Origin of the sequence: Streptomyces sp. NPDC057438 (assembly GCF_042802995.1) — a bacterium.
Classification (GTDB): Bacteria; Actinomycetota; Actinomycetes; order Streptomycetales; family Streptomycetaceae; genus Streptomyces.
Window position 1 is genome coordinate 147,099 of sequence record NZ_JBHVDD010000004.1, and the last position, 55,536, is coordinate 202,634.

The 55,536-nt window shown below is 71.6% G+C and carries 46 protein-coding genes and 1 pseudogene; 23 read left to right on the forward strand and 24 right to left on the reverse strand.

The window, feature by feature from the left end:
- From ACFU5F_RS04815 to ACFU5F_RS04825, 3 genes are all read left to right on the forward strand, one after another.
- The coding region (locus ACFU5F_RS04815; protein WP_383881941.1) for an alkaline phosphatase PhoX at positions 1-1,113 on the forward strand (1,113 nt) is incomplete at its 5' end.
- 109 nt (positions 1,114-1,222) lie between these two features.
- Positions 1,223-2,557 (forward strand): glycosyltransferase, encoded by a 1,335-nt coding sequence (locus tag ACFU5F_RS04820; RefSeq protein WP_383882070.1) that lies wholly within the window; start codon positions 1,223-1,225, stop codon positions 2,555-2,557.
- Positions 2,558-2,693: 136 nt separating this feature from the next.
- Entirely contained in the window at positions 2,694-4,220 is a 1,527-nt protein-coding gene (locus ACFU5F_RS04825) for a condensation domain-containing protein (RefSeq protein WP_383881944.1), read from the forward strand.
- Positions 4,221-4,283: 63 nt separating this feature from the next.
- Here ACFU5F_RS04825 and ACFU5F_RS04830 read toward each other — a convergent pair whose 3' ends face one another.
- From ACFU5F_RS04830 to ACFU5F_RS04855, 6 genes are all read right to left on the reverse strand, one after another.
- Positions 4,284-4,637: a hypothetical protein gene (locus ACFU5F_RS04830; RefSeq protein ID WP_383881947.1), complete on the reverse strand. Its 354-nt coding sequence runs from the start codon at positions 4,635-4,637 to the stop codon at positions 4,284-4,286.
- A gap of 167 nt (positions 4,638-4,804) precedes the next feature.
- The gene (locus ACFU5F_RS04835) at positions 4,805-7,105 is read right to left on the reverse strand and encodes an ABC transporter permease (RefSeq protein ID WP_383881950.1); all 2,301 of its coding nucleotides are present in this window, start codon (positions 7,103-7,105) and stop codon (positions 4,805-4,807) included.
- Positions 7,102-7,749 carry an ABC transporter ATP-binding protein gene (locus ACFU5F_RS04840; RefSeq protein WP_383882072.1) on the reverse strand — a complete coding sequence of 216 codons (648 nt, stop codon included), beginning with the start codon at positions 7,747-7,749 and terminating at the stop codon, positions 7,102-7,104. The genes ACFU5F_RS04835 and ACFU5F_RS04840 overlap by 4 nt, the downstream gene beginning before the upstream one ends.
- 102 nt (positions 7,750-7,851) lie before the next feature.
- A complete protein-coding gene (locus tag ACFU5F_RS04845) occupies positions 7,852-8,313 on the reverse strand; it encodes a hypothetical protein (RefSeq protein ID WP_383881952.1) in 462 nt (153 codons plus the stop codon).
- 220 nt (positions 8,314-8,533) lie between these two features.
- The gene (ppdK, locus tag ACFU5F_RS04850; RefSeq protein WP_383881955.1) at positions 8,534-11,281 is read right to left on the reverse strand and encodes a pyruvate, phosphate dikinase; all 2,748 of its coding nucleotides are present in this window, start codon (positions 11,279-11,281) and stop codon (positions 8,534-8,536) included.
- Positions 11,282-11,855: 574 nt separating this feature from the next.
- Entirely contained in the window at positions 11,856-13,076 is a 1,221-nt protein-coding gene (locus ACFU5F_RS04855; RefSeq protein WP_383881958.1) for an ROK family protein, read from the reverse strand.
- 155 nt (positions 13,077-13,231) lie between these two features.
- Here ACFU5F_RS04855 and ACFU5F_RS04860 point away from each other — a divergent pair, with 155 nt between their 5' ends.
- A complete protein-coding gene (locus ACFU5F_RS04860) occupies positions 13,232-14,908 on the forward strand; it encodes a hypothetical protein (RefSeq protein WP_383881960.1) in 1,677 nt (558 codons plus the stop codon).
- Complete coding sequence (locus ACFU5F_RS04865; RefSeq protein WP_383881962.1) at positions 14,905-16,845, forward strand: glycogen debranching N-terminal domain-containing protein; 1,941 nt, start codon at positions 14,905-14,907, stop codon at positions 16,843-16,845. Before ACFU5F_RS04860 ends, ACFU5F_RS04865 begins: the two co-directional genes overlap by 4 nt.
- A 285-nt stretch (positions 16,846-17,130) precedes the next feature.
- Here the strand turns inward: ACFU5F_RS04865 and dusB are convergent, their stop codons facing one another.
- Positions 17,131-18,285: a tRNA dihydrouridine synthase DusB gene (gene dusB / locus ACFU5F_RS04870; RefSeq protein ID WP_383881965.1), complete on the reverse strand. Its 1,155-nt coding sequence runs from the start codon at positions 18,283-18,285 to the stop codon at positions 17,131-17,133.
- 81 nt (positions 18,286-18,366) lie between these two features.
- Here dusB and ACFU5F_RS04875 point away from each other — a divergent pair, with 81 nt between their 5' ends.
- Positions 18,367-19,815, forward strand: coding sequence for an MFS transporter (locus ACFU5F_RS04875; protein ID WP_383881968.1), 1,449 nt, complete (start codon positions 18,367-18,369; stop codon positions 19,813-19,815).
- A gap of 73 nt (positions 19,816-19,888) precedes the next feature.
- Here ACFU5F_RS04875 and ACFU5F_RS04880 read toward each other — a convergent pair whose 3' ends face one another.
- Positions 19,889-20,896 (reverse strand): helix-turn-helix domain-containing protein, encoded by a 1,008-nt coding sequence (locus tag ACFU5F_RS04880; RefSeq protein ID WP_383881971.1) that lies wholly within the window; start codon positions 20,894-20,896, stop codon positions 19,889-19,891.
- Positions 20,897-20,949: 53 nt separating this feature from the next.
- Here ACFU5F_RS04880 and ACFU5F_RS04885 point away from each other — a divergent pair, with 53 nt between their 5' ends.
- Together ACFU5F_RS04885 and ACFU5F_RS04890 are read left to right on the forward strand one after the other, a co-directional pair.
- Complete coding sequence (locus ACFU5F_RS04885; protein ID WP_383881974.1) at positions 20,950-22,452, forward strand: MFS transporter; 1,503 nt, start codon at positions 20,950-20,952, stop codon at positions 22,450-22,452.
- Positions 22,453-22,602: 150 nt separating this feature from the next.
- A complete protein-coding gene (locus ACFU5F_RS04890) occupies positions 22,603-22,809 on the forward strand; it encodes a hypothetical protein (protein ID WP_383881977.1) in 207 nt (68 codons plus the stop codon).
- A gap of 28 nt (positions 22,810-22,837) precedes the next feature.
- On the opposite strand, the gene ACFU5F_RS04895 is transcribed toward ACFU5F_RS04890, so the two are convergent.
- Positions 22,838-23,242, reverse strand: coding sequence for an SRPBCC domain-containing protein (locus tag ACFU5F_RS04895; RefSeq protein WP_383881980.1), 405 nt, complete (start codon positions 23,240-23,242; stop codon positions 22,838-22,840).
- 16 nt (positions 23,243-23,258) lie between these two features.
- The gene (locus ACFU5F_RS04900) at positions 23,259-23,915 is read right to left on the reverse strand and encodes a CGNR zinc finger domain-containing protein (protein WP_383881983.1); all 657 of its coding nucleotides are present in this window, start codon (positions 23,913-23,915) and stop codon (positions 23,259-23,261) included.
- A gap of 21 nt (positions 23,916-23,936) precedes the next feature.
- On the opposite strand from ACFU5F_RS04900, the gene ACFU5F_RS04905 reads away from it, so the two are divergent.
- The gene (locus ACFU5F_RS04905; protein ID WP_383881987.1) at positions 23,937-24,395 is read left to right on the forward strand and encodes a VOC family protein; all 459 of its coding nucleotides are present in this window, start codon (positions 23,937-23,939) and stop codon (positions 24,393-24,395) included.
- Positions 24,396-24,423: 28 nt separating this feature from the next.
- On the opposite strand, the gene ACFU5F_RS04910 is transcribed toward ACFU5F_RS04905, so the two are convergent.
- From ACFU5F_RS04910 to ACFU5F_RS04920, 3 genes are all read right to left on the reverse strand, one after another.
- Positions 24,424-25,011, reverse strand: a complete 588-nt coding sequence (locus ACFU5F_RS04910) for a TetR/AcrR family transcriptional regulator (RefSeq protein WP_383881990.1) — start codon at positions 25,009-25,011, stop codon at positions 24,424-24,426.
- Between the two features lie 26 nt (positions 25,012-25,037).
- Positions 25,038-26,054: an aldo/keto reductase gene (locus ACFU5F_RS04915; RefSeq protein ID WP_383881993.1), complete on the reverse strand. Its 1,017-nt coding sequence runs from the start codon at positions 26,052-26,054 to the stop codon at positions 25,038-25,040.
- An 84-nt stretch (positions 26,055-26,138) separates the two neighbouring features.
- On the reverse strand, positions 26,139-27,125 hold the full coding sequence (locus ACFU5F_RS04920) for a DUF4394 domain-containing protein (RefSeq protein ID WP_383881996.1): 987 nt from the start codon (positions 27,123-27,125) through the stop codon (positions 26,139-26,141).
- Positions 27,126-27,341: 216 nt separating this feature from the next.
- Between ACFU5F_RS04920 and ACFU5F_RS04925 the strand changes: the two genes are divergently transcribed.
- The gene (locus ACFU5F_RS04925; protein WP_383881999.1) at positions 27,342-28,478 is read left to right on the forward strand and encodes an endonuclease/exonuclease/phosphatase family protein; all 1,137 of its coding nucleotides are present in this window, start codon (positions 27,342-27,344) and stop codon (positions 28,476-28,478) included.
- 99 nt (positions 28,479-28,577) lie between these two features.
- On the opposite strand, the gene ACFU5F_RS04930 is transcribed toward ACFU5F_RS04925, so the two are convergent.
- Positions 28,578-29,960: a glycine--tRNA ligase gene (locus ACFU5F_RS04930; protein WP_383882002.1), complete on the reverse strand. Its 1,383-nt coding sequence runs from the start codon at positions 29,958-29,960 to the stop codon at positions 28,578-28,580.
- Between the two features lie 205 nt (positions 29,961-30,165).
- Between ACFU5F_RS04930 and ACFU5F_RS04935 the strand changes: the two genes are divergently transcribed.
- The 4 genes from ACFU5F_RS04935 to ACFU5F_RS04950 all read left to right on the forward strand — a co-directional run bounded on the left by ACFU5F_RS04935 (position 30,166) and on the right by ACFU5F_RS04950 (position 33,386).
- Positions 30,166-31,128, forward strand: a complete 963-nt coding sequence (locus tag ACFU5F_RS04935) for a metal ABC transporter substrate-binding protein (protein WP_383882005.1) — start codon at positions 30,166-30,168, stop codon at positions 31,126-31,128.
- A gap of 28 nt (positions 31,129-31,156) precedes the next feature.
- Complete coding sequence (locus ACFU5F_RS04940) at positions 31,157-31,924, forward strand: metal ABC transporter ATP-binding protein (RefSeq protein ID WP_383882008.1); 768 nt, start codon at positions 31,157-31,159, stop codon at positions 31,922-31,924.
- 13 nt (positions 31,925-31,937) lie between these two features.
- Positions 31,938-32,894, forward strand: coding sequence for a metal ABC transporter permease (locus tag ACFU5F_RS04945; protein ID WP_383882011.1), 957 nt, complete (start codon positions 31,938-31,940; stop codon positions 32,892-32,894).
- 78 nt (positions 32,895-32,972) lie between these two features.
- Positions 32,973-33,386 carry a Fur family transcriptional regulator gene (locus ACFU5F_RS04950; protein ID WP_220648872.1) on the forward strand — a complete coding sequence of 138 codons (414 nt, stop codon included), beginning with the start codon at positions 32,973-32,975 and terminating at the stop codon, positions 33,384-33,386.
- A 177-nt stretch (positions 33,387-33,563) separates the two neighbouring features.
- Here the strand turns inward: ACFU5F_RS04950 and ACFU5F_RS04955 are convergent, their stop codons facing one another.
- From ACFU5F_RS04955 to ACFU5F_RS04970, 4 genes are all read right to left on the reverse strand, one after another.
- A complete protein-coding gene (locus tag ACFU5F_RS04955; protein WP_383882014.1) occupies positions 33,564-34,088 on the reverse strand; it encodes a YcxB family protein in 525 nt (174 codons plus the stop codon).
- A 3-nt stretch (positions 34,089-34,091) separates the two neighbouring features.
- Positions 34,092-34,928 (reverse strand): isoprenyl transferase, encoded by an 837-nt coding sequence (locus ACFU5F_RS04960; RefSeq protein WP_383882017.1) that lies wholly within the window; start codon positions 34,926-34,928, stop codon positions 34,092-34,094.
- Positions 34,929-35,035: 107 nt separating this feature from the next.
- Complete coding sequence (recO, locus tag ACFU5F_RS04965) at positions 35,036-35,785, reverse strand: DNA repair protein RecO (RefSeq protein WP_383882019.1); 750 nt, start codon at positions 35,783-35,785, stop codon at positions 35,036-35,038.
- Between the two features lie 157 nt (positions 35,786-35,942).
- Positions 35,943-36,173: a hypothetical protein gene (locus ACFU5F_RS04970; RefSeq protein WP_383882021.1), complete on the reverse strand. Its 231-nt coding sequence runs from the start codon at positions 36,171-36,173 to the stop codon at positions 35,943-35,945.
- Positions 36,174-36,688: 515 nt separating this feature from the next.
- Between ACFU5F_RS04970 and ACFU5F_RS04975 the strand changes: the two genes are divergently transcribed.
- A complete protein-coding gene (locus tag ACFU5F_RS04975; protein ID WP_383882023.1) occupies positions 36,689-39,802 on the forward strand; it encodes a BTAD domain-containing putative transcriptional regulator in 3,114 nt (1,037 codons plus the stop codon).
- 334 nt (positions 39,803-40,136) lie between these two features.
- Positions 40,137-40,793, forward strand: a complete 657-nt coding sequence (locus tag ACFU5F_RS04980) for a M15 family metallopeptidase (protein WP_383882025.1) — start codon at positions 40,137-40,139, stop codon at positions 40,791-40,793.
- Between the two features lie 54 nt (positions 40,794-40,847).
- On the opposite strand, the gene ACFU5F_RS04985 is transcribed toward ACFU5F_RS04980, so the two are convergent.
- Positions 40,848-41,288 carry a protein phosphatase gene (locus ACFU5F_RS04985; protein ID WP_383882028.1) on the reverse strand — a complete coding sequence of 147 codons (441 nt, stop codon included), beginning with the start codon at positions 41,286-41,288 and terminating at the stop codon, positions 40,848-40,850.
- Between the two features lie 310 nt (positions 41,289-41,598).
- Here ACFU5F_RS04985 and ACFU5F_RS04990 point away from each other — a divergent pair, with 310 nt between their 5' ends.
- Positions 41,599-42,534, forward strand: coding sequence for a dihydrodipicolinate synthase family protein (locus ACFU5F_RS04990; protein WP_383882029.1), 936 nt, complete (start codon positions 41,599-41,601; stop codon positions 42,532-42,534).
- A gap of 22 nt (positions 42,535-42,556) precedes the next feature.
- Here the strand turns inward: ACFU5F_RS04990 and ACFU5F_RS04995 are convergent, their stop codons facing one another.
- Both ACFU5F_RS04995 and leuA read right to left on the reverse strand, forming a co-directional pair.
- Entirely contained in the window at positions 42,557-43,288 is a 732-nt protein-coding gene (locus tag ACFU5F_RS04995) for a TerB family tellurite resistance protein (protein WP_383882032.1), read from the reverse strand.
- A gap of 218 nt (positions 43,289-43,506) precedes the next feature.
- Positions 43,507-45,228: a 2-isopropylmalate synthase gene (gene leuA, locus ACFU5F_RS05000; protein ID WP_383882035.1), complete on the reverse strand. Its 1,722-nt coding sequence runs from the start codon at positions 45,226-45,228 to the stop codon at positions 43,507-43,509.
- 408 nt (positions 45,229-45,636) lie between these two features.
- Between leuA and ACFU5F_RS05005 the strand changes: the two genes are divergently transcribed.
- The 5 genes from ACFU5F_RS05005 to ACFU5F_RS05025 all read left to right on the forward strand — a co-directional run bounded on the left by ACFU5F_RS05005 (position 45,637) and on the right by ACFU5F_RS05025 (position 51,842).
- A complete protein-coding gene (locus tag ACFU5F_RS05005) occupies positions 45,637-46,707 on the forward strand; it encodes a M4 family metallopeptidase (protein WP_383882038.1) in 1,071 nt (356 codons plus the stop codon).
- A 60-nt stretch (positions 46,708-46,767) separates the two neighbouring features.
- Complete coding sequence (locus ACFU5F_RS05010) at positions 46,768-47,034, forward strand: protealysin inhibitor emfourin (protein WP_383882041.1); 267 nt, start codon at positions 46,768-46,770, stop codon at positions 47,032-47,034.
- An 88-nt stretch (positions 47,035-47,122) separates the two neighbouring features.
- Complete coding sequence (locus ACFU5F_RS05015) at positions 47,123-48,457, forward strand: GH1 family beta-glucosidase (protein ID WP_383882044.1); 1,335 nt, start codon at positions 47,123-47,125, stop codon at positions 48,455-48,457.
- Complete coding sequence (locus tag ACFU5F_RS05020; protein ID WP_383882047.1) at positions 48,454-49,707, forward strand: MFS transporter; 1,254 nt, start codon at positions 48,454-48,456, stop codon at positions 49,705-49,707. The genes ACFU5F_RS05015 and ACFU5F_RS05020 overlap by 4 nt, the downstream gene beginning before the upstream one ends.
- Positions 49,708-49,901: 194 nt before the next feature.
- Complete coding sequence (locus ACFU5F_RS05025; RefSeq protein ID WP_383882050.1) at positions 49,902-51,842, forward strand: protein-arginine deiminase domain-containing protein; 1,941 nt, start codon at positions 49,902-49,904, stop codon at positions 51,840-51,842.
- Between the two features lie 78 nt (positions 51,843-51,920).
- Here ACFU5F_RS05025 and ACFU5F_RS05030 read toward each other — a convergent pair whose 3' ends face one another.
- The 3 genes and pseudogenes from ACFU5F_RS05030 to ACFU5F_RS05040 all read right to left on the reverse strand — a co-directional run bounded on the left by ACFU5F_RS05030 (position 51,921) and on the right by ACFU5F_RS05040 (position 54,994).
- Positions 51,921-52,631: a bleomycin resistance protein gene (locus tag ACFU5F_RS05030; protein WP_383882053.1), complete on the reverse strand. Its 711-nt coding sequence runs from the start codon at positions 52,629-52,631 to the stop codon at positions 51,921-51,923.
- A gap of 88 nt (positions 52,632-52,719) precedes the next feature.
- The gene (gene era, locus ACFU5F_RS05035; protein ID WP_013003760.1) at positions 52,720-53,682 is read right to left on the reverse strand and encodes a GTPase Era; all 963 of its coding nucleotides are present in this window, start codon (positions 53,680-53,682) and stop codon (positions 52,720-52,722) included.
- A 104-nt stretch (positions 53,683-53,786) separates the two neighbouring features.
- Positions 53,787-54,994 (reverse strand): annotated as a pseudogene (locus tag ACFU5F_RS05040) (RNA-guided endonuclease InsQ/TnpB family protein).
- A gap of 167 nt (positions 54,995-55,161) precedes the next feature.
- Here ACFU5F_RS05040 and ACFU5F_RS05045 point away from each other — a divergent pair.
- Positions 55,162-55,500 carry a P-II family nitrogen regulator gene (locus tag ACFU5F_RS05045; RefSeq protein WP_383882057.1) on the forward strand — a complete coding sequence of 113 codons (339 nt, stop codon included), beginning with the start codon at positions 55,162-55,164 and terminating at the stop codon, positions 55,498-55,500.
- The last annotated feature ends 36 nt before the right edge of the window (positions 55,501-55,536 follow it).

Here is a 55,536-nt window from a genome sequence, read left to right on the forward strand (position 1 = left end):
CGCGCCACGCGGGTCCGCCCCGGGCGCGCCGCCCCCGCCGCGGCGCCCGCCCAGCCCGGCGCCGGCCCGTACGGGGCGCTCGGTTCGGCCGACGCGAACGGCGTCAGGCTCCCGAGCGGCTTCACCAGCCGGGTGATCGCCCGCTCCGGGCAGACGGTCCCCGGCACCTCCTACACCTGGCACAACGCCCCCGACGGCGGCGCCTGTTACGCGGACGGCACCGGCTGGATCTACGTGTCCAACTCGGAGATCAACCCCTCCGGTGGCGCGAGCGCGGTGCGGTTCTCCCCGACGGGCCAGGTCACGTCGGCGTACCGCGTCCTGTCCGGCACCCGTCAGAACTGCGCGGGCGGCACGACCCCGTGGAACACCTGGCTGTCCTGCGAGGAGGTGGACCGCGGCTACGTCTACGAGACCGACCCGTGGGGGGTCGCCGCCGCGGTCCGCCGGGACGCGATGGGCCGCTTCAAGCACGAGGCGGCGGCGGCCGACCCGGTCCGCCGGGTGGTCTACCTGACCGAGGACGAGACGAACGGCCGCTTCTACCGCTTCGTCCCCACGACCTGGGGCGACCTGTCCGCGGGCACCCTCCAGGTCATGGTCGCCGGCAGCGCCGCCTCCGGCTCCTACACCTGGGCGAACGTCCCCGACCCCGACGGCTCCCCCACCAGCACCCGCACCCAGGTCTCGGGCTCGAAGTCCTTCAACGGGGGCGAGGGGTGCTACTACGCCGACGACACGGTCTGGTTCACCACCAAGGGCGACAACCGTGTCTGGCAGCTCGACCTCGCCGCCGGAACCTACGAGCCGGCGTACGACGACTCCCTCGTCACCTCCGGCACGGCTCCCCTCACCGGAGTCGACAACATCACCGGCACCTCCTCCGGTGACCTCTACGTCGCCGAGGACGGGGGCACCATGGAGATCTGCCTCATCACCCCGGACGACATCGTCGCCCCCTTCCTCCGCCTCGAAGGCCAGTCCGCGTCCGAGATCACCGGCCCCGCCTTCTCCCCCGACGGCAGCCGCCTCTACTTCTCCAGCCAGCGCGGCACGAGCGGCAGTTCGTCGGGCGGCATCACGTACGAGGTGACGGGCCCGTTCCGCACCTGACCGCCGAACCCGTCGTTCAAGCCCGATGAATGACCATCCCATAAATCGTCGAACTCATTGTCACGCAGGACTTGTTCGAATTCACTTCTGCTAGGTTCAGCGCGTGGTCATGCCCAAAGAATCGGGGTCGGAAAGCCTCGGGTCCGGTGCTCGCCCGCGCAAGGTTCTCCTGGCGGCATGCGGTACTCGCGGGGACGTACAACCCTTTCTCGCATTGGCCGTGGCGTTGCGTCGCCACGGCCATCACCCTTTATTGGCGGCCCCTTTCGCCTACGCGTCCGACGCCGCCGCGTACGGGGTGGAATTCGCCGCGATCGACGACGGCCCGACCAGGATCCTCGACGAGTCGGCGACCCGCGGGGTCATCGACAACGGCCTGACGGGGGTACGCGGCAGCATCGCGGCCGCCCGGACCGTGGCCCGCCTCAAACGCCTGCTGATCGCCCCGCTGCGCGATGTGGCGGCCATCGCCCACGACCACGGCGACCTGGCCGCGGTGGTGCACTCGGCGGCGTTCCCCGCCCAATACGTGGCCGACATGCTGGACGTACCCGCGGTCGTCGTGGCCCTGCAGCCCGGCTGGATCCCCTCCAGCGCGTTCCCCTGCCGGCTGGTGCCGCTCCCCCGCGTGCCGCGGCAGCTCAACCGGAGCACCTACGCCCTGGTCACGGCGGCGCAACGGTCCCACGAGGTGGAGCGCTGGCGGACGACCGAACTGGGCCTGCCCCCGCGCCGTCACGGCGCCCGGCGGTGGCTACGGAATCCCGAGGGCAGGAGGCGTCCGGTCCTGCAGCCGTTCAGCCGGCACGTCACACCGGTCGACCCGGCATGGGGCGACGCCGTGCACACCACGGGCTTCTGGTACCTGCCCGCCCGCCCCGACTGGACGCCCCCCGGAGAGCTGACCCGCTTCCTCGACGAGGGCCCGCCCCCGGTCTACGTCGGCTTCGGCAGCATGGCCGGCACCCACGCCCACCGCAACAACGCGCTGGTCACCGAGGCGATCCGGCTCACCGGCGTACGGGCGGTGGTCGCGACCGGGTGGGGCGGCATCCAGACGGCCGCGGGTGACCGCGGCTCCTCGCCCCCCGACATCCTGACGATCGAACAGGCCCCGCACGACTGGCTCTTCCCCCGTACGGCCGCGATCGTCCACCACGGCGGTGCCGGCACCGCCGGCGCGGCCCTCGCCGCGGGCCGCCCTCAGGTCCTGTGCCCCCATATGGGCGACCAGACCCACTGGTCGGCCCGTATGCGGGCGCTCGGTGTGGCCCCCGCCCCCCTCACCGCCCGCACCCTCACGGCCCACGGACTCGCGGAGGCGATCAACACGGCGGTGACGGACCGGCACCTGCGGCACCGGGCGGGCGAGATCGCCCCTCTCGTCCGCGCCGAGAACGGTGTCGACACAGCGGTGCATTCCCTCTCGGTCCACCTCACTTGATACGCAATTCGCTCCGCACCCCTGCCTCCCGACCCGATTTTCCCCCAACTCCCCCTCCCCTCCGCACAATCAAAGAACCCATAATCCCTGAACCCGTAGTTCTTGCTCCGGTACGTCACGAACAGAAAGTCGCCGAGTGCTGCAGATTCCTTTCTCCGACGCCACCATCGCACCCGGGACCGTCATCGCCTGGTCCCTGCGGACGAAGAACTCCCCCCGGGACGGAAAGGATTCCTCTCCCGAATCGGCGTCATGCCCCTCCCCCGCGTCCTCCCCGGCCCCGCTGAAATCGGCATCGTTCAACCAGGACAAGCACCACTTGTCGTCCGAGGCGACGCGAAGCACGAGCGAAGGGATCGCCAGCTCGATCACGGTGACCTTCGAGATCGCGGGCCCCCTGGATTTCGGGGCCCTCGAATCGGCGCTCCTGCTCCTCGTACGGCGGCACGAGGTGCTCCGCAGCGAGTTCCGGCGCCTGGCCGGTGACCTGAACTGCACGGCGCTGGCACCCGAATCCATCGTCCTGGAGACGGAGCGGGTCGGTGACTTTCCCACCGGGGACGAGCTGCACACCCACCTCGACAAGACGTTCAAGAGCATCGACACCCTGTCCTGGCCGCTGTTCCTCATGGGCGCGGTGGTCCGCGAGGCGAGCGCGACGGTCTACCTCTGCTTCGACCACATCGTGTGCGACGGCCTGTCCATGCCGGTCGTCGTGAACGAACTCCAGACCGCGTACGCCGACCTCGTCGCCGAGCGGCCCCCTCAGCTCCCCCCGGCGGGAAGCTACCTGATCTTCGGCGACGACCAGCGCCGCCGCTATGCCTCCCTCGGCGCCGACGACGAACGTCTGACGTACTGGAAGGACTTCATCCGCGGGAACGGCGGCTTCTTCCCCCGGTTCCCCTTCGACCTGGGCGTGCCGGAAGACCGCCTCTACCCCCTCGTGAACCGGGCCCTCCCTCTCCTGGACGCGCCGCACACCGACGCGCTCGCGGCGGGCGCCCGCGCGTCGGGGGGCAGCGTCTTCACGGCCGTACTGGCCGCCGCGGCCACGGCTCAGCACCGGTTCGGGGGGCCGGGGGTCTACCGGGGCCTGCTGCCCATCAGCGAGCGGGCGGACGAGGGCGGCGGGACAGCGGGAGGCGCCCCGAACCCGTGGCAGCACTCCATCGGATGGTTCGTGAACACGATGCCGATCGAGTTCCGGGTCGCCGAGGGCGGAGCCGACCACGCGGCCACGATCGCGCGGGCCCGCACGGCCTACGGGGAGCTGCAGCGGCACGCCGGCATCCCCTTCGTACGGGCGTGGGAGCTACTGGCACCCGAGTCGTTCACCCTGCACCACTGGCCGTTCCCGGTGAACTTCTTCTCCTACATCGACTTCCGCCGCACCCCTGGAGGTCGGCAACACCCGCTCTGGAAGCCGATGTTGCACGTCTGGGCCGCCCGCGGCAACGGCATCAGCCACTGGTTCCACCGCACCGCCACGGGCCTCCACGTCAACATGCTGCACGTCGACACCCCCCAAGCACATGAGATCAGCGACGCCCTGCACGACGAGCTGGCCCGGGTCCTTCGGGAGATCGCGGGCGAGCGCGGCACGGGCCGCCCGGTGTCCATCCCCAGGCCGTCCCGCACGGCGACGACCGTGCGGAGCTGACACGGGCGACGAGGCGCCGAGCGACGCGGGCGGCGGGCGGTTCCCCGCCGCCCGCGGGCCGGCTCACCGGAACTCGTGCACGACCTCGATCCCGCCCACGAGGTGCGCGTTGAACTCCTCCAGGTCCTCCGCCGGGACCCACAGCTCGAGGATGGTCTCGCCGCCGGCCTGCCGTACCGGGTACCGGCGCAGGAACTCCGCCTCGACCTCGAACCGTGTGACGAAGCCCGCCCCGTCGTGCTTCACGTTCCAGTCCCGCGCGATCCGCACCGCGTACGCCTCGTTGAGCACCGGGTAGAAGATCGGCTGCTCGGGCAGCCGGGGAGGCCAGGCCCGCCACCCCGACTCCCGCACCAACTCCAGCTCCACGGGACCGGTGGGCCGCCACAGGGTCGTCGTCTCTCGCTGCGCGTTCACGGGCTCGGTCCGCTCTCCAGCCACACGGCGACCGCGGGTTCGGCCGGCCGGGGCCACCGACGGTATCCAGGGATCCGGTGCGCCGGCCACGGAGTTTGCCCGGCGACGCGAAAGGGGGCGACGCCCGTGCGGGGTGCCGCCCCCATGGCGCGTCGCTGCCGCGCCGCTCAGTCCCGCCGGATCAACTCCGGGTCGATCCGGCGCCCGACGAGGGGCAACGCCCCGGCGGCGGCCACCGCCACCGCCCCGAGCGCGCAGGCCAGCAGCAGGGGAACCCCGGCGCCGTCCCAGTAGACGGCACCGCCCCCGGTCACCAGATAGCTGGACTCGGCGAGCTTGCCCAGCACCACGGCCAGGGCGAGGCCCACGGCCAAGGGCACGACCACCTGGGCGACCTGCACGGCCCGCAGCGTGCGGGGCCGGGCACCGAGCAGGGACAGCGCGGTGACCTGCGGCTTCCGCTCCACGGCACGGTCGGTGGCGGCGACCAGGTAGGCGGCGACGCCGATGATCAGCCCCAGGACCATGCCGATGCCCAGGAGACTCTTGACCACGGTGATCTGCTGGAGAGAGGTGACGACCACGCCGGGCGTCCCGACCTCGGTGGTGGGGTCGACACCACCGATGCCGTCGAGAACGGCGCGGACGGTTTCGGGGGCGGAGCTGCTGAAGAGGTTGAGGGTGGCTCGGTCCGGGCGGTAGCCCTCCGGCACGGAGGAGGGCGGCACGAGCACGTCTCCGCTGCCGAAAATCGGCCAGCCCGGATAGCCCCTGAACCTCACCGTCTCCCGTGGCACCTCCACGCTCATAGCCTGCCGGTTGTTTCCCTTTCGCATGTCGAAGAGGAAGCGCGCACCCGGCTTGCTGTCCTCTTCGTAGACCTGCTGCGGATCCCAGAGGCGTACAGGGCGGTCGTCCACGCACCTGTCGACCCTCGACAGGATGCCGCGAAGTTGGGCGCAGGTGGCCACGACAGCTCTGATGCTCGGCACCACATGGTCGACGTCCGCATTTGAGCGGGACTCCAAGACCGTGGCGTGCGCGCGAACACCCTTCACGTCCTGCAAGGCCCGTTGCTTCTCCTCGGTGACTCCTTCGAGCGGGATGTTGTACTCCTGGATGGGCAAGGTGTTCTTGCTGACCTGGTCGAGTTCGATCAACACTCCCTGCACCAGTGAAGCCGCGAAGACCAGGACGACAAGCCCGGTGGCGACTCGTAGCGCGCCCCCGGGTTCTACCTCATTGCGCCGCATGGCCAGGCCGAGGGAGACAGAGTGGGTGGCGCGGGCCATCCACTGCGAAAGGGCCCGGGAGAAGACCGGCAGCAGCATCACGAGCCCGATGCCGACCAGAACGACAGCGAGGGGCATGAGGATCGACGAGAGTGCCGTGTCCCGGGGGGCGTTGTCCGTCATCCCAGCCACGCAGTACGCGATCACGATGCCCATACCCGGCACCAGTGGAAGCAGCCCCCACTTTCCAGGCGCCCTCTCCACAGCACTTCGTCGAACGGCCAGTGGATTCGCCGCCGCCTTCCGCGCACTGGCCCGGCCCACGTACCAGGCGAGTGCGGGGCAGCCGACGCCGCAGATCAAGACCGTGGACAGAGACAGCGTCCCATCGCCGGGGTACCACTTGAAGCCGGGCACTCCGATGCGCGAGACGAGTTGGTTCGTGATCGAGTAGGCGACCAGCCCCAGCGCTGCACCGAACGACGCGGCCGCGACGGTCTCGGCGGCGTTGACCCGCTGGGTGCCTTTCCTGCTCAGGCCCAGCAGTCTCAGAGCAGCCAGCCGTCTGGCGCGCGCTGCCGCCGAGAGCCTGGCGCACACGGACAGGAACACCACCAGAGGCAGTAGCACGACACCGGCGAGCGTGAACCGCACGATGTCGAGCGTCGAGGGTTCCAGGGTGGGATAGTCGGCGTAGCTCCTGCCGAAAGTCGTCACACGCTCGCCGCCGTCTTCGAGTTCCTCCCGGCCGACGCCCACGTACGCATACAGTTCGTCGGGGTGGGCCAGCCCCTGGGCGCTGATGGTCCCGTTGTCGTCACCTGGTAGAAGCTGGGCCAGCGCGGGTTCTCGGTGGAGCACCTCGCGCAACCGCGGGGATACGAACAACTCGCCTGGGGCAGGGAGTTCCCTCAGGCCCGGCGGAGGCACGATACGCCTGGCCCCCCGGGCCACGAAGACCCGCGTGAGGGGTTCTGAACCATAGGGGTCCGTTCGGGTGAGTTCGAAGGGGTCACCTTCGGTCGCGACACACTTCACCCCGTTGGCTTCCCGCTTGCAGTCCGGGACACGCGCTGCCTTGCGCCCGTCCTGCGCTTCCAGGATCCCGGGAATGGCGAGGACAACGGCCAAACAGCACACTCCGATCGCGCTTCCCGCGACCATGAGCAGGAAGCGCACCCGGCTCCCGCGTCCGGCTCCCAGGAGCAGCCGAAACCCCAGGAGGAGTTCCTTCACGACACCTCCCGCACCTCAGCCGAGAGGACGCCGTCGCACATCGTGAAGCGGCTGTCCGCGCGGGAGGCGACCTCGGAGTCGTGCGTCACCAGCACCACAGCCGTCCCTTGTGACCGGGCTAGGGCAAGGAACTCCTCCAACACGGCCGATGCATTGGAGCTGTCGAGCGATCCGGTCGGCTCGTCGGCGAATACAACCGCCGGCCGGTGCACCAACGCCCGTGCCACCGCGACACGTTGACTCTGCCCCCCGGACACCTGGGAGGGCCGCCGCTCCCGCAGGTCCGCGAGGCCCAGTCGCCCGAGCACCTCTCCAGCCGCGGCGAGCGCCTCCTTCTTGCGTTGTCCAGCAAGCCGCAACGGGAGGGCGGTGTTCTCCTCCACCGTCAACTCCGGAAGGAGTTCGCCATACTGGAAGACAAACCCGAACCGCTCTCTGCGCAGCTGACTGAGCTCCTCGTCGTCGAGTTCCGCGAGACGCCGTCCCTCGAAGCGAACTTCACCACGAGCCACCGGCAGCACCCCTGCCAGGCAGTACAGCAGGGAGGACTTCCCAGAACCACTCTGCCCGGTGATCGCCGCGACCTCTCCCCGGCGCAGGGAGATCTCCGCGCGCCTAACAGCGTGGGTCTCCCCGTAGAGCAGGTCGACCCCCTGGGCAGAAAGGACTTCTGATGTATCGATCTCGTTCCCCTAAGAGAGTGCACGAGCCAGGCGGGACCGCCTGGGCTGTGGATACGGAAAGTCTCAGTCGCGGTCGTAGTGGAGGCTCAGGGTCGGCGAGCAGTTGTCCGGGCGCAAAGAACCACGGTCACGGCAGGCTCGGATCTTCGCGTCGTTCGTGTACTGCTGAGCACCGCTCCAGTTGAAGTGATGCATCCTGACCTCCCTCTGCTGCTTCCCGTAGTAACGCGCCCAGCCATGCCCCTCGACCCTGACCTGCACGTACACGTTGTGTCCGTCGCCGGTGTCGATGTCCCTCAGTAGCCCGGACCACTCGAAAGCACCGTGATTGGTGCCTGGCGGATTGAACTTGTAGTGCCCCTCGGCAAACTCCACGCCCCGCGTATCCAGCAGCGGAATACTCCCCTGCTGCTGCGCCGCAAGCGCCACCCCCGCCCCCGTGAGAAGCAGCCCCGCAGCCACGACCCCGACCATCGCCCTCTTCATGCGCACCTCCGTGTCCAACGGCAGCCCAACGACCACCATGAATCACGGACTGTAACGCTCCAACTTCACACAGAAACGATCAATCTGCCCAATCACCACCAATTCAGGTGATCTTGAAGCACGCCCCCGCGCAACAAAAAGGGCGGCACCCCCCGCACGGGGTGCCGCCCTCTCTTCGTGATCCGGAACCGCCGCCCATCGGTGAGGGTCGGTCGGGGACAAGCGGCGGTTCCGGGGTCCGTGGCCTTGGCCGGTCGGCTCAGCGGTGGTCGCTGCCCGTGGACTGGGAGGCCGCGCGGCCGGCCTCCAGGCGGGCCACCGGGATGCGGAACGGGGAGCAGGAGACGTAGTCGAGGCCCACCTCGTGGAAGAAGTGGACGGACTCCGGGTCACCGCCGTGCTCGCCGCAGACGCCGAGCTTGAGGTCGGGGCGGGTGGCACGGCCCGCCTCAGCCGCCAGCTTGACCAGCGAGCCCACACCGTCCTTGTCGATCGTCTCGAACGGGCTGACGCCGAAGATGCCCTTCTCCAGGTACGCCGTGAAGAAGGAGGCCTCGACATCGTCGCGGCTGAAGCCCCACACCGTCTGCGTCAGGTCGTTCGTGCCGAAGGAGAAGAACTCCGCCGCCTCCGCGATCTGACCGGCCGTGAGCGCGGCACGCGGCAGTTCGATCATCGTGCCGATCGACAGCTTCAACGACACCCCCGTCGCCGCCTCGACCTCAGCGATCACCGCGTCCGCCTCCTCGCGGACGATCTCCAGCTCCTGGACCGTGCCGACGAGCGGGATCATGATCTCGGCGCGCGGGTCGCCCTTCGCGTTCTTCCGCTCGGCCGCCGCCTCCGCGATCGCCCGTACCTGCATCGTGAACAGGCCGGGGATCACCAGCCCGAGACGCACACCGCGCAGACCCAGCATCGGGTTCTGCTCGTGCAGGCGGTGGACGGCCTGGAGGAGACGGAGTTCGTTCTCGTGGGGCTCCTGGCGGGACTCCGCGAGGGCCACGCGGACCGACAGTTCCGTGATGTCCGGGAGGAACTCGTGCAGCGGCGGGTCGAGGAGACGGACCGTCACCGGGAGGCCGTCCATCGCGGAGAACAGCTCCACGAAGTCCTGCTTCTGCAGCGGCAGCAGGGCCTTGAGGGAATCCTCGCGCTCCGCCTCCGTGTCGGCCAGGATCAGGCGTTCGACCAGCTCACGGCGGTCGCCGAGGAACATGTGCTCCGTACGGCACAGGCCGATGCCCTGGGCGCCGAAGCGGCGGGCGCGCAGCGCGTCCTCGGCGTTGTCGGCGTTGGCCCGGACCCGCAGGCGGCGCTTGCGGTCCGCGAAGGCCATGATCCGGTGGACCGCCTCGACCAGTTCGTCGGCGTCGTTGGCGCCTGCGTGCATCCGGCCCTCGAAGTACTCCACGACCGGGGAGGGGACGACCGGGACCTCGCCCAGGTAGACCTTGCCGGACGAGCCGTCGATGGAGATGAGGTCACCCTCCTCCACCACATGGCCGCCGGGGACCGTCATCCGGCGGCGCTTGGTGTCGACCTCAAGCTCCTCCGCGCCGCAGACACAGGTCTTGCCCATGCCGCGCGCGACCACGGCCGCGTGGGAGGTCTTGCCGCCGCGCGAGGTGAGGATGCCCTCGGCCGCGATCATGCCGTCGAGGTCGTCGGGGTTGGTCTCACGGCGGACCAGGATGACCTTCTCGCCCGACCGCGACCACTTCACGGCCGTGTACGAGTCGAAGACCGCCTTGCCGACCGCCGCGCCCGGGGAGGCGGCGATGCCGCGGCCGACCTGGGCGACCTTCGCGTCCTCGTCGAAGCGGGGGAACATCAGCTGGGCGAGCTGGGCGCCGGTGACCCGCTGGAGGGCCTCCGCCTCGTCGATCAGGCCCTGGTCCACCAGCTGCGTGGCGATACGGAAGGCCGCACCGGCGGTCCGCTTGCCGACCCGCGTCTGGAGCATCCACAGCTGGCCGCGCTCGATGGTGAACTCGATGTCGCAGAGATCCTTGTAGTGGTTCTCCAGGGTCTCCATGATCTGCATCAGCTGGTCGTACGACTTCTTGTCGATGGCCTCCAGCTCCGCCAGCGGGACGGTGTTGCGGATGCCCGCGACCACGTCCTCGCCCTGCGCGTTCTGCAGGTAGTCGCCGTAGACGCCCTGATGGCCGGAGGCGGGGTCGCGGGTGAAGGCGACGCCCGTGCCGGAGTCGGGGCCCAGGTTGCCGAAGACCATCGAGCAGACGTTGACCGCCGTGCCGAGGTCGCCGGGGATGCGCTCCTGGCGGCGGTAGAGCTTGGCGCGGTCGGTGTTCCAGGAGTCGAAGACGGCGTGGATGGCGAGGTCCATCTGCTCGCGCGGGTCCTGTGGGAAGTCCCGGCCGGCCTCGGTCTTGACGATCTTCTTGAACTTGGTGACGAGCTTCTTGAGGTCGGCCGCCTCCAGCTCCGTGTCGACCGTGACCTTCTTGGCGGCCTTGGCCGCCTCCAGCGCCTCCTCGAAGAGGTCGCCGTCGACGCCGAGCACCGTCTTGCCGAACATCTGGATGAGACGGCGGTAGGAGTCCCAGGCGAAGCGGTCGTCGCCGGCCTGCTGGGCGAGGCCCTGGACCGACTTGTCGGAGAGTCCGATGTTGAGGACCGTGTCCATCATTCCGGGCATCGAGAACTTCGCGCCGGAGCGGACCGAGACGAGGAGCGGGTCGTCGGCCTGGCCGAGCTTCTTGCCCATCTTCTCTTCGAGGGCCGCAAGGTGGGCGGTGACCTCGTCACGGAGCGCCGCGGGCTCGTCGCCGCTGTCGAGGTAGACCTTGCATGCCTCGGTGGTGATGGTGAAGCCGGGAGGAACGGGGAGACCGAGGTTGGTCATCTCGGCGAGGTTCGCGCCCTTGCCGCCGAGGAGGTCCTTGAGGTCCTTGTTGCCTTCGGTGAAGTCATAAACAAACTTCACGCCCTCAACACTCTGAGCTACGTGGCCTACGTGGGGATCTTTGTTTTCCGACACAGGTCCCAACTCCTTGAGGACGCGGTGGCTGCCCTGACGGCCAGGAACATACCCAGATCGAAGGCACCTGGGTACGTCCACTTGCGCGTCATGCGCCTGTAACCACCCGTCCGCCAGGAGATCGAAAGTCAAGGCTTGGCAAGGAACAGCGCGGGAATGTGTTCACCTCTTGAACGCGCCCCGGCACACAAGGCCGCTTCGGCGCTCAGATGAGCGGCATTCGGCACGCCTGAGTTCGCTCGATGAACGATCAAAGGGTGGCACCGAGTGCCACCCTTTGAAGTCGCGGAACCGCGCGCGATTCGCTCATCTGAGCGCAACCCCTATCAGGGGTGGCGAGAATCACGCTCTTCGGAGAGCCCGGATTTCACCATGCGGACCGGCACTCGGGACGGAAACACGCCCGTCATACGGGTCGCGGGCGCCGGGCCTCGACCAGGTCGGCCCTGCCCCTGCCCCTGCCCCGCCCCGGCCGCCGGCAGGCCGCACGGGGCCGCAGTCCGCTGTGCCGGACAGACGCACCCGGCCCGGACCAGGGCGCACTCCGGCGCGCACGGATGAGCGGCGGCCCGTCTCACACCCCCAGCGCCGCCAGCCGCTCCTCCGCACGCTCCGGCGCGTACAGGTGCTCGACGACCTGGGCACCCGCCCCGATCAGCCCCGCCCGCTCCCCCAACCTGGAGGTCACCACGTCCAGGTGGGCCGTGGAGCGGGGCAGGGCCCGCTGGTAGAGCAGTTCGCGTACGCCCGTGAGGAAGGGGGTTCCGGCCAGGTCCCCGGCGATCATCAGGACGCCCGGGTTCAGCAGGGTCACGACCGTCGCCAGGACGTCCCCGACGACCCGGCCCGCCTCCCGCGCGAGTGCCGTCGCGCCCGGGTGCCCGGCGGTCAGCAGATCGCGTACGTCCGAGCCGGAGGCCGCGGGCACCCCCGTCTCCGCCAGCCGTCGCGCCACGGCGCCGCCGCTCGCGACCGCCGCGAGACAGCCGTACGAACCGCACTTGCACAGCGCGTCCGCGCCCTGCGGGACCCGGATGTGGCCGATGTCGCCGGCGCCGCCGTCGACGCCCCGGTATATCGAGCCCCCGACCACCACGCCGGCACCGATACCCGTGGAGACCTTGACCAGCGCGAAGGCCGAGCAGTCGGCGTATCCGGTGCGCTGTTCGCCGTACGCCATGAGGTTGGCGTCGTTGTCGACGAGGACCGGGACGCCGGCCGGGCCGGACGCGTGGTCGGCGAAGGCACGGGCCAGGCGGGCTCGTATGTCGTAGCCGTCCCAGCCGGGCATGATCGGCGGCTGGACGACCCGGCCGGTGTCGGTGTCGACGGGACCGGGCACGGCGAGGCCGATGCCGCAGACCGCGTGCGCCGGGCGCCCCTCCTTCGCCAGCAACTCGGCGAACCAGCGCCCCAGTTCGTCCAGTACGACGTCGGGGCCGTCCTCGATGACCAGGGTGCCGGTGTGTTCGGCCTGGATCTCGCCGGTGAGCGAGAGGAGGGCGGCGCGGGCGTGGCGGGTGTCGAGGTCGGCGGCGAGGACGAGGGCGTGCGCGTCGTCGAACTCCAGGGTGATGGACGGGCGTCCGCCGAGCGGGGAACCGACGGGTCCGCCGGCGCCCTCGCGGAGCCAGCCCGCGCGGAAGAGACGGTCCAGACGCTGGCCCACGGTCGCCCGGGACAGGCCGGTGGCCTGCTGGAGCGCGCCGCGGGTGGTCGCCCGGCCGCTGCGGACCAGCTCCAGCAGATCTCCGGCACCGGCATGACTGCCCACCCTCACGCCCCTTCCGCTCATGCCGCCATTGTCGCGGCTTCGCCGGCATTCACTCCCGCGCACCCTCTTGCGTTCACCAACTCTGCATTACATATTGGGTTTTGCGTGTTAAGTAGACGTAACTCTACGGTAGCTACTGCCGAACCGGTCGGCACCTTGTCCTCAGGGAGCCCTGCGTGGATCGCACTACCCAGCTCACCGCCCGTCGGTCCGGGACGGACGCGCACGTCGGCGGCGATGTATACGATCCGGCAGCGCCGACGCCGGTGCCCGACCCGGCCACCCCGACCGCCGCCCCGGCTTCCCCGGCCGCCCCGGCTTCCCCGGCCGCCCCGGCTTCCCCGGCCGCCCCGGCTTCCCCGGCCGTCCCGGCCCTCTCGACCGGTTCGCTGCGCCGTGCCGCGGCGCGGGTGCTGGACGACAACTGGACCGGGAGGTCCACGGTGCCCTCGCGCACGCTGTACCCCCACCAGTGGTCGTGGGACTCGGCGTTCATCGCGATCGGGCTGCGTCATCTGTCGCCGCTGCGGGCGCAGACCGAGTTGGAGACGCTCCTCGGGGCGCAGTGGGACGACGGACGGATCCCGCACATCGTGTTCAACTCCGCCGTGCCGCTCGACGCGTACTTCCCGAGCCCGGACTTCTGGCGCTCCTCGACCGCGGGACGCGCCGCGGGCGCCCCGCGCACCCCGCAGACGTCGGGGATCGTGCAGCCGCCGGTGCACGCGCTGGCGGCGTGGCTGGTGCACCGCGCGGACCCCGGGCTCTCCCGGGCGCGCGGCTTCCTGGCCCGGACGTACCCGCGGCTGGCGGCCTGGCACCGCTATCTGCTGCACCGCCGCGACCTGGGCGGCGGCGGCCTGGTGTCGGTCGTCCACCCCTGGGAGCAGGGCATGGACAACAGCCCGGCCTGGGACGCGCCCCTCGCCCGGATCACCCCCGCCCCGGCCCGCTCCTTCCGTCGCGCCGACCTCGACCACGGCGCGGCCGAGGACCGGCCGACGGATCTGGACTACGGGCGGTACGTGCGGCTGGCGGCGGACTACCGGGACGGCGGGTATGCCGACGGACAGGGCGAGTTCGCCGTCGAGGACCCGGCCTTCAACGCCCTCCTCATCGCCTCCGAGCACGCCCTCGCCCGCATCGCCCGGGAGCTGGGCGCTCCCGGGACCGCCCGGCACGCGCGCGCCGAACGCCTGACGGCGGCGCTGGTGGAGCGGCTGTGGGACCCCGCCGAGGAGATGTTCCTCTGCCGGGACGTCACCACGGACGCCCTCCTACCGGAGCGCGGCGTCTCCGGTCTCCTGCCCCTGCTGCTCCCCGGCCTCCCGCGCGACCACGCGTCCGCGCTCGTGCGCACGGTCCACGGTCCGCGCTTCGGACTCGGCGTGAGCACCCGGCTCGTGCCGTCGTACGACCTGACCGGGGACGCCTTCGACCCCCACCGGTACTGGCGCGGGCCCGCCTGGTTCAACACCAACTGGATGCTGGAGCGAGGGCTCAGACGGCACGGGGAGCCGGGCCGGGCCGACGCGCTGCGGGCGGCGATGCTGGAGACCGCGGGTGCCTCCGGGTTCGCCGAGTACGTGGACCCGTACACCGGCGAGGCGTGCGGGGCGCTCGGCTTCGGCTGGACCGCCGCGCTCACCCTCGACCTGCTCCACCGGGGCGACCTGGACCACGACCCCGGCCACAGCGACGACGACGGCCACGACAGCGGCGTCGACCATGACCATGACCATGACCGTGATCATGATCGTGACCACGGGTGGCACCACGGATCGTACGGCGAACGGCATCACGACGACGAGGTCGTGTTCGGCATGGGTGACCAGGGAGGGGACCGGGGATGACGGACCGGCAGCACCTGCTCGTGCGCGGCGGGACGTTCGCCGCCGTGGGCGACGGCGGCGACATCAGCGGAGTGCGGGGCGGCAGCGCGCCGGACGGGTTGTTCGTGCGGGACGCCCGGCATCTGAGCCGGTGGCAGCTGACCGTCGACGGCGCGGTCCCCGAGACGCTGACACCGGTCGCCGACGGAGACACGGCACGCTGTGTGCTCGTGCCCCGGGGCGGGCGCCGGGAGCCGCCCGCGTACACCCTCTTCCGTGAACAGGCCGTCTCCGACAGCGCGTTCGTGGAGACCCTGCGGATCACGAGCAACCGTCCGGTGGCGACGACCGTCCGGATCGCGATCACGGCGGACGCCGACTTCACCGACCAGTTCGAGCTGCGCTCCGACTTCCGTACCTACGCCAAGAGCGGTGTCGTCAGGAAGCGTGACGTCCTCGACGACGGTGTGGAGTTCACCTACCGGCGGGGCGAGTGGCGGTCGTGCACGACGGTGACGGCCGAGCCGGCGCCGGACGGTGTGGAGGAGACCGGGACGGGGGCGCGGCGCCTGGTCTGGTCCCTCGACATCGCGCCGCACGGCTCGGCGGAGCTGACCTGCCGGGTGATGGCGCGGCCGCACGGCGACCGGCGGGCCGTGCGGGTGCCGCGCTCGCCGGACGCGGTACGGGACCGGCTGCTCGCGGTGGAGGGCGAGTTCATGGAGGGCGTGGCCTTCCCCACCGGCTGGCCGGAGCTGGCCGCCGCGTGTGCGCGCGGTCTCGCGGATCTGGCCGCGCTCCAGGTGCCGGCGACCGGGCCGGACGGGGAGAACCTGCGGGTGCCCGCCGCCGGAGCGCCCTGGTTCCTCACCCTCCTCGGCCGGGACGCCCTGCTGACCTCCCTCTTCGCGCTCCCCTACCGTCCGGAGCCGGCCGCCGCCACCCTGCTCGCGCTCGCCGCGGCCCAGGCGACGGAGGTCGGTGTCGGCTCGGTGGCCCAGCCCGGCAAGATCGTGCACGAGGTGCGGCACGGTGAGCTGGCGCACTTCGGGCAGGTGCCGTACGGGCGTTACTACGGCTCCGTGGACGCGACCCCGCTGTTCCTCGTGCTGCTCGGCGCGTACGTGGAGCAGACCGGGGACGTCACCCTGGCCCGCCGCATCGAGGCCCAGGCGCGGGCCGCCGTCGGCTGGATGCTCGACCACGGCGGGCTCACGTCGCGCGGGTATCTGGTCTACCGCGCCGACCAGGGCGGCCTAGCCAACCAGAACTGGAAGGACTCCCCCGGCGCCATCTGCTCCGCCGACGGCGGCCGGCCCGCCGCCGGGCCGGTGATGGCGGCGGGCGCCCAGGGTTACGCCTACGACGCGCTGCGCCGCACCGCCGTCCTGGCGCGCACGGTCTGGGAGGACGAGGTGTACGCGGCGCTGCTCGAACAGGCCGCGGGCGATCTGCGTGACCGTTTCCAGCGGGACTTCTGGATGCCCGGGCACGGTTTTCCGGCGTTGGCGCTGGACGGCGAGGGTCGGCAGGTCGACGCGCTCGCGTCGGACGCGGGGCATCTGCTGTGGTCGGGGCTGCTGGACAAGGAGTACGGGAAGCTGGTGGGCCGGCGGCTCCTGGAGCCGGACTTCTTCTCCGGGTGGGGGGTGCGGACGCTGGCCTCCGGGCAGCCCGCGTACCACCCGCTGTCGTACCACCGGGGGTCGGTGTGGCCGCACGACAACGCGCTGATCACGCTGGGGCTGGCGCGGTACGGGCTGCACGACGAGGCACGGGCGGTGGCCTCCGGCATGGTGGACGCGGCGACGGCGGCGGGGCACCGGTTGCCGGAGGTACTGGCCGGGTACGGGCGGGACACGCATCCGGAGCCGGTGCCGTATCCGCACGCGTGTGTCCGGGAGTCCCGCTCGGCGGCGGCGCCACTGGCGCTGCTGACGGCGGTCGGCGGAGCGTGATCGCTCCGCTGGGTGGGGCGGGGGCGCCTGAGGGGGTGGGGGTGAGTGTGCTTGGGCGTCTGCGGGTGCGTGGGGGTTGGGGTTGGGGTTGCCCGCGCCGTTCCCCGCGCCCCCTGGTGGGGCGCCTGACAGCTCGGGGGTGAGCGTGCATCGGCGTCTGCGGGTGCGTGGGGGGGGCTCGCGCCGTTCCCCGCGCCCCTTACGGGGCTCGGCAGGGCGCGTGATGTGACGACCTCGGGTGCGTCGTGGTTGCTCGCGCCGTTCCCCGCGCCCCTTGCGGGGCGGCTATCCCCCGGATGTGTCCAGTTCGGCTTCCTCGTCCACGCCCGCACAGTCGTACGGGTCCTTGAGCCAGCCGTCCGGGAGGACCACGCGGTTGTTGCCCGAGGTGCGGCCGCGCGGGCCGTCGGCTCCGGTGGGCCAGGGCTGGTCGAGGTCCAACTCGTCCAGCCCGGCGCGGAGTTCGGCGAGGGAGGAGGTGACCGCGAGGCGTTTGCGCATCTCGGAGCCGACCGCGAAGCCCTTGAGGTACCAGGCCACGTGCTTGCGGAAGTCCACGACCCCCTTCGCCTCGTCGCCGCTCCACTCACCGAGCAGGGTGGCGTGCCGGACCATGACGTCGGCGACCTCCCGGAGCGCGGGCCGCGCGAGATCCGCCGTACGTCCCTCGAACGCGGCCACCAGGTCCGCGAACAGCCACGGCCGCCCCAGGCAGCCGCGCCCCACGACCACTCCGTCGCAGCCCGTCTCACGGACCATCCGCAGCGCGTCCTCGGCCGACCAGATGTCGCCGTTGCCGAGGACGGGGATCTCGGGGACGTGCTCCTTGAGGCGGGCGATGGCGTCCCAGTCGGCCGTGCCGCCGTAGTGCTGGGCGGCCGTACGGCCGTGCAGGGCGATGGCGGTGACGCCCTCCTCCACGGCGATCCGGCCGGCGTCGAGGTAGGTGATGTGGTCGTCGTCGATGCCCTTGCGCATCTTCATGGTGACCGGCAGGTCGCCCGCCCCGCTCACCGCCTCGCGGAGGATCGCGCGCAGCAGGTTCCGCTTGTACGGGAGGGCCGAGCCGCCCCCCTTGCGGGTCACCTTGGGGACCGGGCAGCCGAAGTTGAGGTCGATGTGGTCGGCGAGGCCCTCCTCCGCGATCATGCGGACGGCCTTGCCGACGGTCGCCGGGTCCACGCCGTACAGCTGGATCGAGCGCGGCGTCTCGGTCGCGTCGAACCGGATCAGCTGCATGGTCTTCTCGTTGCGCTCGACCAGGGCCCGCGTGGTGATCATCTCGCTGACGAACAGGCCCTTGCCGCCGCTGAACTCGCGGCACAGGGTGCGGAAGGGCGCGTTCGTGATGCCGGCCATGGGGGCCAGGACGACGGGCGGGGTGACGGTGTGCGGGCCGATCCGCAGGGGGGCCGGCGCGAGGGACACGGGCGTGGACATTCCCCCATTGTCACGCACGGGGGCCCGTGCCCGCGATTCATTAGTTAGGCGCACTACAGACTCGGGCGTACGATGGGCCGCATGCCCGAGCTCAGCCGCCGCCACCGTCGGCTCGTGCTCGCGATCTGCTGCACCAGCCTGCTGATCGTGAGTCTGGACAACACCGTCCTGAACGTCGCCCTGCCCTCGATGCAGCGTGACCTGGACGCGAGCCTCGCGGGCCTGCAGTGGACGATCGACGCCTACACCCTGGTCCTGGCGGCCCTGCTGATGCTGGCGGGCTCCACCGCCGACCGGATCGGCCGCAGGCGGGTCTTCATGGCGGGCCTGGTCGTCTTCGCGGTCGGCTCGCTGCTGTGCTCCCTCGCGCCGAACCTGGAGTCGCTGGTCGGCTTCCGCATGGTGCAGGCCGTCGGCGGTTCGATGCTCAACCCGGTGGCCATGTCGATCATCACCAACACGTTCACGGACCCCCGTGAGCGGGCCCGTGCGATCGGCGCCTGGGGCGCGGTCGTGGGCATCTCCATGGCCGCGGGACCGATCATCGGCGGGCTGCTGGTGGAGTCGGTCGGCTGGCGCTCGATCTTCTGGATCAACCTGCCGGTCGGACTGGCCGCGCTCCTGCTGACCTGGCGGTTCGTCCCCGAGTCGCGCGCCCCCAAGGCCCGCCGCCCCGACCCCGTCGGGCAGCTCCTCGTCATCGCGCTGCTCGGTTCCCTCACCTACGCGATCATCGAGGCGCCGACCGCGCCGCTCGCCGAGACCCTCGGGCTCGGCGCGGTCGCCCTCGCGGCGCTGCTCGGCCTCCTGCGCTACGAGCCCCGCCGCGCGGAACCCCTCATCGACCTGCGCTTCTTCCGCTCGGCCCCGTTCAGCGGGGCGACGGTGATAGCGGTCAGCGCGTTCGCCGGGCTCGGCGGCTTCCTGTTCCTGTCGACGCTGTACCTGCAGAACGTGCGCGGCCTGGACGCCCTGCACGCCGGCCTGTGGATGCTTCCGATGGCGATCCTGTGCTTCGTCTGCGCGCCCGTCGCCGGCCGGCTGGTCGGCAGCCGGGGGCCGCGGCTGCCGCTGCTGATCGCCGGGATCGCGATGACCGCGAGCGGGTGCCTCTTCGCCGCGTTCGAGGCCGAGACCGGGAACGTCACCCTCGTCATCGGCTACGTCCTGTTCGGCCTCGGCTTCGGCTTCGTCAACGCGCCCATCACCAACACGGCCGTGTCCGGGATGCCGCGCGCCCAGGCCGGGGTCGCCGCGGCGGTCGCCTCCACCAGCCGCCAGATCGGCCAGACCCTGGGGGTCGCGGTGATCGGTGCGGTCCTGGCGGCGGGCATCGGCGCGTCCTCGTACGCCGACGCGTTCGTGTCGGCCGCCCGCCCCGCCTGGTGGATCGTCGCGGCGTGCGGCTTCGCCGTCCTGGTGCTGGGCGCGGTCACCACGGGCGCGTGGGCGCGGGAGACCGCTGCGCGTACGGCGAAGCGGCTGGAGTCGCCGGAGGTACGGGACGCGGCGGGTTCGCTCCGCTCGTAGGGCGACTGCGGGTGCGTCGTGGTTGCTCGCGCAGTTCCCCGCGCCCCTTGAAAGCGCGGGGCGCCCCAGAGTTTCAGGGGCGCGGGGAACTGCGCGAGAAGCCCCGCCGGGCCGCACCGTCCCCTAGCGGTCCCCGGCCCTCCCCCGCCCTCTCCCCCTGCTCCCTCCCCCGCTCCCTCTCCAGGGCCATCGCGTGCAGCTTCTCCAGGCGCCCTCGGGTCTCCTCGTCGGCCGGTACGTACGTCACCATGCGCGGGCCGGGGCGGGGGCCGAGCCAGAGGTCGGTGTGGTCGACGTCGAGGAGGCCGACGTGGGCGTTGCGGTACTGCTTGCGCTTGTTGAAGGTCTCGACGACCTCGTGCCGCTCCCAGGCCGAGCGGAACTCGGCGGACTCGGTGCGCAGCCGCTTGAGCAGGGTCTTCCAGGCCGGGTCGGCGAGATGGTCGGCCATCGCGGCGCGCAGCTTGCCCGCGAGGAAGCGGGTGGTCTCCTCCAACTGGACCATGGAGGCACGCCATTGGGGGTGGGTGTAGGCGAGGATCATGCAGTTCATGTCCTCGGGCGGCACCTCGGAGAGGTCGCAGAAAAGCAGTCCGAAGGTGCGGTTGTGGGCCAGGATGTCGTAGCGGCTGTTCTGGATGGACGCCGGGATGGGCTCCAGCTGTTCCAGCAGGGCGTACTGCGCGTCGGTGATCGTGTGGCACCGCGCCCCCGGCGCCGGGTCGGCGGCCCCGGCCAGGTTGAAGAGGTGGGCGCGCTCGCCGGGGTCCAGGAGCAGGGCGCGGGCCAGGGCGTCGAGGACCTGGCCGGAGACATGGATGTCGCGGGCCTGCTCCAGCCAGGTGTACCAGGTGACGCCCACCGCGGAGAGCTGTGCGACCTCCTCGCGGCGCAGTCCCGGCGTACGTCGGCGGCGGCCCCGGGGCAGGCCGACCTGCTCGGGGGCGATGTGCTCACGCCGGTGGCGCAGGAAGGCGGCGAGTTCGTGCCGCCGGATCACCGACTCGGGTGCGGCGGGCGGGCGTTCGGGCTCCCCGGCCCGGGGGCGTGCGAGTGTCTCCGGTGCGGACGTGGTCGTCATGTCTCCAGGGTGCCGCCGTACGGATCCTGTTGCCAGGTACCGCCAGTACCAGGATGAAGAGACTCTGGTACCAGTCTGAGCGGCGCGCGAACCTGGCTCATGTGACCGAGAGCCTTACAACACCGACACCGACACCGACACCGGCCCAGTCCGCCGGCCCTTCCCCCGTCTCCCCCGCCGCACTGGGCGATCTCGGACTCTTCACCGTCCTGCTCGGCGCGGCGCTGCCCCTCATCGACTTCTTCATCGTCAACGTCGCCCTGCCGACGATCGGCCGCGACCTCGCCGCGAGCGAGGCCGTGCTGGAGCTGGTCGTCGCCGGGTACGGCGTCTCGTACGCCGTCCTGCTCGTGCTCGGCGGGCGACTGGGCGATCTGTTCGGCCGGCGGCGGCTGTTCCTGTGGGGCATGGCCGCCTTCGGGGTGACCTCGCTGGCGTGCGGGCTCGCGCCGGACGCCTGGACCCTCGTCGCCGCGCGGGTCGCACAGGGCGCCGCGTCCGCCGCGATGCTCCCGCAGGTGCTCGCCACCATCCAGTCGGCGACGGCCGGCGCCCGCCGGGCCCGCGCGATGAGCCTGTACGGCGCCACGGCCGGACTCTCCATGGTGGCCGGGCAGATCCTGGGCGGGGTGCTGGTCTCGGCCGACCTCGCCGGCACCGGCTGGCGTTCCGTCTTCCTGGTCAACGTGCCGGTGGTCGTTCTCGGGCTGGTCCTCACCGCCCGCGCGGTGCCCGAGACCCGCTCGGCCCGCCCCGAGCCGGTGGACGGCCCCGGCACGGTGCTGCTGGCGGTCTCCCTGCTGACGCTGCTGGTCCCGCTGACCGAGGGCCGGGCGGCGGGCTGGCCCCTGTGGACCTGGCTGGGTCTGGCCGCGTTCCCGTTCGCCGCGGCCGCCTTCTATCTCGTCGAGCGGCGCGCCGACCGTCTCGGCCGTACGCCACTGGTGCCACCGAGCCTGTTCCGGCTGCTCTCGCTGCGCCGGGGCCTGGTGATGATCCTGCCGTTCTCGATCGGGTTCAGCGGGTTCATGTTCGTCATCGCGGTGGCTCTGCAGGAGGGAGCCCGGCTCGGGCCGACGGCGGCGGGGCTCGCGCTCTCCCCCATGGCGGTGGTGTTCTTCGTGGTCTCGCTGGCCGGGCCGCGTCTGGTGACACGGTACGGCTCCCGCGTGGTGACGGCCGGCGGCCTGGTCCAGGGCGTGGGTCTCGCCCTCGTCACCCTCGCCGTCTGGCGGGCCTGGCCCGAGCCGCACTGGCCCCTGCTGCTCACCGGAGTGGCGATCGCGGGTGGTGGTCAGGCGCTCCAACTCCCCATCGTCTTCCGGATCATCCTCTCCGAGGTCCCGCCGGCGCGGGCCGGTGTCGGCAGCGGCGTGATGATCACCACCCAGCAGTCGGCGCTGGCGCTGGGCGTGGCCACGCTCGGTTCGCTGTTCCTGGGGCTGGTACCGGGGATGGGCATGCGGGACGCGCTGGTGACGACCCTGCTGGCGCAACTGGCCGGAGTGGTCCTGACGGTGGGCCTGAGCCTGCGGCTGCCGCGCGTGGTGGTGTGACTCCGAGTCCGGGACGGCGCACGAGGTAACGCCTGGGACAACTCCTCGGAGGATCCACCCTGTTGATGTTGGTCCTGCCGCACACTCCTCACGGACCGCACACTCCTCACGGACCGCACGGACCGCACGGACCCTACGGCTGGAGACGTCATGCAGCAGACCGACACGAGCAAGGTGACCCGCTGGGACCAGCACGGCCGGGAACACACGGTGCGGGTCCGGCGCTCGGGAGTGCAGCGCACGATCAGCTGCGACACGTGCGGCTGGCGCAGGGGCGCGCAGTTCCTGCCGTGGCTGAAGGCCGAGGAACACCTCGCCGAGGTCCACCAGGCGACGGTGGACCCGGCGAACTCGTGACCGCCGCCGGGTCCTCGGTCCGCGGCCGTCAGGCCAGTTGATCGAGTTCGACGGCGACCTGGTCCATCACGCGCTGCCAGTGGGCCCTTTGACGCTCCCGCTCCTCCGGGCCCGCCATGCGCTCCTGATGGAAGACGAGCACCGCCCTGCCGCCCCCGGCCGCGGAGACGGCGACCTGGACGGTCGTGTCGCCGTAGGTGACGCGGATACGGTCACCGGGGCGGTAGCCGCGCACCTCACCCGTGGCTCCCGCGTCGGTCTCGTATCCGGTGCCGCGCTCGGGAGTGAGCCGCGCCCCGGCCCCGAGCCACAGCTCCAGCCCGCGCGGCCCGCTGATGAACTCCCATACGGTGGCGGGCGATTGGGGCAGGGTGCGGGAGACACCGACCTGCCATCCGGCGTCCTTGGTGAGTCCGGTGGATCGAGCGGACATGGGGATCACCCTTTCTCTAGGACTGCTGCCGTATGCGGTGGGCGCGGACCTTGTGGCGGTTGCCGCAGTGCTCCATCGAGCACCAGCGGCGGCGGCCGGGGCGTGAGGTGTCGACGTAGAGGAGGTAGCAGCGGTCACCCGCGCACATCCGGATGCGGTCCGCGTACGGACCGGTGAGGAGGTCGACGGCGTCGCGGGCGACCGTGGACAGGAGCTGGGTGCCGGTCGCCGTACCGGTGGCCCAGCCGCGGGTGCCGTCCGCGCCGAGGGCGGGGGCCAGCGGCGGACGGGCGGCGGCCTCGTTGACGAGGTCGAGGTCGGCGGGGTCCGCCGGCGCTATGCCCAGCTCGGGGAGCCCGCCGACGACGACACGGGAGACGACCGTGCGGGTCAGCGCGTCGCGCAGCCGCCGGGCGCACGCCACCTCGTCCTCCGTGACCCGCAGGGCGAGGAGTGTGGGGGTGAGCCGGGACTGCTCGGCCCAGGCGACCAGGTCGGCGGGGGTGTGCAGCACCTCGTGGCGGGTCAGGGCGCCGGGGCCGCCTGTGACGAGCAGCTCCAGGCAGAGGGCGCCCGGATCGAACCGGTAGACGTTCCCGGAGTAGGACCGCAACCGGATGCCCGACACTCCCGGCACCTCCTCGGAAGCCGATGCTCTGGACGACGTACCCATGTAACCAATATAACCGGTTACATGACAGCCGCACTGAACTGGAAACTGGTCATCGACTCCCGGGACGCCCAGCCCCTGGCGGACTTCTGGGCCGCGGCGCTGGGCTACGAGGTGGAGGACCCCAGCACACTGATCAGCCATCTCCTGGCCACCGGCGACCTGCCCGAGGCCGCCGTCGCCGAGCACGGCGGCCACCACGTCTTCCGCGGCTACGCGGCGGTCCGCCACCCCGACGACCCGTACGACCCGTTCACCGGCATCGGCAAGGGCCGTCGTCTGCTCTTCCAGGACGTCCCGGAACCCAAGTCGGGAAAGAACCGCCTGCACATCGACGTGCACGCCGGCCCGGACGGGCTGGAGGCCCTGGCCGTCCGCATGGAGACGTTGGGGGCCACCCGCGTCGAGGAGTTCGACCGGGGCCCGGCCGGGCACTGGTGGGTGATGCGGGACCCGGAGGGCAACGAGTTCTGCGTGGCGTGACCGCAGGCCTTCCCTCGGGCCCGTCCCGTCAGGCCCGCAGGCCCCGGACCACCAGCGCCACGACCGCCTCGAACTGGGCCTCGATGTCGGGCTGCCGCCAGACGGGGGCGTAGGAGGGGTCGTGGAAGCGGGCGGTGGCGTGGAACACGGCGCGCGCGGTGGCGGCGGGGTCGGCGGCGGTGAAGACGCCGGTGTCGGCACCGGACCGGACGATGCCGGTCAACTGGCCGGTCAGGTCGGCGATGTGGGCACCGACGGCCTCACCGTTCTCGTCCGTCAGCACCTGGTACGTGGCGAACAGCTCCGGGTCGTCGCCGGCCTTGCGGCGCTTGGCCGCGAAGAGGGCGGACAGCCAGGCGCGCAGCCGGTCCTCCGGGTCGCGGTCCTCGGCGGCGATCGCGGTCAGGACCGCCGTCGTCCGGTCCAGCCAGCGCTTGGTCACCGCCTCCCGCAGCACCGCCTTCGTCCGGAAGTGGCGGTAGACGCTGCCGTGGCTGACGCCGAGCGCGCGGGCCACGTCGACCACGGTGGCCTTGGCGGGCCCGTGGCGGCGCAGGACCTCCTCGGTCGCTTCGAGGATGCGCTCGGCGGTCAGGGTCTCGGAGGTCGGTGCCATGGGGGGAACCGTACCCGGCGGCGGGATCAGCGTTCGCTGTCGAGGTGTGCCATCTGGGCGGCGGGGTAGCGGTCGCCGGCCGCCGCGTCGGCCGGTACCGCGCCCTCGATCGCGGCGAGGTCGGCCGCGTCCAGGGTCACCTCGAGCGCGCCCAGCGCCTCCGCGAGGCGGTCCCGGCGGCGGGCCCCGACGAGCGGGACGATGTCCTCCCCGCGCGAGAGCACCCAGGCGATCGCGATCTGGGCCACCGAGGCCCCCTGCTGCTCGGCGATCTTCCGCAGGGCGTCGACCAGGTCCAGGTTGCGCTGGAGGTTCTCCCCCTGGAAGCGGGGCGAGAAGGCCCGGAAGTCCCCCGCCGCCAGCTGCCGGTCACGGGTGAAGTGGCCCGAGATCAGGCCGCGGGAGAGGACTCCGTACGCCGTGATCGCGATGCCCAGCTCGCGCGCGGTCGGCAGGATCTCGTTCTCGATGCCGCGCGAGATGAGGGAGTACTCGATCTGGAGGTCCGTGATCGGGGCGGTGGCGGCGGCGCGGCGGATCGTGTCCGCGCCGACCTCGCTCAGGCCGATGTGGCGGACGTACCCCTTCTCGACCAGTTCGGCGATGGCGCCGACCGTCTCCTCGATCGGCACGTCGGGGTCGAGCCGCGCGATCCGGTAGACGTCGATGTGGTCGGTGCCGAGGCGCTGGAGGGAGTACGCGGCGAAGTTCCTGACCGCCGCGGGGCGGCCGTCGTAGCCGGACCAGCCTCCGTCCGGGTCGCGCAGCGCGCCGAACTTGACGCTGGTCAGCGCCTGTTCCCGGTGGGCCGCGGGCGCGGTGCGCAGGGCTTCGCCGATCAGCAGTTCGTTGTGGCCCATGCCGTAGAAGTCGCCGGTGTCCAGCAGGGTGACCCCGGCTTCGAGGGCCGCGTGGATCGTCGCGAGGGATTCGGCCCGGTCGGCGCCCGCGTACAGCGCGGACATGCCCATGCAGCCGAGGCCGAGGGCGGAGACCTGGGGGCCGGTGGATCCGAGGGTGCGGGTCCGCATCGTCGTCGTCATGGCTCCACGATGACATGACAGCTGACAGATTTCAATATCTGTCAGCTGTCATGTGTCAGCTACTCGTCACATCAGGGGCGGCCGTCAGCCCTGCCGCAGCGGTATCGCCAGGTCCACCACCTGGCGGCCCTTCGGGAAGGTCCCCGCCGAACTCGCCTTCCCCGTGAGCAGGTTGACGGCGAGCAGCCGCACCCCCGTCACCACGTACCCGGCGTTCACCCCGCTCCCCGACGAGCTGTAGATGTCGAACCCGGCCTTCAGCGGGGCGTCCACGCCCAGCCTGCCCGTGGGGGCGAGGTTGCCCGCGTTGGCCGGGGACTGGACGGAGATCCGGTCCTGGGCGGTGTCGAGGTCGAAGAGGGTGGTCGCGGTGGCGGCGTCGAGGTCGTTGTTGGTGTACGCGGCCCCGGTCACCCCCCGCGCGGTGACGCCGGCCGTGGCGGGCGGGACCGGCGGGTTGACGAGGGTGCCGTCGACGGCCGTGGCGCCGGCGACCGGGGCGCCCTGGGGGTCGTCGAGGTTGTGGCGGAGGTTCTGGCCGGTGTCGCTGATCACCCGGAGACGGTTGGCGGCGGGGTTGAAGTCGACGCCGTACGCGGCACCCTGGAGGGCGACGGTGAGCTGGGAGACCTTGGTGGCCTTGGCGCCCACCTCGCGCAGGGTGTAGACACCGCCCTTGTCACCGACGCCGTACAGCTTGTTGTTCTGGACGCGGTAGTCGATGCCGACGAGCCTGGTGTCGCCGTCGAGGCCGCGGACCCTGCCGAGCGGGACGGCGGCGCCGGGCTTGTCGAGGCGGAAGACGACGAGCCGCTGGTCGGCGGTGAGACCGACGGCCTTCAGTCCGCCGGGCACCTTCGCTCCGCCGCCGAGCACACCGCCCTTGGACTCGATGCCGGCCCCGGTGCCGGGGGAGCCACTCGCCGCGGCCTCCGTCGACGCCGTCGATCCGCCCGGCACCCGGGACCCATCCGACACCCCGGATCCGCCCAGTGCCCCGGCGCCGACGGCACCGACCGTCCCGATCGCCACCGTCATGGTCAGTACGCCGATGACCGCTTGCTTGCGCATGAACGCCCCCGTGAAGATGCGCGGCCCGCCCTCTGCGGGCCGTGTGCCCTCTCCTTCGGAACCGGCGGGAGGTCCGGATTGGTGGGTCGTAGGAGATTTTTTCCGGAACTACGGAAGTTTCCCCGACGCTCCGTTGGACACCATTCATCCGCTCTCGGAGAATTCGAGGTGTCCGCCGTCGGCCCCGGCCCGGCCGCGCGACGCTCGGGAGGGCGTATGACGATCCGTATCGCCACCTTCAACGCCGAGAACCTCTTCCAGCGCCCCAAGGCCTTCGGCCTCGCGGACGAGGAACGGCGCAGGAAGATCCTTCAGGACTTCGCCGAGCTGGTCTCCCTCCTCGACCGCGATCCCTATACCGCCGCGGACAAGCGGAAGATCGCCGGGCTGCTGGAGGAGCACACCTACAACAGCACCCGGGCCGAGCCACGTTCGATCGTCGTCAACGAGCCCCGGGGCGGCGCCAAACTGCACACGACGAGCAAGGGCGCGGACGAGCGGACGGTCGTGAAGATCATCGCCGGGGGCCGCTCGGGCTGGGCGGGCTGGGCGGAGCTGGAGCGCGGCGACATCCGCCGGACCGCCGTGGAGAACACCGCCCGGGTGATAGCCGCCGTCGACGCCGACATACTGCTGACGGTCGAGGTGGAGGACCGTTTGACCCTGGACCGCTTCAACAGACAGATCCTCAACGAGGAGGTGCTGGGCGCCGGTTCGGGCGCGCGCCCGTACCCCTTCAATCTGCTGGTCGACGGGAACGACAGCCGCGGCATCGACGTGGGCGTCCTGAGCCGCTTCCCCGTCCGGTCCGTCCGCTCGCACATCTTCGACGGCACCGAGAGGGGCGGCGACCCGATCTTCAGCCGGGACTGCCCCGAGTTCGAGATAGGTCTGCCGGGCGGCGACTCCCTGTGGATCCTCGGCAACCACTTCAAGAGCCAGGGCTTCGGACCGGCCGAGGAGAACGACGAGAAACGGCTGAACCAGGCCAGGCAGGTCAGGAAGATCTACCGGGAGGCGCTGAAGCGTTCGGCGCACGTCGTGGTCGCCGGCGACCTCAACGACTCCCTGGGCAGCCCGCCGATCATGGCCTTGCGCCGGGCCGGTCTGAAGGAGGCGATGACCCACGGGAGCTACGAGGGAACCCCCGGCACCCACGGCACCGGCAACCTGCCCGAGCAGAAGCTCGACTACCTGATGTTCTCCCCGCAGTTGTGGCCCCGGGTCCGTGCCGTGCGGGTCGAGCGGCGCGGCGGCTGGGCCCCCCGCACCTTCGACTCCTTCGAGACGGTGACCTCGAAGATCACCCGGGCCTCCGACCACGCGGCCCTCTTCGCCGACCTGGACCTGTGAAACGCCGAGTTCCCCGGCCCCGTAGGGGGCGCGGGGAACTCGGCGCGGCCAGTCACGAAGAGACCCGCGGCCGCTCAGTCACTCGAGCCGGGCAGACGCTCAGGCGCCCACGAGCCGACCCGCGAGGTACCCCTCGATCTGGTCGAGAGACACCCGCTCCTGCTTCATCGAGTCGCGCTCGCGCACCGTCACCGCGTTGTCGTCCAGCGTGTCGAAGTCGACGGTCACGCAGTACGGCGTACCGATCTCGTCCTGGCGACGGTAACGGCGGCCGATGGCGCCCGCGTCGTCGAAGTCGATGTTCCAGTTCTGCCGCAGTGCCGCGGCGAGCCCCTTCGCCTTCGGGGACAGCTCGGGGTTGCGGGAGAGCGGGAGCACCGCGACCTTCACCGGCGCGATGCGGTGGTCCAGGCGCAGCACCGTGCGCTTCTCCAGCTTGCCCTTGGCGTTGGGCGCCTCGTCCTCGTTGTAGGCGTCGAGCAGGAACGCCAGCATCGTGCGGCCGACACCGGCGGCCGGCTCGATGACGTACGGCGTGTACCGCTCGCTCGACTCCTGGTCGTAGTACGACAGGTCCTGGCCGGAGGCCTTGGAGTGGGCGGAGAGGTCGTAGTCGGTGCGGTTGGCGACGCCCTCCAGCTCACCCCACTCGTTGCCGCCGAACTGGAAGCGGTACTCGATGTCGGCGGTGCGCTTGGAGTAGTGGGAGAGCTTCTCCTTGGGGTGGTCGTACCACCGCATGTTCTCCTCGCGCAGGCCCAGGCCGGTATACCAGTTCCACCGCTCCTGCATCCAGTACTCCTGCCACTTCTCGTCCTCGCCCGGCTTGACGAAGAACTCCATCTCCATCTGCTCGAACTCGCGGGTGCGGAAGATGAAGTTGCCGGGCGTGATCTCGTTGCGGAAGGACTTGCCCATCTGGGCGATGCCGAACGGGGGCTTGCGGCGCGAAGTGGTCTGCACCTGGGCGAAGTTGGTGAAGATGCCCTGGGCGGTCTCGGGGCGCAGGTAGGCGACGGAGCCGGTGTCCTGCGTGGGGCCGAGGTGCGTGGAGAGCAGGCCCGAGAACTGCTTGGGCTCGGTGAACTGGCCCTTGGTGCCGCAGTTGGGGCAGTTGACGTCCGCGAGGCCGTTCTCCGGCAGGCGGCCCTTCTTCGCCTCGTACGCCTCCTCCAGGTGGTCCGCGCGGAACCGCTTGTGGCAGGAGGTGCACTCGGTGAGCGGGTCGGAGAAGGTGGCGACGTGGCCGGAGGCGACCCAGACCTCGGGGGCCAGGATGACGGACGAGTCGATGCCGACCACGTCCTCGCGCGACGTCACCATGTAGCGCCACCACTGACGCTTGATGTTCTCCTTGAGCTCGACACCCAGCGGTCCGTAGTCCCAGGCGGCACGCTGACCGCCGTAGATCTCGCTGCACGGGAATACGAAGCCACGGCGCTTGCTCAGGCTGACGATGGTGTCGATCTTGTCGGCGGCCACGGTGCTCTCTTCATTACGACGACGGGCGACGAAGCGATGCGCCCCTGGAGGGAAGCGAACGCGCTTCAGAGCGAATGCTTCAGATTACCGGCGGAGGCCGCCCTGCAATCAAATCGGTTCGGCGCCAGACCGGACATAGGCCTTACCAAGGGCTTACCACCAGGCTTGTTGACAATCGTTTCCAGATAAGATGAAAATGACTGTCATGAACGTAGTACGACGACGACTTCTGATACCCGCGGCGGCGACCGCGGCGGCCGCTCTCGGTCTCACCACTCTCACGGCGTGCGGCGGCGACAGCGCCGCCGCGGGCAACACCGACAAGTTCGACGTCGTCGCGTCGTTCTATCCGATGGCCTTCCTCGCCGAGCAGATCGGCGGGAAGTACGTGAACGTCACCAGTCTGACCGAACCCGGCCAGGAACCGCACGACCTGGAGATCAGCGCCAAGCAGACGGCCGCCCTCCAGGAGTCGGACGCCGTGCTCTACCTCAAGGGCCTGCAGCCCTCCGTCGACGACGCGGTCGCGCAGTCCGAGGTGAAGACGAAGATCGACGCGGCAACCCTGACCTCGATGGAGCACCACGGCAACGAGGTCGGCGGCCACTCCGCCGAGCACGACGACCACGAGAACGAGGAGCTGGAGGGCAAGGACCCGCACATCTGGCTCGACCCCGTGAAGTACGCGGAGGTCGCCAAGGGTGTGGGCGCCGCCTTCGAGAAGGCCGACCCGGACCACGCCTCCACGTACAAGACCAACACCGAGGCCCTGGTCATGAAGCTGGGCGCGCTCGACGACCAGTTCGAGAGCGGTCTGAAGAACACCGACACCAAGGTCTTCATCACCACGCACGCCGCCTTCGGCTACCTCGCCGAGCGCTATGGTCTCACCGAGGAGGCCATCTCCGGCCTCGACCCCGAGTCCGAGCCGAGCGCCGCGCGGGTCAAGGCGCTGGAGAACATGGCGAAGGCCGACGGCGTGACCACCGTGTTCTACGAGACACTGGTCAGCGACAAGACCGCGAAGACCATCGCCGCCGACGCGAACCTGAAGACCGACGTCCTCGACCCGATCGAGGGCATCACCTCCAAGTCGCGGGGCAAGGACTACTTCGCGGTGCAGGAAGCCAATCTGAAGGCCCTCAGGGCGGCCCTGGGAGCCAAGTGACCTCGTTGATCATCCGGAGGCAGCAGGCATGACCGAGCCCGTCATCTCGTTGCGCGGCGTCCGCGCCGAACTGGGCTCGCGCACCGTCCTGCGCGGCATCGACCTCACCGTGCACCGCGGTGAGGTCGTCGCGCTGCTCGGCGCCAACGGCTCCGGCAAGTCCACCGCCGTGCGCACGGTGATCGGGCAGGTACCCGTCAGCGAGGGCGAGATCGAGCTGTTCGGCACCCCGCGCCGCCGCTTCCGCGACTGGCGCCGGCTCGGATACGTCCCACAGCGCACGACGGCCGCGGGCGGTGTCCCGGCGACGGTGACGGAGATCGTGGCCTCGGGCCGGCTCTCCCGCACCCGCCTCGGCATCCTCCGCAAGGCCGACCACGAGGCGATCCGGCGCGCCCTGGACCTGGTCGGCATGACGGACCGCGCCAAGGACTCGGTCAACGCCCTCTCCGGCGGCCAGCACCAGCGCGTCCTCATCGCACGCGCCCTCGCCTGCGAACCCGAACTGCTGATCATGGACGAGCCGATGGCGGGCGTCGACCTGGCCAGCCAGGAGGTGCTTGCCGCGACCCTGCGCGAACAGGTCGCCAAGGGCACGACGGTGCTGCTCGTCCTGCACGAACTGGGCCCGCTGGAGCCGCTGATCGACCGCGCGGTGGTCCTGCGGGACGGCTGCGTCACCCACGACGGCCCGCCCCCGGAGGCGGTCGGCCAGCACGCCCTGCCCGGCCACGACCACGTCCACCCGCACGCGGCACCCGGTGCCGAACCGGTCCGTACCGGCCTGCTGAGCTGAGAAGGCACCCACGATGGAGATCCTCGACTACGCCTTCATGCAGCGGGCCCTGCTCGCCGCCGTCCTCGTCGGCATCACCGCCCCCGCCATCGGCATCTACCTCGTCCAGCGCCGCCAGGCCCTCATGGGCGACGGCATCGGCCATGTCGCGATGACCGGCGTCGGCCTCGGGTTCATGCTGTCGTGGTCCCCGGTCTGGATGGCGACGCTCGTGTCCGTGGTCGGCGCCGTCCTGATGGAGCTGATCCGCTGGTACGGGAAGACACGCGGCGACATCGCGCTCGCCATGCTCTTCTACGGCGGCATGGCGGGCGGTGTGATGCTCATCAACCTCGCGCCCGGCGGCACCAACGCCAACCTGATGTCGTACCTCTTCGGCTCGCTGTCGACCGTGTCGCAGGAGGACATCACCGCGATCTGCGTCCTGGCAGCGTTCGTGATCGTGATGACGCTGGCCCTGCGCCGGCAGCTGTTCGCGGTCAGCCAGGACGAGGAGTTCGCCCGGGTCACCGGCCTGCCGGTGCGCGCGCTGAACCTGCTGACGGCGGTCACGGCGGCCGTCACCGTGACGGTCGCCATGCGCGTCGTCGGCCTGCTGTTGGTGTCCGCGCTCATGGTCGTCCCCGTCGCCGCCGCCCAGCAGCTCACCCGCAGCTTCGCGGCCACCTTCGCGGTCGCCGTCGCCATCGGGGTCACCGTGACCATCGGCGGCACGGTGACCTCGTACTACCAGGACGTGCCGCCCGGCGCGACGATCGTGCTGCTCGCCATCGCCGCGTTCATGCTGCTCACCGCGTTGGCGACCCCGCTCGCCAGGCGACGCGCGAGGGCGCTGGAGGCACTGGCCGAAGACCCGGCGGAGTGCGTGATCCCGAAGACCGGCGAGGCCGACGAGGCCGTCGCCGGGGCGGGAAAGGCCAGGGACACGGTGCCGGCCAGCCGGGGCTCCGCCGAGGGGTCCAGGGGCTGACCGGCGTCCACCGCAACCCGGCGGGTCCGCGCGGGCTGGCACAATGGCCCCGCAAGACCGCTACGTGAGGAGGCAACGGTGACGACCGCCGGACCCGTACGAGGTCGTTCCACCCGGCAGCGGGCGGCCGTGGCCGCGGCACTCGACGAGGTCGACGAGTTCCGCAGCGCGCAGGAACTCCACGACATGCTCAAGCACAAGGGCGACTCGGTCGGGCTGACCACCGTGTACCGCACGCTGCAGTCCCTCGCCGACGCGGGCGAGGTCGACGTCCTGCGGACCTCCGACGGCGAGTCCGTGTACCGCCGCTGCTCCACCGGCGACCACCACCACCATCTCGTCTGCCGCGTCTGCGGCAAGGCCGTGGAGGTGGAGGGCCCGGCGGTCGAGAAGTGGGCCGATGCGATCGCGGCGGAACACGGCTTCGTGAACGTCGCCCACACGGTGGAGATCTTCGGCACCTGCGCGGAGTGCGCGGCGAAGACCTCGTAGGGCGCCCCGGGGCCCACCGGGCCCGTCTCCCGTGCCCGGGGCCCTCTCCCGTCTCCCGTGCCCGGGGCCCGCGTCTCCCGTGCCCGGGGTGCGTCGGCAGGTGCGGGTGCGTGGGGCTTCTCGCGCTGTTCCCCGCGCCCCTGGAAGGCCGGGCTTCCGCCCCCCGTGCCTTTCCCCCTACAGCCGGGTCAGGCCCTCGCGGGTCAGGACGGCCCGGAGTCGGTCGGCGTCGGCGGGGGTGGCCAGACCACGCTTCGGGAGCACGGTGAGACGGGGCACGCGGGCGCCGCTGAGCAGCACGAAGGTGTGCGGGGTCTCCGCGTACCGGGAGACCTGGGACCAGCGGGCCGGGCGCACGGTGCCCTGGTCGTGCGCGACCGTCACACCCCATGGGTCCAGCACGGCACGGTGCAGCCCGAGGGCCGCCGCCCGCCGGTGCAGGAGGCGGGCCTGGAGCCGGGGCAGCAGGACGAGCCCGCCCACCGCCGCCACCGGCATCACGAGGGCCCGCGCGTCGGGTGTGGCCCCCAGGGCGAGCGTCACGACCGTGACGAACAGACCCGCCCCGGCGGCGAACAGCAGCAGACCCTGGCCCCAGCGGCCGACGGCCGAGGCGCGCGCGGACACACGTACCGCCTCGCGGAAGTCCCCGGCCGTCGCCCGGTAGACCAGCTCCACGTTCTCCCCGCCGACCTGGGCCAAGGGTCAGTCCTCCGTCCGGCCCTCCATGGCCAGCAGCTCCTCGTTCGGGATGGCTCCGCCGAAGCGGCGGTCGCGGGAGGCGAACTCCACGCAGGCACGCCACAGGTCACGGCGGTCGAAGTCGGGCCACAGCACGTCCTGGAAGACCATCTCGGCGTAGGCGCTCTGCCAGAGCAGGTAGTTGGAGGTGCGCTGCTCGCCGCTGGGGCGCAGGAAGAGGTCGACGTCCGGCATGTCCGGGTAGTAGAGGTACTTCGCGAAGGTCTTCTCGGTGACCTTGGAGGGGTCGAGACGGCCCGCGCGGACGTCCTCGGCGAGGGCCTGGGCCGCGTCGGCGATCTCGGCGCGGCCGCCGTAGTTCATGCAGAAGTACAGCGTGAGCCGGTCGTTGTCCTTGGTCTGCTCCTGGGCGATCTGGAGTTCCTTGGCGACCGACTTCCACAGTTTGGGCATCCGGCCCACCCAGCGGACCCGGATGCCCAGCGCGTCGAGCTGGTCACGGGTCTTGCGGATGAAGTCGCGGTTGAAGTTCATGAGGAAGCGGACCTCGTCGGGCGAGCGCTTCCAGTTCTCGGTGGAGAAGGCGTAGAGGGAGATGTTGCGCACGCCGATCTCGACCGAGCCCTGGAGGACGTCCAGGACGCGCTCGGCGCCGACCTTGTGGCCCTCGGTGCGCGGCAGCCCGCGCTCCTTGGCCCAGCGGCCGTTGCCGTCCATGACGATCGCCACGTGCTTGGGGACCAGCTCGCCGGGGAGCTTGGGCGCGCGGGCGCCGGACGGATGCGGCGTCGGCGCCTCGTACTCGCGGCGCTGACGCCCCAGGAACCCGCGTACCACCATGTGCTTCTCGTCTCCTCTGTGCTGCTCTGTGGTGCTCGACTCTGTGGTGCTCTGTGATCTGTGGTGCTCGGCTCCGCCGTGCAGGGGCCGTGCGTGCCGTGCTCCGCCTACGACTTCTCCACGTACCGCAAGGAGCGCAGGCCGCGCTCCAGGTGCCAGTGCAGATAGGCGGACACCAGCCCGTTGCCCTCCCGCACGTGCCGCGGCTCGCTCGTGTCCGCGGTCTCCCAGTCTCCCGTGAGAAGCGCGGCGAGCAGCCGCAGCGTCTGCGGCGAGGGTACGACGCTGCCGGGCACCCGGCAGTCCACGCAGATGGACCCCCCGGCGGCGACGGAGAAGAAGCGGTTCGGGCCGGGCATGCCGCACTTGGCGCAGTCGCCGAAGCTGGGGGCGTAGCCGTTGACCGCGAGCGAGCGCAGCAGGAAGGCGTCGAGGACGAGGTGGGGCGCGTGCTCGCCGCGGGCGAGGGTGCGCAGGGCGCCGACGAGCAGCAGGTACTGCTGCACGGCGGGCTCGCCCTCGTGGTCCGTGAACCGTTCGGCCGTCTCCAGCATGGCCGTACCGGCGGTGTAGCGGGCGTAGTCGCTGACGATGCCGCCGCCGTACGGGGCGATCGTCTCGCTCTGGGTGCACAGGGGCAGCCCGCGTCCGACCAGTTCGCTGCCCCGTGCGAAGAACTGCACGTCCACATGGGAGAAGGGTTCGAGCCGTGCCCCGAACTTCGACTTGGTCCGACGCACCCCCCGGGCCACCGCCCGTACCCGCCCGTGCCCCCGGGTGAGCAGGGTGATGATGCGGTCCGCCTCCCCCAGCTTCTGGGTCCGCAGCACCACACCGTCGTCACGGAACAGACTCACCACGCACCCCCGCGGATCCCCTGCCCACGGCGCGGGGGTCGCGCCCCGCGGGACGACAGCACGGGCCCGTCCGCCGCACCCGGCCTCCGGGTGCGCGGGACGACGCCGTCGTCGCGGAACAGGCTCATGCCGCCCATTCTCGCCTACGGTCACCCCTTCAAGGGACCTCGCCCCGGCTGCGGGCGTTCTCGTACGCGGTCGCCGCGCGGAGCCGTTCCATGGTCGTGGCGGCCCGGACGGTCTCGGGGGCGCAGTCCCACTCCCTCCCGCCGCCGACCGGCCGCAGCTGGACGTACGGGCCCTCGTGGCCCATGACCCGGCCGACCCTGCCCGTGCGGGTGTCGACCGCGTAGGTGCCGATCGCCGGTTTCTTCCCGTGGCCGCTCACCGCAGAGCCGTCGCCGAATTGCCCGGTACCGGCATAACAATTCCTGCTTTTCCGGCTTTCCGCCGCAATTCCTCCACCGCATCCTCCGCCTCTTCGGCGCACCCCGCCGGAACCCGCCCGCCGGGCCTTCTCGCACCGCCCCCACGGTGCTCCCCCGCATCACCGGGTTTCACTCTTCGCATCCCCCCGGTGACCTGCGGTGTCTACACTCGGCGGGAGTCTGTCCGTGCGACCGCGGGACGACGCGAAGGCCCCGCGCCGGGGCGTCGGGACCGATGGATTGGAAAAGGCCGAGGACGAGAAGCGGCGCAGTCCTCACAGCATCATCACAGGTGGTCCTCACACAGGTGGGGAATCTCCGCGTCGTCCACCTAGGATTCCCTTTGGTTACCCCGCTTTCCGGCAACTCGTCGACGCATCACGCGTCATGGGAAACCACTCGGCGTACATGAGCGTCCGACGTTGCGTGAACAACCGCTGTCCCGGCGGTCCGAAAACACGGAAGATGGGGACCCGTGGAGCTGGAATTCCGACTGCTCGGTCCGGTCGAGGCGTGGCACGGTGACAGACCCCTGCGGCTGGGCGGGCCGAAACCGCGCGCACTGCTGGCCGTGCTGCTCCTGCGGGCCGGTCAGGTGGTGCCCGCGGACGCGCTGGTGGACGTGATCTGGGGTGACGAGCCCCCGGACACCGCGCGGGCCCTGGTGCAGACGTACGTGTCGGCGTTGCGGCGGGCCCTGCCCGCCGAGGCGGCGGAGGCGATCGAGACCCGGCCGCCGGGATACGTGCTGCGGCCCGGGACCGGACGGGTCGACCTGGCGGAGTTCGAGGCGCACACGGCGGAGGCCCGCCGGGCCGCCGCCGACGGGGACCACGCGGAGGCCGCCCGGCTGCTGCGGGAGGCTCTGGGGCTGTGGCGCGGCCCCGCGCTCGGCGGCGTCGGGGACGCGCTGCGCGGTGAGGCCGGACGGCTGGAGGAGGCCCGGCAGGCGGCCCTGGAGGAACGGATCGCCGCCGAACTGGAGACCGGCGGGCACGAGGCCGAGCTGGTCACGGAGCTGACCTCGCTGGTCGAGGCCCGGCCGACCCGGGAGCGGCCGCGCGGCCAGCTCATGCTGGGCCTGTACCGGCTGGGCCGGCAGGCCGACGCGCTCGCCGTCCACGCCGAGGGCCGCGCGGTGCTCGCCGACGAGCTGGGGCTCGACCCGGGCCCGGAGCTGACGAGACTGTACGAGGCCATCCTGCGGGCCGACCCGGCGCTGCGCACCGCCACCACGGCCGCCGCCGCCCCGCAGCCCCCCACCGCGCCCCGGCCCGCGTCGCTGCTGCCGCCCGCCATCGGGGACTTCACGGGACGGGAGGAGGAACTGGCGCGGGTCGTCGGGGCGTTGACCGGCGAACGGGAGGCGATGCCCGTCGTGGTGGTGTCGGGGGCCGCCGGGGTCGGAAAGTCCGCGCTCGCCGTGCAGGCCGCGCACCGGGTGGCCGGCGCGTACCCCGACGGGCAGCTCTACGCCGAACTGCACGGCTTCAGCGAGCCCGTACCGCCCGCCGAGGTGCTGGGCCGGCTGCTGCGGGCGCTCGGCGCGGACCCGCCCGAGGACACGGCCGAGCGCGGCGACCTGTTCCGCAGCCTGGTGGCCGGGCGGCGGATCCTGCTGGTCCTGGACGACGCGAACGGCGAGGCGCAGGTACGGCCGCTGCTGCCGGGCAGCGCCACCTGCGGGGTCCTGGTGACCTCCCGGGCCCGGCTCGGCGGGCTCGTCGGGGCCCGGCGCACCGACCTGGACGTCCTGGACGACGCGCACGGGCTGGAGCTGCTCACCCGGGTCACCGGCCCGGAACGCACCCCGGACGACCCGCGCGAACAGGCCGCCGCGCGGCGCATCGTCGAGCTGTGCGGCGGGCTGCCGCTGGCCCTACGGATCGCGGGCGCCCGGCTCGCGACCCGGCGCCACTGGACGCCCAGCGTGCTCGCCGAGCGCCTCGCCGACGAGCACCGCCGCCTGGACGAGCTGTCCGTGGGCGACCTGGAGGTACGGGCCGGTCTCGGCCTCAGCTACCGGGCCCTCGACACGTGCGCCCGCCGGGTGCTGCGCCGTATCGCCACCCTCGGCCCGGCGGACGTCGCCGTGTGGACGGTGGCCGCGCTCTCCGGCATGACCGAGGACGGGGCGGAGGAGGTCCTCGAACGGCTCCTGGACGCCCAGCTGATCACCTGCCCCGGCACCGACCAGATCGGCCAGCCCCGCTACCGCCTGCACGACCTGGTCCGGGTCTACGCCGCCGAACGCGCCGAGACCGAGGACCCGGCCGACGACCGCACGGCGGCGGTGGGCCGGGCCCTGAGCGCGGGCCTGTGGCTGATGGACAGGGTGACGGAGAAGTCCCCCTCGGGCGCGGTGACGTTGCGGCCGGGCTTCGCCCCGAAGGGGCGCGGGACCGTGACACATGCGGCTCCGCCGCGCGGGCGCGAGCAACCACGACGGACCGGAAGCCGCGAACCGACAGACGCCCCCACCCCGGTAGGCGCACGCACCACACGCCGAGCCCTGGAAGACCCCTTCGCCTGGTTCGACGCGGAAGCGGACACCCTCACCACCGCGGTCGAACGGGCGGCAGCCCTCGGCCTGCACACCCTCGCCTGCGAGGCGGCGGCGGCCCTGTGCTCGTCCTCGTTCGCCATCAAGAACCGCTTCGACGCCTGGTGGCGCAGCCACGACGCCGCCCTCGCCGCGGCCCGCCGCGCCGAGGACCGCTCGGGCGAGGCCCTGCTCATCATCGGCCTGGGACAGCTCCGCTACGAGCAGGACCGCATCGCCGAGTCCCAGGAGTACTTCCGCACCGCGGAACGCATCTGCACCGAACTGGGCGACGTACGCGGCCGTTCCGCCGCCCTCGCCGGTCTCGGCAGCGCCTGCCGCGAGGTCGGCGAACTGCGCGACGCGGAACGGGCCCTGACCGACGCGGCCGACGGCTTCCGGCGCGTCGGCGACGACACCGGGGTAGGGGTGGCCTGCCGGTACGGCGGTTCCGTACGCCTCGAACTCGGTGACCAGAAGGGCGCGTTCCCGCTGCTCGACGAGTCGCTGCGGGCGTACCGGCGGCTCGGCAGCCGGCGTGGCGAGGCCCTGGCGCTGCGCACGCTCAGCCTGGTGCACCGCTCGCTCGGCGCGTACGAGGAGGCCGCGCGCGTGGCCGAGGAGGCGCTGGAGATCCTGCGGGCGATCGGCGACCCGCACATGGCGGCGTACGCCCTGCGGGCCCGCGCCAAGGCGCGGCTGCGGCTCGGGCACGTCGGGGAGGCCGAGACGGAGCTGCGCGAGATCCTGGAGGTCTGCCGGGCCCACGAGGACCGCTTCGGCGAGGCCCTGACGCTGCGCACGCTCGGCGAGTGCGCGCTGGCCGACGGCCGGCTGACGGACGCGGAGGGGCTGCTGACCGCGTCCGCCGCCCTCTGGGGCGTCCTCGCCCTGCCCCTCCCCAGGGCCCGCGCCCTGCGGAACCTGTCCGTCGTACGGGCCGCGCTGGGCGACCGGGCAGCCGCGGAGACCCTGCGGGCCGAGGCCATGACGGTGTTCGACGCCTGCGAGGCCCGCGAGCGGGACGAGCCCTGGCCCTGGGTGTGATCCCGGCCAGGCCGAAACCCGCTTGCGGCGGACTTGCAGAGAACTTCCAGCGGAGTGGGCCATTCTCGGTGTTCTCGGGGGAACAACGGATCGGCCGGGCGACCACCGCCCGGCCGGTCGGCCCACCGGAGCGCACAGGGGACGGACCGGTGGGAACGTGACGACAGTGGGTTCGGAACAGCAGGACGGACTGGGGGAACACCCGGCCCCGGACCGCAGACCACCACTCAAGGGGGGAAGCCCCCGGGGAGGGACATCAGGGGATCAGGTCCCTCCCCGGGGTGCTGCCACGCACCCCGCCGCCGCAGACCTCCCGCCCGGTGGAAGACGACCCATGCCTTCGATCATCCTCATGAGCGACCCCGAGGTCGCCGGCGTCCCGGTCCAGGAGTGCGGTGAGCCGCTCGTCGACCTGAGGGAGCTGCCGTTCGTGGTGGTCGACTCCCGTCAGGCCGACCCCGAAGGGGCCTACGCGCACCTGCGCGAGGGCGTCGCCTGGCGCCTGGCGCGTGCCGCCCGGCTGCTGCCCGAGGGGCTGCGGCTGCTGGTCACCGAGGGGTACCGGCCGCTGGCCCTGCAGATCGAGTACTTCGAGGCGTACGCCGCCGAGCTGCGGCTCGCCCACCCGGACTGGACCGAGGAGCACCTCCGTGTCCAGACCAGCCGTTCCCTCTCGCCGCCGGAGATCGGGCCGCATGTCGCGGGCGCCGCGGTCGACCTCACCCTGTGCACCACCGCCGGGGAGGAACTCGACATGGGCACCCGTCTCGACGCGAGCCCCGAGGAGAGCGACGACGCCTGCTACACGGACGCCCCGAACATCTCCGACACCGCCCGCCGCAACCGCCGCGTCCTGAGCGCGGCCCTCACCACGGCCGGGCTGGTCAACTACCCCACCGAGTGGTGGCACTGGTCGTACGGGGACCGGTACTGGGCGCTGATGACGGGCGCGCCGAACGCGCTGTACGGACCCGCGAGGACCACCGCCTAGCCCGGCCGTGCGCGCCGGACCTCCGGGCTTTGCGGCCCCCGCTTCGCCGGCCGGTCAGGCGCCGAAGCGCCGGACGTACCGCCGTTGCCAGGGAGTCTCCACCGCGTGCCGGTGGTAGTGCCGGCGCACGTAGGCCACGGCCTCCCGCGGCGGTACACCGTCCAGCACCGCCAGACAGGCCAGCGCCGTGCCGGTGCGGCCGCGGCCGCCGCCGCACGCCAGCTCGACCCGCTCGTCGGCCGCCCGGTCGAAGGCGTCCCGCAGCACCCGGGCGGCGTCCGCCCGGTCGGCGGGCAGCCGGAAGTCGGGCCAGCGCAGCCAGCGGGAGGCCCAGGGGACCGCGGGCGGCTCCTGGCCGAGGCAGTACACGGCGTAGGTGGGGACCGCGCCGTCCGGGAGCGGGTGGCGCAGCCCCCGGCCGCGCACCAGCCGCCCCGAGGGCAGTCGCAGGACACCGGGCGCGGCCGGGTCCCAGGGCTCGGTCGGTTCCGCCATGGGCCTAGCCCACCCCCCGTGCCGCCCGCGCGGCCCTCGTCCCGACGCGCCGGGTCCCGCTCTGCTGAGACATGCGCCGCATCGTACGCGGGAGTTGCCGCCCGGGGGTCGGTACCGCTGAGGAGCGAGCGTGGGCGTGGAGATCATGGGGGCGCTTCCCGGCCGAGTCGGCCCCCGGGCGCCGTTTCCGCTGCCACCATCCTGTGCAGGAGCAGGAGCAGGAGCAGGAGTCCGCGTGTGCCCCGGCCCCGCCGGGTGGAGGCCGCGCCTTGCTCCGTACACGATTCGTAGCGCCGAGGGAGCCGCCGCCATGCCCGTCCCCGCCCCGCTGACCGGTGTCGTCCCGCCCGTCTGCACGCCTCTGACACCGGACCGCGAGGTGGACGTCCCCTCGCTGACACGGCTCGTCGACCACCTGGTGGCGGGCGGTGTGGACGCGTTGTTCGTGCTCGGCTCGTCGTCGGAGGCGGCGTTCCTGACGGACGCGCAGCGGCGCCGGGTCGTGGAGACGGTCGTCGGGCACGTCGGCGGCGGGCTCCCCGTGCTCGCCGGGGTGATCGACATGACCACGCCCCGCGTGCTCGACCACGTCCGCGCCGTGACCGCCGCCGGGGCCGAGGCGGTGGTGGCCACGGCTCCCTTCTACACCCGCACCCACCCGGCGGAGATCGCCCGCCACTTCCGGCTGCTCGCCGCCGGCTCCCCCGTCCCCGTCCTCGCCTACGACATCCCGGCCGCCGTGCACACCAAGCTGCCCGCCGACGTGGTCCTGGAACTGGCGGCCGAGGGGGTCATCGCCGGTCTCAAGGACTCCAGCGGCGATCTGGCCGCCTTCCGCACGGTCGTCACGGGCGTCCGTGACGACCCCGCCGTCAGCGGCTTCAGCGTCCTCACCGGCTCCGAACTCGTCGTCGACTCCTCGCTCGCCCTGGGCGCGAACGGCGCGGTGCCGGGGCTGGCGAACGTCGACCCGGCCGGGTACGTCCGTCTCGACCGCCTCCACCGGGCCGGCGACCGGGACGGGGCGCGCGCCGAACAGGAGCGCCTGTGCGCCCTGTTCGGCCTGACCGGTGTGGGCGCCCCCGCCCGCATGGGCGGCGGCTCCTCCGCGCTCGGCGCCTTCAAGGCGGCCCTCCACCTGCGCGGCGTGATCGCCTGCCCGGCGACGGCGGAACCGCAGGTCCCGCTGTCGCAGGCGGAGGTGGAGCGCGTCGGGGCGTACCTGGCGGCGGCGGGGCTGCTGTAGGCGGCCGGGGGCGGCGCGAGCGCTACGACGGCGTGCGCGCCGCCGCCAGCAGGCGGGTCACGTCGTCCGAGCAGATCGTCAGGGCCGCCCCGACCGTGGCGAGCGCGTCCCGCTCCGCCGGGGTGTACGGGCCGTCGGCCAGGGCGATCCGGGCGCCCTGGAGGAGGATCGCCTCACGGCCGGTGGCGGCGAGGTGGGGGGCCAGCGGGTCGAGGGCCTCGTGGAGCTCTATGGCGAGGCCCGGGCCGCAGGGTTCGCTGTGGACGCGGCCGGTGTCGGCGGCCAGGGCCTCGACCAGGGCGTCGAGCTGGTCCTCGGTGCAGTCGTCGAAGCCGGCAGAGCGGACGGCTGAGGCGGCGACGGACAGGGAGGTGCGGGAGCGGCTGCCGCCGGCCGCGAGGACGGCCAGGGCGACCGTGTGGACGGCGTCGCGGAGCATCGCGGAGAAGCGGGTGGTGGTGGGGTGGTCGAGGACGTCCGTGGCGTAGTGGTGGCGGCAGGCCGCGCACTCCACCACGGGGCCCGTCTCGCCGCGCGGCAGGACCGGGACGCCGAGGAGGGTGAAGCGGCGGCGGCCGGTGAGGCGCTGGTAGTTGCGGTCGCCTCCGCAGCCGGGACAGAAGAACTCGCCGTCACCGACGCCGGTCCAGGCGATCCGCGTGCCCATCACCCGTGACAGACCGGTGGCACGGCTGGTGCACCCGGCGCGGGCGAGCGCGGCGGCATCGCCGATCGGGTCCCGTCCTGGCAACACGTGACACCTCCGTAACTCCCCCACACACGGCCCCTTGGGCGCGGGAAGTGCCCCCTCGGCAACATTGCCGCGCTTGGTGATGTTAGCCACATCCGTGAGGCGCAGTCAGTACTCCGGACGAGCCCTACCCGCGACCTGCACAGGGTTTGGCCGGTAAACGACGGGCCCCGTTCGCCGGATTCCGGTGAACGGGGCCTTCAAACCGCCGGTCAGGCTGGTCAGCGGGCCGCTCGGTTGACGGCGGAGACGACCGCCTTCAGCGACGCACGCGTCGTGTTCGCGTCGATCCCGATGCCCCACAGGACCTTGTCCTCGATGGCGACCTCGATGTACGAGGCGGCCTGCGCGGAGGCGCCCTCGCTCATCGTGTGCTCCTGGTAGTCCAGGAGGCGGGCGTCGATCCCCACACCCTGCAGCGCGTCGAAGAACGCCGAGATCGGGCCGTTGCCGGTGCCGACCAGGGTGGTCGACGCGCCGTCGACCTCGGCCTCCACGGTCAGCGTGTCCACGCCGTCCTTGTCGGTGGTCGACTGGTTGTTGCGGACCTGGACGCGGCCCCAGGGGTTCTCGGGGTTCGGCAGGTACTCGTCCTGGAAGACGGCCCAGATGTCGGAGCCGGTGACCTCGCCGCCCTCGGCGTCCGTCTTGGCCTGGATCAGCTTGGAGAACTCGATCTGCATCCGGCGCGGCAGGTCCAGCTTGTGGTCGTTCTTCAGGACGTACGCGATACCGCCCTTGCCGGACTGCGAGTTGACCCGGATGACGGCCTCGTAGGACCGGCCGACGTCCTTGGGGTCGATCGGCAGGTACGGGACGGCCCACTCGATGTCGTCGACGGTCTTGCCCTGCTCCTTCGCGGACGCCTCCATGGCGTCGAAGCCCTTCTTGATGGCGTCCTGGTGGGAGCCGGAGAAGGACGTGTAGACCAGGTCGCCCACGTACGGGTGGCGCGGGTGGACCTCCATCTGGTTGCAGTACTCCCACGTGCGACGGATCTCGTCGATGTCGGAGAAGTCGATCTGCGGGTCGACGCCCTGCGAGAACAGGTTCATGCCCAGGGTGACCAGGTCGACGTTGCCGGTGCGCTCGCCCTGGCCGAACAGACAGCCCTCGACGCGGTCGGCGCCGGCCATCAGCGCCAGTTCGGCGGCGGCGACGGCCGTACCGCGGTCGTTGTGCGGGTGGACGGAGATGACGACGTGCTCGCGGCGGGAGAGGTTGCGGCTCATCCACTCGAAGCGGTCCGCGTGCGTCGACGGGGTCGAACGCTCCACCGTGGCGGGCAGGTTGAGGATGATCTCGCGGCCCGGACCGGGCTGGTAGACGTCCATCACCGCCTCGCAGACCTCCAGGGCGAAGTCCAGCTCGGTGTCGGTGAAGATCTCGGGGCTGTACTGGTAGCCGAACTCGGTCTCGGGGCCCAGCAGTTTCTCCGCGTACTCCATCACCAGCCGCGTACCGTCCACGGCGATCTGCTTGATGTCGTCCTTGGAACCGCGGAAGACGACCCGCCGGAAGACGGGGGCGGTGGCGTTGTACAGGTGGACCGTGGCGCGCCTGGCGCCCTTCAGGGACTCCACGGTCCGCTCGATCAGGTCCTCACGGGCCTGGGTCAGTACGGAGATCGTCACGTCGTCCGGGATCGCGCCCGGCTCCTCGATGATCGACCGTACGAAGTCGAAGTCCGTCTGGCCGGAGGCGGGGAAGCCGACCTCGATCTCCTTGTAGCCCATCTTGACCAGCTGGTCGAACATCCGGCGCTTGCGCTCGGGCGACATCGGGTCGATCAGTGACTGGTTGCCGTCGCGCAGGTCGGTGGAGAGCCAGCGGGGGGCGGCGGTGATCCGGTTGTTCGGCCACGTGCGGTCCGGGATGTCGACCTGGTCGTACTGCCCGTACTTGTGGATCGGCATGGACGTGGGCTGCTGGCGGTTCGCCATGATGCGTGGGCTCCTCGATGGTCCGAAAGGACGGCCGACGACGCAACGCCAAAGCACCGCGGGGAGGGGGTCGGCCTCGACTACAGGCCCTCGCCGCGGCAGCTAAGGAGAAGCAGCCCGAAACGCATGATGCGGAGCAGCCTAGCCGAGCCGTGCCTGCCGTGCGGGGTCGTATCAGTATGCGGGACCGGCGTCGAATAAGGGGCAAAAGGTGCGCAAGCCCACATGGGGCACGACAGCACGCCTCGTCAGGGGCGCGGGGGACCGCGAGAGAACCCCCACCCACGGAAAGCCCGACCTCAACCCTCCGTAACACGGCGGTGACGATCCACAACCCATACGGCGACATTTCACCAATCATGGTGGCCCCTAGTGACACACCCCTAACGGAGTGCGATCGTGCGGAACATGACGACCTACGGGGGCCACGAGCCCGTCTTCTGCACCGTCGTACCACCCCACGTCCTCGACAAGCTCTCGCGCGCCGAGGACCCCGTGCTCGCCGGCGCCGCGCGCAGGACCCTGGAGCGCGACGCCTTCGAGCGCACCCACCGCCGCCTGACCACGGTCATCGGCGCCCCCGGCATCGCCGCGCCCCTCGGGGCCGAGGCGGGCCGGCCGCACCGCACGATCCACGACGCCCGCCACGGCACGGACCTGCCCGGCCGGAAGGTGCGCGGCGAGGGCGAGGAGCCCGGCAAGGACGCCACGGTCAACCGCGCGTACGCGGGTCTGGGTGCCACGTACGAGCTGTTCTGGCAGTCCTTCGCACGCGACTCGATCGACGGCAACGGGCTGCCGCTGGACGCGACCGTGCACTACGACCGCGACTACAACAACGCCTTCTGGAACGGCGAGCAGATGGTGTTCGGCGACGGCGACGGCGAGATCTTCCTCGACTTCACCATCCCGATCGACGTCATCGGCCACGAACTGAGCCACGGCGTCACCCAGTACACGGCGAACCTCACGTACTTCGGGCAGCCCGGCGCGCTCAACGAGTCCATGTCGGACGTCTTCGGCGCGCTCATCAAGCAGTACACGCTCGGCCAGACCGCCGCGGAGGCGGACTGGCTGATCGGCGCCGGCCTGCTCGCCCCACGGGTCACGGGCACCGCCCTGCGCTCGATGAAGGCCCCGGGCACGGCGTACGACGACGACGTCCTCGGCAAGGACCCGCAGCCGGCGACCATGGACGGCTACGTCCGCACGGGCCGTGACAACGGCGGCGTCCACATCAACTCCGGTATCCCCAACCACGCGTTCTACCTGGCGGCCACCGCGCTCGGCGGTCACGCCTGGGAGCGCGCCGGACAGATCTGGTACGACGTCCTCACCGGGGGCGAACTGAGCAAGCAGGCCCTCTTCGTCGACTTCGCCACGCTCACGGTGAAGGCCGCGAAGGACCGCTACGGCCAGGGCGACGAACTGACGGCGGTGCTGAAGGCCTGGGAACAGGTGGGCGTGCGGACGCTGTGAGTGGCGGCTCCGGGCCGGGCGGTGCTGCGCTCGCGCCCCGATCCGTACTAGACATGACCCATGCGTATCGAAGTGCGGCGCACGGGCGGTTTCGCGGGCATCGAGCGGCACGCGGTGGTGGACACCGCCGGACGGCCCGATGCCGAGGAGTGGAGGGCCCTGGCCGAGTGCGCGCTCGCCGCCGGCCGGGACTCGCCGCCGTTCGGGGTGCCGGACGGCTTCCGTTACGAGATCACGGTGGACGGGAGGACGGTGCACGGCGCGGATCCCGGGCTGACCGAGGAGCAGCGGGAGCTGATCAGGAGGGTGCTCAAGGAGGGGGCGTGAGCAGGCCCGCCGCGGCGCCGGGGGTGCGTAACGGGCACTTCACCCTCGGGCGTTGACTTCCGTTACCCGTGGTACGGATGATCCGCCCATGGCGACGAATCCGACGAACCCGATACCCCAGTTCCCGGCAGGCTTCCTGTGGGGCGTCTCGACCTCCGCGCACCAGATCGAGGGGGCCGCGGCCGAGCGTGAGCCGTCCGTGTGGGACGCCTTCACGGCCGGGGCGGGGCACGTCAAGGACGGCTCGACGGCGGAGGTGGCCTGCGACCACTTCCACCGCTACCCCGAGGACGTGGCCCTCCTGCGCGACCTGGGCGTGGGCGCGTACCGCTTCTCGGTCTCCTGGACCCGGGTGAACTCGCCCGGCGGGCTCGACTTCTACGACCGCCTGGTGGACGAGCTGGTGGGCGCGGGCGTACGCCCCGTCCCGACCCTCTTCCACTGGGACCTGCCGTCGTCGCTGGAGGAGGCCGGCGGCTGGCTGAACCGGGACACCGCCGAGCGGTTCGCCGAGTACGCCGCCGTCGTGGCCGCCCGGCTCGGCGACCGGGTCACCAAGTGGATCACCATCAACGAACCCGCCGAGCACACCCTGCTGGGCCACGCCCTCGGCACCCACGCGCCGGGCAAGCAGCTGATGTTCGACGCGCTCCCGGCCGCCCACCACCAGCTGCTGGGCCACGGTCTGGCCGTACGGGCCCTGCGCGCGGCCGGAGTCACCGACATCGGCATCGCCAACTCGCACGGGCCGACGTGGGCCGCGTCGCAGGAGCAGGCCGACGTGGAGGCGGCCGGGTTCTACGACCTCCTCCTCAACCGCCTCTTCGCGGAGCCGATCATCCTCGGTGAATACCCGGAGGGGATCGGCGAGATGATGCCGGGGACGGACATCGGATCCGATCTGAAGACCATCTCCGAGCCCCTGGACTGGTACGGCGTCAACTACTACGCGCCGACCCGGGTCGGCGCGCCCGAGGGCGCGGACATCGAGTTCGGCGGCATCACGATCCCGGCCGAACTCCCGTTCACGGTCAAGGAGGTCGAGGGCGCCCCGACGACCGACTTCGGCTGGCCGGTCGTCCCCGCCGGCCTGACCGAACTCCTCACCACGTTCCGCGACCGCTACGGCGACCGGCTGCCCCCGATCGTCATCACCGAGAACGGCTGCTCCTACGAGGGCCTCGACGACCAGGAGCGCATCGCCTACCTGGACGGCCATGTGCGCGCGCTGCACGAGGCGGTGGCGGCGGGCGTCGACGTCCGCGGCTACTTCGTGTGGTCCCTGCTCGACAACTTCGAGTGGGCCGAGGGGTACGCGCGCCGGTTCGGCCTGGTCCACGTGGACTTCGAGACGCAGGAGCGGACCCCGAAGGCGTCGTACGCCTGGTACCGGGACCTGCTGCGGGCCCAGAGCAGAGCATGACGACGACACGGCCGACGGAAGCCCTCGCCGAGCCCGTCGAGCGGGTCGGCGGCGGCTGGACCTCCGCCCTGGCGCTGGCCAACGGGGCGATCTGGGTGGGCTGGTACGGCCCGCTGCAGATCCTGCTCGCCTCCCAGGCGGAGGACTTCGCGCCCGGCGCCGGCATGTCCAAGGAGACGATGCTGGCGTGGGTGACCGGCGCCGGGGCGGTCGTCTCGCTGCTGGCGACCCCGCTGTTCGGGGCGCTGTCGGACCGGACGACGTCCCGCTGGGGCCGCCGTACGCCCTGGATCGTGGCCGGGTCGGCGGGCGGGGCGGTGTCGCTGCTGCTGCTCGCGGGCGCGGGCGGGCTGTGGACCATGGCGGCCGGCTGGTGTCTGGTGCAGCTGACGCTGAACGCGTCCTGGGCGGCGGTCACGGCGGCGGTCCCGGACCGGGTGCCCCGGCTCCAACGGGGCGCGGTGGGCGGCTGGCTGGGGGCGGCGCAGATCGTGGGCGTGGTCGGCGGCACGGGGCTGGCGACGCTCGGCGGGGGCGTCGGCGCCGGGTACGCGGCGTGCGCGGTGTTCACCCTGGCGGGCGTGCTGCCGTACGTGCTGGGACACCGGGACCAGCGGCTGCCCGCGGCGGCGCGCCCGGTGTGGTCGTGGCGGGGGTTCCTGGCGGGCTTCTGGCTGAGCCCGCGGCGGTACCCGGACTTCGCGTGGGCGTGGCTGACGCGTTTCCTGATCAACCTGAGCAACAGCGTCGGACTGCTCTACCTGCTGTTCTATCTGCGGGACCGGGTCGGGTACCCCGACCCGGAGGAGGGCGTGCTCATCCTCACGGTGGTGAACGCCTCGACGCTGCTGGCGACGGTGGTGGTCTCCGGGGTGTGGTCGGACCGGGTGGGGCGGCGCAAGCCGTTCGTGTACTGGTCGGGGATGCTGATGGCGGGCGCGACCGGGCTCATCGCGCTCTGGCCGACCTGGCCCGGCGCGATCGTCGCCTCGGCCCTTCTCGGCCTGGGCTTCGGGGTGTTCACCTCGGTCGACTTCGCCCTGATGACCGATGTGCTGCCGAAGGCACGCGACCGGGGCAAGGACCTGGGCGTCATCAACGTGGCCAACTCCCTACCGCAGGTGGCCGCCCCGGTGCTGGCCGCGCCGATCGTGACGTACCTGGGCGGCTACCGGGTGCTGTACCTGGTGGCGGCGGTGATCGGGCTGGCGGGGGCGGTGTTCGTGGGGCGGATCCGCTCGGTGGAGTAGATCCCGCCGACGGGATGCGAAGGCGCACGCGGGCGGAGTGCGGAAGATCACGTGATTCACAGTCGCTTCACAGACAACGGATCCGCCCCTTCACCCGTCTTCAGTGCTGACCACGCTCGCCGCCGAAGGGACGCACTGTGCCTACGCGTTCAACCAGACCATCCCGAACCCGCCCCGCACGGCAGGCGATAGCCGTGCTGGCGGTGTCCGGCACGCTGCTCGCGACGCCCTCGCTGGCGGCGCCCTCGGCGTTCGCGGCCGGGGCGCCCCCCACCGATCTGCGCGTGGACACGAACCGGGACGGGAACGTCGACGTCACCGGCACCACCGACACCGCCGGCGAGAACGGCTGGACCGTCGCCCGGGGCGCGCTGATGCTGCCCAACATCGACGACGACAGCAAGCGCTGCCCGGTCACCGGCCCGAACGGCAAGCCCCTCTCGGACGCCAAGCTGGCCGCCTGCAACGACGCCTCCGACACCAAGGTGAACGGCACCGCCGACGCCGCCGACCTGGCCCGCGTGCGGTCCGTGCCGATGGCGGGTGTCCCCGCCGGGGCGCAGGGCACCGTCAAGGTCACGGCGGGCGCCGCGCAGACCCGTGTGTTCGTCAAGCGGGGCACCAAGTGGGAGCCGGTCACCGCGAAGACCCGGCTGTCGCGGGCGGAGCTGAAGGCCGGCGTCGAGTTCGGCGTCGAGGCCCGTGACGTGATCCGGGACACCGCGAAGTGGGACGGCACCGCCCGGGTCCGGCTCACCGTGAAGTCCTCCAAGGGCACCACCGCCGACTCCGTCACCCTGCGCGTGGCCCCGCTGCTGACCCACCACCACCTGCAGAACGCCCAGCAGATGCTGGTCACCAAGATCTCCGGCGGCAACTACGGCAAGCTCAACCGCGCCTTCCGCGAGGGTCTGGACAAGGCCGCCAAGAGTGCCGGCATCACCAAGCCGACGGTGAACTTCACCAAGTACGGCGACATCTGGGCGCAGGACTTCGTCGAGCCCGCGTACGTCAGCATGACCGGCGCGGACGGCAAGCGGCAGGCCATGCGGGTGATGCTGCGCTCGGCCCAGCTGGACCGGGAGTCCGGCCGGGAGCTGTTCGAGAAGATGCGCGGTCCGAACATCGGTGCCGTGCAGGTGACGGGTGCCAAGGACTCGGAGGAGTGGACGCTCAACTCCATGGGCAACCTGGAGACCATTCCGCCCTACGCGCAGGGCGACCGCTCGTACCCGGCGGGCCGGATCATCATGGGCCAGCGCCCGGACACCGGCTCCAAGCCGGCGAAGGTGATGCGGACGTTCCTGAAGTCGCAGGGGCTGCAGGACCCGCTGTTCCTCGACACGTCCTGGCTGCACGTCGGCCACGTCGACGAGTTCGTGCAGTTCCTGCCCGCCGACACCCCGCGCGGCTGGAAGATCGCGGTCGCCGACCCCGCGGCGGGACTCAAGCTGCTGCGTGACGCGAAGGCGGCGGGCCACGGCTCGACGTCGATGTTCTCGCTGCCGGACGTCCCCTGGGAGAGCATCTCCGAGGCCCTCGGTTCCAAGCACCTGGTCTCCGACAACAACCTCGCCACGCGCCGCATCGAGGAGAACCTCGCGGTGCTCCAGCGCGAGACGGGCGTCACGGACGCCGAGGTCGTCCGGGTCCCGGCCCTGTACACGCGGGGCCGGGAGATGGTCGGCGAGTCGCAGTCCGGCGGCGACGAGAAGATGCGTCTGCCCCGTCTGACCCGCCTCGGCGCCGGGGCGGAACTCCCGGAAGCCGCGCGGGACTACGGCCAGCAGCGCCGGCTCGACGACACGACGGCGGACCGGGGCGCCCTGACGCCCGACAGCTCGGCGGCGGCCTCCCCGGCCGCCCCCGCGCCCTCCGTCATGACCAGCGCCTACGTCCCCGGCGCCGTCAACGGCATCGTCCTCAGCCGCACCCACTACCTCGCTCCGCGCCAGTGGGGCCCGGTCATCGGCGGCAAGGACATCTTCACCGAGGCGGTGACGGCCGCGTACACCGGCGCCGGCATGAAGGTGTCGTACCTCGACGACTGGGAGACGTACCACCTGGGCATGGGCGAGATCCACTGCGGCACGAACACGCTGCGCAGCACCTCGGCGGCCTGGTGGACGCGCTAGCCCACACCCCCGCCTGACCCTTCCCGACCCGTACAGGACACCCGCCGCCGCCCCGGAGAACCGGGGCGGCGGCTCTTTTCACGCCGGGCCCCGTTCCCGCAGGTCCTCCAGCCGCAGCAGCGCGTCGTGGACGGTGTCGCGCTGCCCGGCGGTGAGCGGCACCGCCCCGGCCCGTTCGAGTGCGGCGGCCGCCGTCTCCTCGTCGCCGAGCCGGACGGCGATGTCGCCCCGCAGCACGAGCAGCCGCAGCAGCAGGGGTCCGGCCGGCCGTTCGTCGAGGGCCAGCACCCGGTCGATCACCCGCGCCGCGCTCGCCGGGTCGTCCCGGGAGTCCGCCAGCAGGGACGCGTGGTGCAGGGCTCGCGCGAAGGTCTCCTTCGGGGCGGGCCGGTAGGTCTGGTCCGTGCTCGTCGGCTGTCCGACGCGTACGCAGTTGCCGCCCGGGTCGGTCATCAGGAACTGTCGCATGCCGTACGACATGTCCTTCAGCGGTCCGAGCCGGGGCAGCCCCCGGGCCGGTATCCGCCCGTACGCCTCCTTGAGCCCGGATCTGAAGGCCGTGTACAGGCCGTCGACGTCGTCCGTCACGACATAGCACGTGCTGAACGACCGGGCGGGATCGAACGACTTCAGCCCGAAGAACTGCAGCTCCACTTCACCTCGTTCCACCACCGCGTACGGGTTGGGACTGCGCTGTTGCAAGGTCACCTCGAAGCCGAGGGCCTCGTAGAAGTCCAGCACGGGCTGGAGGGTCCGGCAGGGAAGGATCGGAATCGTCTTCTCACCCATCCCTCCACTCTAGTCAAATTTGAACAGTGAAGTGAAGAGAAAGGGGGCGCCGGTGTGGCCACCGGCGCCCCTACGAGGCCACGCTCCGTCAGAAGCCCAGCTTGCGCAGCTGCCGCGGGTCCCTCTGCCAGTCCTTGGCCACCTTCACATGGAGGTCCAGGAACACCGGGGTGCCGAGCAGCGCCTCGATCTGCTTGCGGGACTTGATGCCGACCTCCTTCAGGCGCTTGCCCTTGGGGCCGATGATGATGCCCTTCTGGCTGGGGCGCTCGATGTAGACGAAGGCGTGGATGTCGAGGAGGGGACGGTCGGCCGGGCGGTCCTCGCGAGGCAGCATCTCCTCGACGACGACCGCGATGGAGTGCGGCAGCTCGTCGCGGACGCCCTCAAGGGCCGCCTCGCGGATCAGCTCGGCGATCATGACCTGCTCGGGCTCGTCGGTGAGGTCGCCCTCGGGGTAGAGCGCGGGTCCCTCCGGCAGGAGGGGGACGAGCAGGTCGGCCAGCAGGTCCACCTGCTTGTCGGCGACGGCCGAGACGGGCACGATCTCGGCCCACTCGAAGCCCAGCTCCTTGCCGAGCTGATCGATGGCGATCAGCTGCTCGGCGAGCTGCTTGCTCTCGACGAGGTCGGTCTTGGTGACGATCGCGATCTTCGGCGTCTTCTTGATCGACGCCAGTTCCTTCGCGATGAAGCGGTCACCGGGGCCGAGCTTCTCGTTCGCCGGCAGACAGAAGCCGATCACGTCGACCTCGGCCCACGTCGTACGGACGACGTCGTTGAGACGCTGGCCCAGCAGCGTGCGCGGCTTGTGGAGGCCGGGGGTGTCGACCAGGATCAGCTGGGCGTCCGGCCGGTGCACGATGCCCCGTACGGTGTGCCGCGTGGTCTGCGGCTGGTCCGCCGTGATCGCCACCTTCTGGCCGACCAGAGCGTTCGTGAGGGTGGACTTGCCCGCGTTGGGGCGGCCCACGAAGCAGGCGAAGCCGGCGCGGTGGGCGGCCTCGGCGGGCTGCTCGGATGACTGGGTACGGACGCTCATGGCGCCCATTCTCCCTGATCCACGGAGCCCCGCCGCACCCGGCACCGACGGTGAGCTCGACGAGCCCCCGCCCCCCCGAACGCAGAAGGCCAAGGCTTGACATCCTCCCCCGCCTAAAGGCGGGGGAGTCCAGCGGTCGCCCGCTGGGGTTCCTGCTTCACCGACGACCGCCCCGTCCGGGAGGACTCCCGTTGAGGTCTTACACCGTCTCCACAGGCAGACACGGCCAGCCCGACCGCGAGAATGTTCTTCGCCGCGTTCACGTCGCGGTCCTGCACCGTGCCGCAGCCGCACGTCCACTCTCGGACGTCCAGCGGCATCCTCGCCGCGACCGTGCCGCAGGCCCCGCACAGTTTCGAGCTGGGGAACCAGCGGTCGATCACGACGAGTTCGCGCCCGTACCAGGCGCACTTGTACTCCAGCATCGCCCGCAGCTCGCGCCAGGCCGCGTCCGAGATCGCACGCGTCAGCTTGTGGTTCCTGACCATGTTGCGGACAGTGAGGTCCTCGATCACGACCGTTTGGTTCTCACGGACGAGACGAGTGGTCAGTTGGTGCAGGTGGTCCCGGCGCCGGTCGGTGATCCGGGCGTACACCTTGGCGGCCTTCACACGCGCCTTGTCCCGGTTGGCGGAGCCCTTGACCTTGCGGGAGAGCTCCCGCCGCGCCTTGGCCAGCCGGGCCCGGTCACGGCGCTCATGCCTCGGGTTGGTGACCTTCTCCCCGGTGGACAGGGTCAACAGAGTGGTGATCCCCGCGTCGATACCGACAGCCGCCGTGGTGGCCGGGGCCGGGGGGATCGTGTCCTCGCACAGCAGGGAGACGAACAGCGCCCCGCCGCGTCCTGGGACACGGTCACCGTGGACGGGACCGCGCCCTCGGGCAGGGGACGCGACCACACGATGGCGAGCGGTTCGCGCATCCTGGCGAGGGTCAGGGCACCGTCGCGGTACCGGAAGGCCGAGCTGGTGTACTCCGCCGAACGGCGGGACTTCTTGCGCGACTTGAACCGCGGGTACCTCGCCCGACCCTCGAGGAAGCGGGTGAACGCGCCCTGCGGATGCCTCAGGCACTGCTGCAACGGCACCGACGACACTTCGGCGAGGCAGGCCAGTTCCTCGGTCTTCTTCCACGCGGTGAGCATCGCCGAGGTCGCGTTGTAGTTGACGCGCTCGCGGCGTTGGTACCACGCGACGGTCCGGGCTTCGAGAGCCAAGTTGTAGACCTTGCGCACGCACCCGAACGTGCGCGACAGCTCCGCCGCCTGCGCATCGTCGGGATGGAAGCGGTACTTGAACGCCCGCTTCACATGCGTGACCATGGTTCACAAGCTAGCACGCCACATTGTAAGTTCCTGACGGGTCGTCGACGACGGGCGGTAATCGCCCTGCCCCCTGCACCTGCCCGGCTCCCCACGAGTCCGATTCTCCCCCGCAAGCGGGAGGCACCCCATCCCGACCTGAAGGCCGGGGTTCTCGGAGGATTTCGATGAAGCTCATCACCGCGATCGTCAAGCCGTACCGCCTCGACGCGGTCAAGACCGCCCTGCAGGAGATGGGCGTCCACGGTCTGACCGTCAGCGAGGCCAGCGGCTACGGCCGGCAGCGGGGCCACACCGAGGTGTACCGGGGCGCCGAGTACCAGGTGGACCTCGTCCCCAAGGTCCGGATCGAGATCGTCGTCGAGGACGCCGACTCGGACGCCGTGATCGACGCGATCGTGAAGGCCGCCCAGACCGGGAAGATCGGCGACGGCAAGGTGTGGGCGCTGCCGGTGGAGACGGTCGTACGGGTGCGGACGGGCGAGCGGGGGCCCGACGCGCTCTGAGCGCGCGGAACGGATCGAGGGGTGGGGGCCCCCGGC

Bases quoted from the DNA above. Each gene is read 5' to 3' on its own strand.
- ACFU5F_RS04820 (WP_383882070.1), top strand. From the start codon at position 1,223: ATGCCCAAAGAATCGGGGTCGGAAAGCCTCGGGTCCGGTGCTCGCCCG.
- ACFU5F_RS04845 (WP_383881952.1), bottom strand. From the start codon at position 8,313: ATGGTGGTCGTTGGGCTGCCGTTGGACACGGAGGTGCGCATGAAGAGG.
- ACFU5F_RS04855 (WP_383881958.1), bottom strand. From the start codon at position 13,076: ATGAGCGGAAGGGGCGTGAGGGTGGGCAGTCATGCCGGTGCCGGAGAT.
- ACFU5F_RS04865 (WP_383881962.1), top strand. From the start codon at position 14,905: ATGACGGACCGGCAGCACCTGCTCGTGCGCGGCGGGACGTTCGCCGCC.
- dusB (WP_383881965.1), bottom strand. From the start codon at position 18,285: ATGTCCACGCCCGTGTCCCTCGCGCCGGCCCCCCTGCGGATCGGCCCG.
- ACFU5F_RS04875 (WP_383881968.1), top strand. From the start codon at position 18,367: ATGCCCGAGCTCAGCCGCCGCCACCGTCGGCTCGTGCTCGCGATCTGC.
- ACFU5F_RS04880 (WP_383881971.1), bottom strand. From the start codon at position 20,896: ATGACGACCACGTCCGCACCGGAGACACTCGCACGCCCCCGGGCCGGG.
- ACFU5F_RS04885 (WP_383881974.1), top strand. From the start codon at position 20,950: ATGAAGAGACTCTGGTACCAGTCTGAGCGGCGCGCGAACCTGGCTCAT.
- ACFU5F_RS04890 (WP_383881977.1), top strand. From the start codon at position 22,603: ATGCAGCAGACCGACACGAGCAAGGTGACCCGCTGGGACCAGCACGGC.
- ACFU5F_RS04895 (WP_383881980.1), bottom strand. From the start codon at position 23,242: ATGTCCGCTCGATCCACCGGACTCACCAAGGACGCCGGATGGCAGGTC.
- ACFU5F_RS04900 (WP_383881983.1), bottom strand. From the start codon at position 23,915: ATGGGTACGTCGTCCAGAGCATCGGCTTCCGAGGAGGTGCCGGGAGTG.
- ACFU5F_RS04905 (WP_383881987.1), top strand. From the start codon at position 23,937: ATGACAGCCGCACTGAACTGGAAACTGGTCATCGACTCCCGGGACGCC.
- ACFU5F_RS04910 (WP_383881990.1), bottom strand. From the start codon at position 25,011: ATGGCACCGACCTCCGAGACCCTGACCGCCGAGCGCATCCTCGAAGCG.
- ACFU5F_RS04915 (WP_383881993.1), bottom strand. From the start codon at position 26,054: ATGACGACGACGATGCGGACCCGCACCCTCGGATCCACCGGCCCCCAG.
- ACFU5F_RS04920 (WP_383881996.1), bottom strand. From the start codon at position 27,125: ATGCGCAAGCAAGCGGTCATCGGCGTACTGACCATGACGGTGGCGATC.
- ACFU5F_RS04925 (WP_383881999.1), top strand. From the start codon at position 27,342: ATGACGATCCGTATCGCCACCTTCAACGCCGAGAACCTCTTCCAGCGC.
- ACFU5F_RS04935 (WP_383882005.1), top strand. From the start codon at position 30,166: ATGAACGTAGTACGACGACGACTTCTGATACCCGCGGCGGCGACCGCG.
- ACFU5F_RS04940 (WP_383882008.1), top strand. From the start codon at position 31,157: ATGACCGAGCCCGTCATCTCGTTGCGCGGCGTCCGCGCCGAACTGGGC.
- ACFU5F_RS04945 (WP_383882011.1), top strand. From the start codon at position 31,938: ATGGAGATCCTCGACTACGCCTTCATGCAGCGGGCCCTGCTCGCCGCC.
- ACFU5F_RS04960 (WP_383882017.1), bottom strand. From the start codon at position 34,928: ATGGTGGTACGCGGGTTCCTGGGGCGTCAGCGCCGCGAGTACGAGGCG.
- ACFU5F_RS04980 (WP_383882025.1), top strand. From the start codon at position 40,137: ATGCCTTCGATCATCCTCATGAGCGACCCCGAGGTCGCCGGCGTCCCG.
- ACFU5F_RS04985 (WP_383882028.1), bottom strand. From the start codon at position 41,288: ATGGCGGAACCGACCGAGCCCTGGGACCCGGCCGCGCCCGGTGTCCTG.
- ACFU5F_RS04990 (WP_383882029.1), top strand. From the start codon at position 41,599: ATGCCCGTCCCCGCCCCGCTGACCGGTGTCGTCCCGCCCGTCTGCACG.
- leuA (WP_383882035.1), bottom strand. From the start codon at position 45,228: ATGGCGAACCGCCAGCAGCCCACGTCCATGCCGATCCACAAGTACGGG.
- ACFU5F_RS05005 (WP_383882038.1), top strand. From the start codon at position 45,637: ATGACGACCTACGGGGGCCACGAGCCCGTCTTCTGCACCGTCGTACCA.
- ACFU5F_RS05010 (WP_383882041.1), top strand. From the start codon at position 46,768: ATGCGTATCGAAGTGCGGCGCACGGGCGGTTTCGCGGGCATCGAGCGG.
- ACFU5F_RS05015 (WP_383882044.1), top strand. From the start codon at position 47,123: ATGGCGACGAATCCGACGAACCCGATACCCCAGTTCCCGGCAGGCTTC.
- ACFU5F_RS05020 (WP_383882047.1), top strand. From the start codon at position 48,454: ATGACGACGACACGGCCGACGGAAGCCCTCGCCGAGCCCGTCGAGCGG.
- ACFU5F_RS05030 (WP_383882053.1), bottom strand. From the start codon at position 52,631: ATGGGTGAGAAGACGATTCCGATCCTTCCCTGCCGGACCCTCCAGCCC.
- era (WP_013003760.1), bottom strand. From the start codon at position 53,682: ATGGGCGCCATGAGCGTCCGTACCCAGTCATCCGAGCAGCCCGCCGAG.
- ACFU5F_RS05045 (WP_383882057.1), top strand. From the start codon at position 55,162: ATGAAGCTCATCACCGCGATCGTCAAGCCGTACCGCCTCGACGCGGTC.